The following is a 57,671-nucleotide window of genomic DNA, read 5'->3' on the forward strand; positions in this document are numbered from 1 at the left end:
AGAAGCCGTCATTCACGCGGCAGTTAAGCATGTAGAACCACTGCGCGGTCACCAGGGTTTGCAGCAGCACGGTGCGGATAAATTCCGCCGAATAGCCGCGCGGCTGTAGCCAGGCTTCCAGCACGAAGGCGCTAATGGCAATCATCAGACCGACAAACACCACGCGCCAGATGGCATAGCCGTCCATCACATGGAGATTAGCCTTGCGCGGTGGCCGGTTCATGATGTCCTTCTCACCCGCTTCAAACGCCAGGCCAAACGACAGCGTTGCTGACGTGGCCATGTTCATCCACAGGATCAGGACCGGCGTCAGCGGGATCAGGTTCCCCGCCAGCAGCGCGATGATGATCAGCAGAGCCTGCGCGATGTTGCTGGGGATAACGAACAGAATGGTCTTTTTCAGGTTGTCGTAAACCCGGCGTCCCTCGTGCACCGCGCTGGCAATGGTGGCAAAGTTGTCATCCGTTAACACCATGTCGGCGGCCTCCTTGGTCACTTCCGTCCCCTTAATCCCCATGGCGATACCCACATCCGCCCGCTTGAGCGCCGGGGCATCATTTACGCCATCCCCGGTCATGCCCACGACTTCCTGCTTACTTTGCAGGGCCTGCACAAGGCGGAATTTATCCTCCGGGCTGGTTCGGGCGAAAATATCGTACTGCTGCGCGGCGTCGCTCAGCTGACGATCGTCCATCGCCTCCAGCTCACGTCCGGTAACAGCGCTTGCGGCGTTACCAATCCCCAACATTTGCCCAATGCTCATGGCCGTTTGCGGGTGGTCGCCGGTGATCATTTTCACGCGGATCCCGGCCTGCAGACAGTCGGCAATGGCGGTAATGGCCTCCGGACGCGGCGGATCCATCATTCCGGCAATGCCCAGCAGGATCACGCCGTCATGCAGGTCCGGGTGATCCAGCTCGCGTTGCCCCTCGCGGGCAGGTTTCCAGGCCGCGGCCACCATGCGCAGACCTTCCCGGGCATACTCTTCAATCTTCCCTTCCCAGTAAGGCTGATCGAACGGCTGCAGCCCGTCATTCGTCTGCTGGTACTGGCAGAGGCGGAACAGGACGTCCGGCGCGCCGGTGATTAAAATCACCTCTTCATCACCCAGCCGGTACAGGGTGGACATGTATTTATACTGTGAATCAAACGGGATTTTGCTGCGCATTTCGGTATCGACCGGAGGGAGCGGGATTTTCGCCGCCAGCACCTTCAGCGCGCCCTCGGTTGGGCCCCCGGTGATTTTCCACAGCCCCTGCTCGTCTTTGATCAGCTGGCTGTCATTACAAAGGTCAATGGTGCGCAGGTAGCGTTCCAGCAGGGAACCCTGCGTCACGCTGACGGGCGTTGGGTCATCTACGGGGTGAATATTCCCCACCGGTTCGTAGCTGTCGCCCTCCACGCGATAGGTCGTGTCAGCGGTTATCACCGCTTTGACCGTCATTTCATTCATCGTCAGGGTGCCGGTTTTATCCGAACAGATGACCGTCATCGCCCCCAGCGTTTCAACCGTAGGCAGCTTGCGAATGATGGCCTTGCGGCGCGCCATGGCCTGTACGCCAAGCGAAAGGATGATGGAGATGATGGCCGGCAGGCCTTCCGGCACGGCGGCAACGGCGAGGCTGATAAGCGACAGCACCAGTTCAGAAACCGGCATATCCCGGAACAGGAGGCTAAAGACAAACAGCGCCACCATCATCACCAGGATAGTGATGAAGATGGTCTTACCGAGCTTGTCCATCTGCACCATCAGCGGCGTGCGGTGCTTTTCAATGTCGGACATCATCTGATTGATGTGGCCCAGCTCGGTCTCCCCCCCGGTTGCTACCACAACGCCTTTACCGCCGCCGGAGCTGACGGTGGTGCCCGAGTAGAGCAGATTATACCGGTCACCTAAGGGCAGTTCCCCGCTTAACGCATCGCTGTTTTTCTCAACAACGGTGGATTCGCCGGTCAGGATGGCCTCCTCCACGCGAAGGTTATGCGCTTCAATCACGCGCAGGTCCGCAGGGATACGATCCCCGGCGCGGATCACCACGATATCTCCCGGGACCAGCGCCGTAGTGGGGATCGTTTCATGATTCCCCTGTCGTACCACCACGGCTTCGCTGGAGAGCATATTGCGAATGCTCTGCAACGATTTTTCAGCATTGCTCTCCTGGATATGGCCAATCAGCGCGTTAATGATGGCAACCCCAAGGATCACAAACATGTCTACCCAGTGGCCCATAAAGAGCTTAAGCAACGCGGCCACCAGCAGCACGTAAATCAATACGTCGTTAAAATGCGCCAGGAAGCGCAGCCAGGCGGGTTTGCCCTTTTTTTGCGGTAACGCATTCTCACCGTGCTGCTGAAGTCGGGCTGATGCCTCTGTGCCGCTGAGGCCTTCCAGGGTGGAGTGAATATTCGACAGGGTTTCGTCAACGGTTTGTTGATAATACGGACGTTCAGGTTTTCCTGTTTTCATCGTTCCTTCCTCAGGTTCTATTCAGAAATCACCTTGCTTCTCTGTAATTAACGAATAACGAAAACAGGAACATGAGCGTAACGAACAATACTTGCCGCCTCAGATCCTAACAAATGGGTTTGAATATTTGGATTTCGCGAGCCGACAATAATCGCGCCGACGGCAAGTTCATCCGCCAGCTTAATAACCTCATCACGAACATTCCCGCTACGGACGTGGAGATGAACACGCTCTTCTGGCAGATTTACTTTTTTGACCAGGTCAGACAGCTTTTCTTTCGAATTATTAATCATATATTCATCCATTTTGCGCGCATCTGAAATAAAACCACGCGTCAGTTCGGCTGAAAACTTGGGCATGACGTGCAGCAAATGAATGTCACCCGATGCGCTTTGCGCCAGAAACTGTGCATGCTGCAACGCCTTATCCGCCAGGCTTGTCTCGTAGACATCCACCGGAACGAGAATGTTTTTATACATATCGAGCATCCTTTTTATAACCAACACGAGAGTGAATGAAGCAAAAAAACGCATTAAATGCAGGGGGTTGCCCTTAATGCCAGCTACGGTAAAAAAGATGGATAATATTAAACGTAGCACAGGAATATCAGGTTTAGCGCTTCCCCACTGATAATGGTTATTTAACATTTATCTTTTCGCCGACTATGCTCATAGTCAGCCACCGCTTCCGGCTCATGGAGGAATGTATGTATGGTTTAAGCCTGATCCGCCTGGGTATGTTTATTGCACTTGCCATTATCGCCAGCACGGCGATTGGTTTATTTACCTATATGGTCGTCACTGTTCTGGCAGAATAGTGGCACCCCCTGTCCAGGTGATGGAATAAATAAAACAGTTATTTATTAGGGGAATACAGTGAACCGCTACCTCTCTCTTTTACCGTTCGTTTTGTTAACGCTCACGGCGTGCGACCCGAAACCGAAGCAAGCCGCCCCCCTGCCCAGGATGGTAAAAGTGGCGGAGGTGACGGTTCCCGGTCACGCCCGGCAGCGCGTTTTTCCCGCCCGCATTGAATCGGGCGATGCCACAGACCTTTCCTTCAAGCGCGCCGGTCAAATTGAAGCGCTCGATGTGCGTCAGGGCGCAGCCATCAAGCAGGGGCAACAGCTTGCCAGACTGAACGCCCGTGAAGCCCAGCAGCGGGTTAACGACAGACAAACGGCGGCGACGCTGGCCCAGAGGCAGTTCGATCGCTTCCAGACGCTGGCGGGCCGTCAGGCGATTTCGAAAGCAGAAATGGACGTGCAGCGTGCGAACCGCGATTCGGCGAATGCGGCGCTACAGATTGCCCGGGAAGAGCTGAATCAGATGACGCTCGTCGCCCCCTTCAGCGGGACGGCGGCCAGCGTACATGTCCGAAACCATCAGGTGGTGTCTGCCGGTCAGCCCATTGCCACGTTAACCCGTACCGATCTGCTGGACGTGGTGTTCAGTATCCCTGAAAACCTGTTTAAGGCCTTTGATATCCGCAACGCGCAGTATCGCCCCGTGGTGAAAATTAACGCCATGCCGGATCGGGAATTTACCGCCGTCTACAAAGAGCATTCGGGCAGCAGCGACAGCAATACCCTGACCTGGCAGGTGATACTGACCATGCCGCGGCCAGATGATTTTCCCGCCGTCGGCGGCGTAAGCGGTACGGTGACCATCAATTTAACCAACCTCCCGGCGGGCGCGGACGCTCAGGCGCTGGTCGTACCGGTTGAGGCAGTCTTTAACCCGAACAACAGCCCGCGCAACGAGCCGCACGTCTGGGTCGTGACGGGCGAAGGCGACGCGCTCCATCTCGAAGACCGCAAGGTCAGCGTGGGGCAAGTGAGCACCGAAGGGGTGGTGATTACCAGCGGGCTTAAGGCAGGCGAACGCGTGGTGGCCGCGGGCGTTGGGGAGCTCCATGCTAACCAGCCGGTACGTATCTGGACGCGTGAACGGGGACTGTAATGGATATCTCTCGTCAATTTATTAATAACCCTGTTCGCGTCTGGCTAACGATCCTGCTGCTGGGCATCGGGGGTATTTTTGCCCTGTTGAATATCGGCAGGCTGGAAGATCCCGCCTTTACCATCAAAACCGCAGTGGTGGTCACCCACTACCCCGGCGCATCCGCTCAGCAGGTTGAAGAGGAGGTGACGCTTCCGCTGGAGAATGCCCTTCAGCAGCTGCCTTATCTGGACAACGTGAGCTCCATCTCTTCAAACGGTCTGTCGCAAATCACCGTTAACATCGCTTCTCGCTATCACTCGAACGAGCTGCCGCAGATTTGGGATGAACTGCGACGCCGCGTAGGCGATGCCTCGCGTCAGTTTCCGCCCGGCGTCGTCACGCCCTTTGTGAATGACGATTTCGGCGACGTGTTCGGCTTCTTCTTCGCCATTTCCGGAGATGAATTCAGTAATCCTGAACTGGTGAGATATGCGGAGCAGCTGCGCCGGGAGTTAATTCTGATACCCGGCGTCGCGAAGGTCGCCATCGGCGGGGCGATTAGCCAACAGGTCAACATCGATATCTCCCTGACCAAAATGGCCGCGCGCGGCATTACGCTGAACCAGCTTTCCGCCCTGCTCAACAGACTTAACGTCGTTTCCAGCGCAGGAGAAATCACCTCCGGCACCGAATCCATTCGCCTGCACCCGACCGGTGAGTTCGAGAATCTTGATGAACTGGCGGATATCATCATCACGCCTTCCGGCACCGGGGCGGCGACGCGTCTGCGGGATATCGCCACGCTGTCGCGCGGGCTGAACGAATCGCCGGCCAGTATCTACCATGCCAACGGCAAAAAAGCCGTCACCATGGGCGTCTCGTTTATTCCCGGCGTGAACGTTATCGACGTGGGCCACGCGCTGGAGGCGAAGCTAAGCCAGATGTCGGCGGAAAAACCGGCAGGCATACAGATAAATCTGTTTTACGATCAGGCAGCCGAAGTGGGCCACTCCGTTAACGGTTTTATTATTAACTTCCTGATGGCGCTGGCGATTGTCATCGGCGTGCTGCTGATCTTTATGGGCGTACGCAGCGGGATCATCATCGCGGTTTCTCTCGCCCTTAACGTGCTGGGCACGCTGCTGATTATGTATCTGTGTGGCATTGAGCTACAGCGCATCTCGCTCGGGGCGCTGATTATCGCCCTCAGCATGCTGGTGGATAACGCCATCGTGATTGTCGAAGGGGTGTTGATTGCCCGACAGCAGGGCTCGCCACTGCTGACCGCCGTGAACTACATCATCCGCCGCTCCGCCCTGCCGCTGCTGGGGGCGACGGTGATTGCCATACTGGCGTTTGCCCCTATCGGGCTGTCGCAGGATTCCACCGGGGAATATTGTAAATCCCTGTTCCAGGTGCTGCTGATTTCCCTGATGCTGAGCTGGTTCTCGGCGCTCACCCTCACCCCGGTGCTGATTAAGTGGTGGTTGTTTAAAAACGACAGCGCGCCCGATAAAACCGACGAGTCAGATCCTTACGACAAACGCCTCTACCGCGCCTACCAGCGCCTGCTTAACGCGCTGCTGCACCATAAGGCACCGACGCTCATTGTGATGGCTGCGCTGCTGGCAGCCTCTGTCTGGGGCTTCGGCGCCGTGCGGCAAAATTTTTTCCCGTCGTCTAATACGCCGATTTTCTTTGTCGACCTGTGGCTACCCTACGGTACCGATATCAAGTGGACTGAGAAAATGACCAGCGATATTGAAAAGACGATCAATGGCCAGCCGGGCGTGGAGACCACCGTCTCAACCATTGGTCAGGGAAGTATGCGCTTCATTCTGACCTACAGCGGACAGCGCCAGTACAGCAACTATGCGCAGATCATGGTGCGCATGGACGACCAGCGCAACATCTCCGCCCTAACGCGCCACGTTGACGAGTACATCGCGCGAAACTATCCGCAGGTCAACGCCAGTACCAAACGCGTCATGTTTGGCCCCTCCGGCGACAGCGCCATTGAGGTGCGCATTAAAGGCCCCGACCCTGACAGGCTGCGCCTGATTGCCAGCCAGGTGGACGACATCCTCACCCGCGACCCGGCCACGGGCAGCGTCAGGAACGACTGGCAAAACCGCAGCAAGGTGATCCGCCCACAGTACGTTGCCGCCCTGGGCCGTGAGCTTGGCGTAGATAAGCAGGACGTTGATAACGCGCTGGAGATGAACTTCTCCGGCAGCCGGGCGGGGCTGTACCGGGAAGGCAGCGACCTGCTCCCGGTCGTGGTGCGCCCGCCTGAGAGCGAACGGCTGGACGCCAATCACCTGAACAACGTGCTGGTGTGGAGCCAGACGCGGCAGCAGTATATCCCGCTGAGTAACGTCGTCAGCCGCTTCTCGCTGGAGTGGGAAGATCCGCTCATCCTTCGACGCGACCGCTCGAGGGTGCTGACGGTGCAGACGGACCCGGACCCGCTGAGCCAGCAAACCTCCGGGGACATTCTCGCCCGCGTGAAGCCGCAGATTGATGCCCTTAGCCTGCCACACGGCTACAGCATCGAGTGGGGGGGCGACGCGGAAAACTCCAGCGAAGCGCAGCAGGGGCTATTCACTACGCTACCTCTCGGGTATCTGGTGATGTTTGTTATCACCGTACTGATGTTCAGCTCGGTAAAAAATGCCGTCGCCATCTGGCTGACCGTGCCGCTGGCGTTGATTGGCGTCACGCCTGGATTCTTGATTACCGGTATCCCGTTCGGCTTTATGGCGCTGATTGGCCTGCTGAGCCTGAGCGGCATGCTCATCCGTAACGGCATCGTGCTGGTGGAAGAGATCGAACAGCAGAAAACGCAAAAGGACCAGCACGAGGCGATCGTGTACGCCGCCACCTCGCGCCTGCGCCCTATCCTGCTCACCGCTTTCACGACCGTACTGGGCCTGGCTCCGCTGCTGCTGGACGTTTTCTTCCAGAGCATGGCCGTTGTCATTATGTTTGGACTGGGATTTGCTACAATCCTGACGCTGCTGGTACTCCCCGTGATTTATGCGTGTTTCCATCGTAAGGACGAAGCCAAACAACAATGAATGCGACAGGGCTGAACATTATCAAAACGCTGGGCTGTATGACGGCGGTCACCTTCTTCACCATCTATAATACCTGGGATCATTATGATTATGACTATCACTGGATCCTGGGGTTTTTAACCTTTATCTCGACAATTGCCACGCCGCTGTTTTTTGTGGTTGCGGGCTATCTCGACGGACAATCCCGGCACGGCACCCGCTGGCAGCTGGGTAAAATTAAAAGCCTGGTGATTGTTTTTCTGTTCTGGATAACGATCTACTACCTGTGGGAGCCCTATCAGCGCGGCTATTTAATCCAGCCCTGGTTCGTGTTTGCGTTTGTGGTGATTTACACCTTCCACCCGGCGGTGGAGTGGCTCAGCCAGCGGCGAGCGCTGTTCTGCGGCGCGATTGCCGCCCTGCTGCTCTTTTCCTACGGATACGATCTGCTATCGGCGCTTTATCCTGAAACGCATGTCCTTTCTCTTTCACCACAGTATCGGCTGTGGACGTGGCTGCTGTTTTATCTGACGGGGCAACTCTTCTGCGACCCGAAAGTCGCCGAGTGGATTAGCCGCAAAAATGTGGTCAGGGCGGCGGTTGTCGCCATCCCGTTTATCTACCTCTTCACCTGGTTTTACGAGCGCCACTTCTTCTTCGCGCTGTTCAAGGCGGACAGAAACGCCTTTATTCTCACCGGCTCTCAAATTTACATTTTGATCATCGCGCTGGTGATTGCGGCAAACGGCGTGCGCTTTCGCCGCAATGCTGAATTTAAAGAGTCCATTCTGGCCGCCATCAGCAAAACGATGACCGGCGTGTACATTGTGCATTACTCGGTGTTTCATCTGCTGACGGCGCTCATACCGGTGACCTCTCTCGGTATGAAGCTGGCGCTGATTGTGCTTACGTTCGTCACCTCTGTTCTCTTCTCCATGCTGGTATTGTCTAACGCCGTGGCAAAAAAGGTGATCACCCTTTAAAAGCCTAAGCGCAGCCAGGCAAAAAGCACGTTGCCGTTGTTATAGGTTCCAGGAATATAGGTGAACTGGACGGTAACGCGCTTGTAGCCGGCAGAGAACAGCGGGAAAATGAACGGTAGCGGTACATAGTTTGCAAAATCATCTCGCGCCGTGATTCCCGCTGCAGCACCGAGCCCAAGGCGGAAATCTTTGGCATTATCCAGATACCAGCCCTTCTCCCAGCCATAGCCCATCGCGGGCTGCCATTCGTTGTGCGAGTCCTTGAACATCATCGCGAAAAGCGCGCTCCAGTTGCCCTCTTCGTTATAGCGGGAAACGCCCAGGCCACCGCCCCACGGCATTTCGTTGTACTTATCGGTTTTTTCTTTGTCGTACATAAAGCGAGCGTGCCAGCTCAGAAACGGCAGGTACAGATCGTAACGTTGAGGCTGCTCCCAGGTTTGCGAAATATCGTCCGTCAGCGCGTTCCACCAGCCGCTGATACGCTGTTCACCATAGACGTTGGGCTCCGCATGAAGCGGTGCGACGAATAAAAACAGAATCATCCAGAATGCCGAAAAGGTGCGTTGCATCGTTATTCCCTCAGCTTAACTCACGCGCGGTCACTATTACTGTAAACCATTCAACCTGTAACGGAGCCAGAAGACACAATTATCTCGCTGCAGGCGAAGATGAAATTTATTTATTCAGCACCTTCAGGAAAGATAAAAACGTTTTCTCGGGCGTTTTGTCGCGGTAGTCTCATAGGTTCCGTTTATATAACGGCGCAATGTGAGTGACCTTTTCTTATACCAATAATTAAAAATTAGTACGGACAGGACAACTATGGACTCCACCCTCATCTCCGATCGTCCCAACGAGGAGACCCCTTCGCTCAATCGTGCCCGCCGCGCCGCACTCGGCAGCTTCGCGGGTGCCGTCGTCGACTGGTATGATTTTCTGCTTTACGGCATTACCGCCGCGCTGGTGTTTAACCGCGAATTCTTCCCCCAGGTCAGCCCTGCGATGGGCACGCTCGCCGCGTTTGCCACCTTCGGCGTTGGCTTTCTGTTTCGCCCGCTGGGGGGTGTGATCTTCGGCCACTTCGGCGACCGTCTCGGCCGCAAGCGCATGCTGATGCTCACCGTCTGGATGATGGGGATCGCCACCGCGCTTATCGGTATTCTCCCCTCGTTTGCCTCTATCGGCTGGTGGGCACCGGTACTGCTGGTCACCCTGCGCGCCATCCAGGGCTTCGCCGTAGGCGGCGAATGGGGCGGTGCGGCGCTGCTGTCCGTTGAGAGCGCGCCGAAGCACAGAAAAGCGTTCTACAGCAGCGGCGTACAGGTCGGGTACGGCGTAGGCCTTCTGCTTTCCACCGGGCTGGTATCGCTAATCAGCCAGCTTACTACCGACGAGCAGTTCCTGAGCTGGGGCTGGCGCATTCCGTTCATCTTCAGCATCGTGCTGGTCATCGCTGCGCTGTGGATCCGTAACGGGATGGAGGAGTCGGCTGAGTTTGAAAAACAACAGCTGGAAAAACCGCTCGCCAAAAAGCGTCTGCCTGTGATGGAAGCGCTGGTTCAGCACCCTGGCGCTTTTCTGAAAATTATCGCCCTGCGCCTGTGCGAGCTGCTGACGATGTATATCGTCACCGCGTTTGCCCTGAACTACTCGACGCAGAATCTCGGTCTGCCGCGCGAGCTGTTCCTGAATATTGGCCTGCTGGTCGGCGGGATCAGCTGCCTGACAATCCCCTGCTTCGCGTGGCTGGCGGACAGGTTTGGCCGCCGTCGCGTTTACATCACCGGGGCGCTGATTGGCACCCTCAGCGCCTGGCCATTCTTTATGGCGCTGGAGGCGCAGTCGATCTTCTGGATTGTCTTCTTCGCCATCATGCTCGCCAACATCGCTCACGACATGGTGGTGTGCGTGCAGCAGCCGATGTTCACCGAGCTGTTTGGCGCAAGCTACCGCTACAGCGGCGCGGGCGTGGGCTACCAGGTGGCAAGCGTGGTCGGCGGCGGATTTACGCCGTTTATTGCCGCCGCGCTGGTGACCTTCTCCGGCGGCAACTGGCACAGCGTGGCGATTTATCTGCTCGCCGGCTGCCTGCTGTCGGCGGCAACGGCGCTGCTGATGAAAGAGACGAGCCACCGCTGATCTCCCTTTTGTTTCACAGGCGTGTGACATACTATCGGGTAGAGTCGCACACCTGTGGAACAAGGAGACAGAGATGAATAATAAGGGCTCCAGCCTGACCCCGGCTCAGGCGCTGGAAAAACTCGACGCGCTGTATGAACAGTCCGTCAACGCGCTGCGCGGCGCCATCAGCGAATATATCGAAACAGGGAAACTTCCCGACCAAAAGGCCAGAACCGAGGGCCTTTTTGTTTATCCATCGCTCTCTGTGACCTGGGACGGCAGCGCCAGCAGTAATCCCAAAACCCGCGCCTACGCGCGCTTTACCCACTCCGGCTGCTACAGCACCACCGTCACCCGCCCTGCGCTGTTCCGCCCGTATCTTGAAGAACAACTCACGCTGCTGTACCAGGATTACGGCGCGCACATTGCCGTTGAGCCCTCCCAGCATGAGATCCCCTATCCCTACGTGATTGACGGTTCGGCGTTAACCCTTGACCGCTCCATGAGCGCGGGGCTGACCCGCCACTTCCCGACCACCGAGCTTTCACAGATTGGCGATGAGACGGCCGACGGGATTTATCATCCGGCAGAATTTTCTCCCCTGTCGCATTTTGATGCCCGCCGGGTCGATTTCTCCCTGGCGCGCCTGCGCCACTACACCGGTACGCCAGTCGAACATTTCCAGCCGTTCGTGCTCTTTACCAACTACACCCGTTACGTCGATGAGTTTGTCCGCTGGGGCTGCAGCCAGATCCTAGACCCGGAAAGCCCGTATATCGCGCTGTCCTGCGCGGGCGGGATCTGGATCACCGCTGAAACCGAAGCCCCCGAGCAGGCGATCTCCGACCTGGCGTGGAAAAAGCACCAGATGCCCGCCTGGCACCTGATCACCGCAGACGGTCAGGGCATCACCCTGATTAACATCGGCGTTGGCCCGTCAAATGCCAAGACCATCTGCGACCATCTGGCGGTACTGCGCCCGGACGTGTGGCTGATGATTGGCCACTGCGGCGGCCTGCGCGAAAGCCAGCTGATTGGCGACTACGTGCTGGCCCACGCCTATCTGCGCGATGACCACGTGCTTGATGCGGTCCTACCGCCGGATATCCCAATCCCGAGCATCGCCGAAGTACAGCGCGCGCTGTACGACGCCACCAAAGAGGTCAGCGGCATGCCGGGAGAAGAGGTTAAACAGCGCCTGCGCACCGGTACGGTCGTCACAACGGATGACCGCAACTGGGAGCTGCGCTACTCCGCCTCCGCGCTGCGCTTCAACCTGAGCCGCGCGGTGGCGATCGATATGGAGAGCGCCACCATCGCCGCGCAGGGGTATCGCTTCCGCGTCCCTTACGGCACGCTGCTGTGCGTCTCCGATAAGCCGCTGCACGGCGAAATTAAGCTGCCGGGCCAGGCCAACCGTTTCTATGAAGGAGCTATCTCAGAGCATCTGCAGATTGGTATTCGTGCAATTGATTTACTTCGCGCGGAGGGCGACAAGCTCCATTCGCGCAAGCTGCGCACCTTCAACGAGCCGCCGTTCCGCTAATCACGATAAGGAAAAACAATGTCCAGCACAAGACCGCTCTCTGCCCTGCGCCACTGGCTTGAGGCCAGCCAACTCGACGGGATGATCGTCCCGCGGGCGGATGCCTGGCAGAGCGAATACTGCGCGCCTTACGACGAAAAGCTGGCCTGGCTGACGGGCTTTGACGGTTCGGCCGGCGTGGCGCTGGTGCTGAAAAACAAAGCGCTGCTGTTCGTCGACGGGCGCTATCAGGTTCAGGCGCGCGTTCAGGTCAATACGGATGAGGTTGAGATTCACCATCTGCACAATGAGCCGCTGGCAGAATGGCTGGCAGAAAACGTTGAGGCGGGAACCCGCATTGGCTTTGATGCGATGTTAATGACAAATTCAGAGTTTGAGCAGCTGTCAGCCACGCCGTGCGAGCTGGTGCCGCTGAAGGCCTCGCCGTTTGACACGCTATGGACCGATCGCCCTGCCGCACCGGCGGGGCTTATCCGTGAAATGCCGGTTGAACACAGCGGTGAACGCAGCGCGGACAAACGTCAGCGCGTCGCCGCCGTGCTGGCAGAACACAATGCTGATTTCCTCGCCGTGACGCTGCCGGATAACATCGCCTGGCTGCTAAACGTGCGTGGATCAGATATCCCCTTTAGCCCGGTTCCTCTTTCCTTCGCCCTGCTCAGCCGTGATGGTAGCGTTGAGTGGTTTGTTAACGACAATAAGCTCAGCGCACTGCCTGACGGTGTGCGCAGTGCGTTCGCCGTTGCCCCGCAGGATACCTTTATTGAACGCTGCCAGCAGATTGCTGAAGGCAAACGGGTGATGATTGATGCCGATTCCGCGCCGGTGGCCCTGCGCTTCGCCGTTGAGCCACAGGGAGAAATTGTCTGGCGGACCGATCCCATCACCCTGATGAAAGCGACTAAAAATCCGGTCGAGCTGGCAGGCTATCGCAAGTGCCATCACCAGGACGGGGCCGCGTGGGTCAACTTCCTCGCCTGGCTGAGCCGTGAAGTGCCGCGGCGCGAGGCGGCAGGAAAACCGCTCACCGAGCTGGACGCGCAGGCGCAGCAGCTTGCGTTCCGTCAACAGCAGCCCGGGTTCATCGAGCAGAGTTTTGCAACCATCTCCGCCTCTTCGAGCAATGCGGCGATGTGCCACTATCACTCGAGCGAGGCCAGCAATAAGCCTATCGGCCATGACCATTTTTACCTGAACGATTCCGGCGGCCAGTATGTTAACGGCACCACCGACGCCACGCGTACGCTGGCGTGGGGGAAAGTCGATCCGCAGCAGCGCCTGCACTACTCCGCCGTGCTGAGAGGCTTTCTGTCGCTCATTACCCTGCAGTTCCCTTCCGGGACTCAGGGGCATCAGCTGGATGCGTTTGCGCGTCGCCCGCTGTGGGAGATGGGGCTGGATTACGATCACGGTACGGGACACGGCGTGGGGCACCAGCTGCTGATCCACGAGAACCCGCATCGCATCGCCAAAAAGGTCAATCCGTGGCCGCTGGTGGCGGGCAATATCATGACTATCGAGCCGGGCTACTATCTGGGCGACAGCCACGGTATTCGTATTGAAAATCAGGTGGAGATTGTGGAGAGCCGTCCGGGGTTCTGCAAATTTGCCTCGCTGACGCTGATCCCGATCGACTTAAGTCAGGTTGAGCTGCATCTGCTGAGCGAGCAGGAAAAGCAGTGGCTGGATGCGTATCACCGGCAGGTACGCGAGGTGCTTTCACCTCTGGTGAATAGCGATGCGCGTCCGTGGCTGGTGGAAGCGACAGCGTCGATTGGTGTGTAATTTCGTGCGGTCTGGTGCCCTCACCCCAACCCTCTCCCACGGGAGAGGGTGCACACACTAAAAACGGCAACAAGGTTGCCGTTTTGCATTTCCCTTGCGCAGAAAAGCAAAAAGCCTGCTTTAAAAGCAGGCTTTTTAAATTTGGCTCCTCTGACTGGACTCGAACCAGTGACATACGGATTAACAGTCCGCCGTTCTACCGACTGAACTACAGAGGAATCGTGTGAACGGGGCGCATATTATCGATGCTCCCCCATGATGTCAAAGGCAGAATGCATATTTCCGATCGTTTGCCGAATTATTCTCCACTTCGCGCAATTGTCAGGCATTCTTTCGCGGATATTTCCACAGCCAGCGCCCGCTGACCATCCGCCAGTAGAACAGCGCGCCCCGCACGGCCCAGTCGAGGAACATCCCCAGCCAGACGCCGACCACCCCCCATCCGAGCATCACCCCGAGCGTATACCCCGCGACAACGCGACATCCCCACATGCCGAGCATCGATACCCACATCGCAAAGCGGGCATCGCGCGCTCCTTTCAGCCCGGCGGGCAATACCCATGAGGCCGCCCAGATGGGCATAAAGGCCGCGTTGAGCCAGATGAGGATCTTAACAACCTCTTTAACGTCGTCTTCGTGGGTATAGAACGAGGCCATCAGCCCGGCAAACGGCGCGGTTCCCCAGGCGATCAGCGTCAGCCCAATGGTCGACAGCCAGAACACGTGCCGCAGCTGCCGCTCCGCCTGGCCTATCTGCCCTTTCCCGAGCCGCTTACCCGTAATAATGGTCGATGCCGAACCCAGCGCGTTACCCGGCAGGTTAATCAGCGAGGCAATAGAGAAGGCTATAAAGTTACCGGCGATAACGTCGGTGCCCATCCCGGCGACAAACATCTGCGTGAGCAGCTTCCCGCCGTTGAATAACACCGATTCAATGCTGGCGGGAATGCCGATCCCCATCACTTCCCAGATAATGGCGAAATTAAAGGGGCGGAAATAGCTTTTCAGCGTCAGACGCAGCGAGGGGGTAATCCCCGCCATCAGTACCCCGATGATGGCTGCCGCACCGATATAGCGTGAAATTGTTAATCCCAGTCCGGCACCGACGAACCCCAGCCCCTCCCACGAGAACACGCCATAGATAAGCACGCTGCTGATAATGATATTCAGGATATTCATCCCGCCGTTGATCAGCAGCGGAATTTTGGTGTTGCCCGCCCCGCGCAGCGCGCCGCTGCCAATCAGCGCAATGGCCGCCGCCGGATAGCTTAAGACAGTCATTTCCAGGTAGGTCAGCGCCAGGTCTTTAACCTCGTTCGTGGCCTCCCCGGCGACAAAATCGATAATCTCTTTACCGAAATAGTGGATCACCGCCGCCAGAACGATCGAAAAAATGGTCATGATCATCAGCGACTGGCGGGCCGCCTCGCGTGCACGTTTGGGATCAAGCTTGCCGAGGCTAAAGGCCACCACCACCGTCGTCCCCAGGTCTATGGCGGCAAAGAACGAGATCACCACCATGTTAAAGCTGTCCGCTAGCCCAACCCCAGCCATCGCCTCTTTTCCCAGCCAGCTCACCAGGAAGGTGCTCAAAACCCCCATCAGCAGAACGCAGGTATTTTCCAGGAAGATAGGCACGGCAAGAGGGGTGATTTCACGCCAGAACAGGACACGATAGCTTTTACGTTTTGCATACCATGGCGTGCGAGTTATCGCCTGGCGTAAGGAGGCAGTGACGTTCAAAATGGACCTTAGCGAGAAAAGTTGAAACTCCATTTCAAATGATGGGGGACAAATGCTAATCCTGCAAAGTATTTTCCAGAAAAAGATGTGTGGATTTACAACAAACTGACGACAGAATCAGCAATCAGTCGATTTTCCCTAAGATCAGGTTTGACAAATCTTTTTTCGCCGCTAAGATAAGCCTCCACAACGATTCCTCTGTAGTTCAGTCGGTAGAACGGCGGACTGTTAATCCGTATGTCACTGGTTCGAGTCCAGTCAGAGGAGCCAAATTTAAAAAGCCTGCTTTTAAAGCAGGCTTTTTGCTTTGCGGATGAGGGAAAATGAACGCTCTGTTTGTCTACGGCACGCTGCGCCCGGGCCACTCTAATGCGCATATTCTTGAAAACATCGGCGGCGAATGGCTGGCCGGTTCCGTATCCGGCACGTTTTACGAACGCGGCTGGGGCGCCGCGGCGGACTTCCCGGGAATTGTGCTCCACCCTGACGCCCCCCGCGTCGAAGGCTATCTGTTTATCTCGGATAACCTTGCCGCAAACTGGCAAATGCTGGACGAATTTGAAGACGGCTACGATCGGGTTGAGGTCACGGTGACCACTCTTGAAGGCAAGCAGGTTGAGGCCTGGATTTATCAGCTACAGCCGCGTTCTGAATCATAAAAAAAGGCTCTCTGTCATCAGAGAGCCTTTTTCACTATTCGCTGCGATTACTCGCTTTTTGCTTCGCCGTTTTTGATTTCGCCCATCACTTTCAGCTTTTTAGAGATGTCACGACGCTCTTTGGACAGCTCAGCATTTTTGATGATGTAGTCATCAACGCGGTCTTCATAGTCGCTCTTCATGCTGGCGATGATGCCCTGAATAGCTTCAACGCTCATACCTGGCTTGATGTAGTCGCTCAGGTTGTCGAGCAGCAGAACACGTTTCTGGTTGTCACGGATCTTCTTCTCAACGTCCTGGATTTCACGCTGCAGCTTGTTTTTGCGGCGGAACAGGCGGACGAATTCCAGAACATCCTGGAACGAAGGCTTGGTAGTTTCCATTTTTACACCCCTGATAATGTGAGATTCGGATTCGTTAAGGCAACCGTTGTAACAATAACCTTACTGACAGCGGCTGCGAATGACAATGAGTATATCGTTTAAAGCTATCATAACCCCAATTGCTGCTGAATCGAAGCAGCAGGCGTCACATAAGCCTTTTATTTGCGCAGCGCCCGGCAAATAAGGTGCGATAACAGCTCAAGCTGCCGCGCCAGTTCCATGCTCAGCCAGACGTAGCCATGAATAGGCGTTTCCGCCACGTTATCGCTCTGGCGTTCATTGATTAACTGCTTCAGCTCCGCGACGATCTCATTCAGCCGCTCGCTGTTGGCCAGTATCGGCTGCGGGTTCCCTTCATAGAGCGCATGGGCAATGGTCAACAGCGTTTGCTGCGTCATCTGCTGGGTCTCTTTGAGAGTCTGTGCATTAAGCATCAACAGATGACTGGGACGCGAGGCCCAGTGCGCGTTGATCTGCAGTTCAAGCATGCAGACCAGGTTGCGGCTTACCGTCTGGATGGCTTCGAAAATCGATTTCTGAATATGGGTTTCTTTGCTGGCAGGCGTGATCAGGCCGCGCATTTTGACCACATCGTTGAGGATCGTTTGCAGATGCTTTTCCAGCCGGGGACGTTCGACCAGATTCGGGGAAAAACCGGCCTGATAGACGCGGTTAAAGGCGGTGACGTAGTTCGCCATCTGAATACGCCAGTGCAGAAAAGCCCGCTGCGGCCAGATACCGGTGAAGAGCATGGCCAGCAGTGACCCCAGGATGACATCCCCGCTTCGCCACAGCGCCGTGGTCATATCCCCGGCGGGCGCACCGACAACCACCGCGAGAGTAATCCCAATCAGCAAGGCCTGATACGGTCTTTTGCCCAACGCCAGCCAGCCGCACAGGAACATGGCGGCACCGCACCATGCCAGCATCACCGGAAACGAGATAAGCTCCAGCTTAAGGGCAATAAGCCCAAGGGCCGAGCCTAAAACCGTCCCGCCAATTCGCTCGAAGGCGCGCGGAACAACGTTCCCCCAAAACGAGATGGGCCCCATTACCACTACCAGGGTGATCAGCGGCCACGTCCCTTCCGGAACATCCAGCAAACGGACCAGTACAAACGTCAATACGAAAGCCAGCGCGATGCGACACCCGTGCACCACGCGGTAATGTTTGTACAACCGAATTTCAAAAGGGGTTAATGATTTGTCGGGACGCACACCCGCTCTCCAGCTACACGGCAAATCACAATTGTACTGTGTTTTCAGCCGGGCGGATCGCTCCCGGCTGAAAAACCCTTCATTTAGCAGGCTTAAGCCGTTTTATGCTCTACCGCGATATACATTTCGATATCCCAGTAGCCGTCTGCATTGCCGTCATTAAGATAGCGCTCGAAGCAGGGTTTGAGCGCCATCTGGTACTTATTGTCCTGCAGCAGGGAATTAAAGAACTGATACCACGGCGTGGCGAAGTCGTAGTTTTCCACGCGCGCCGTCGCCACGGCATAATCCCCGGCCGCGATTTCCGTCATCATGACGCCCTCGCTGTTTTCCGGAATAACGAAATCGTCCGGCACCGTAACGGCCGTATCGCAGCGCAGTTTTTCTGCCGGGACCTCATCGGGGTTATCGTAATAGACCGCAACCCACTCCAGCGGCTCAATGTGGCGCCCGTCCACCCACATCACCAGCTGTTCAAAGCCCTGTTTAACCGTTTGTTCCCACGGTCCGACCAAATGAAAACCGGCAATCTTACGTTTCTGTTGCTGCTTGATGCTGTAGTCCATGCTGCCTCCACTTATTACTGTATATTTATACACTATAAAGCTGGATTACTATTATCGGCAAACGAGGAGTGTTTATTATGTGAGCAGACTCGCAACCCTGCCAGTCTGCCCATCAGCGGTTAAAGCGTGTGGTGGAGATAATCGCTCATGCGAGAGAACAGTCCGCCTTTATCAACGGCTTCCAGCGTCACCAGCGGCCAGTGCGCCACCACCTTGTCGCGGTCATAGAGCTGGATCTCCCCGACCCTCTGATGCGCAGCAATCGGTGCTTCCAGCTCTTTTTTATCCAGCACGTATTTAGCTTTGATGTTCGGCACTTCCGCTTTCGGCAGGGCCAGCCAGAAGTCCTGGTCGGTACCCAGTTTCACCTGCTCCTTATCGCCGTACCAGATACGCTCTGTCCCCACTTTTTTACCGCTATGCAGGATCTGCACCGTATCGAAGTTCTGCTGCCCCCAGTGCAGCAGTTTTCGGGCCTGGTCTTCACGCCCCTTCGGGCTGTCCGCCCCCATCACCACCGCGATTAAACGACGCTCCCCGTCAACGGCGGAGGCAATCAGGTTAAAGCCCGCTCCCGAGGTGTGCCCCGTTTTAAGCCCGTCCACGTTCATGGTTTTATCCCACAGCAGGCCGTTACGGTTTTGCTGGGTGATCCCGTTCCAGGTCAGGCTCTTTTCGCTGTACATATGGTAAAACTCAGGCTCGCCGTGAATGATGGCCCGGGAAAGTACGGCCAGGTCATAGGCCGAGCTGTGCTGGCCCGGCGCGTCCAGCCCGTGGACGGTTTCAAAGTGCGTATCGCGCAGGTTCAGCTTCTGCACGTAGTCGTTCATCATCTTCACAAACTGTGGCTGACCGCCCGCCACGTGATCGGCCAGCGCCACGCAGGCGTCATTGCCGGAATCGACGATCAGACCGCGGCTTAAATCACGCACCGAGACGCGATCGCCCTCTTTCAGGAACATCAGCGACGAGCCGTCAAAAACCGGGTTGCCTTTTGCCCACGCGTCACGCCCGACGGTGACAATGTCGTCCGGCGTAATGCGATGGCTATCAATGGCCCGATCAACCACATACCCCGTCATCAGCTTGGTCAGGCTCGCCGGATTGCGTTGTTGATGTTCGTTGCCCGCCGTTAAGATCTGACCAGTCGTGTAGTCCATCAGCACCCAGGAGCCAGCCTGAATGGCCGGAGGCTGCGGCGAAAAATCCAGTGGTTCGGCCGCAAAAGCAGATGAGACACTCGAAGCGAGTAAAGAAACAGCAATAAACAGACGGCGTTTCAACGGTATATCCTCAGGTCATTAAAAATCGATGACCTTTTTACGGGAGTTCTGATGTCGTTACCTGGCTTAATTGCAAAAAAATGTGACAGAACGCAGATTTTTCTCTGAAGCTGGCGCGCAAATTTGCGTCACGGCGGTGCTTTTTATTCGGTCTGAACCGCACGATCGTTTACCATAGTGACGTCATTTTTTAACAGGATGGTATTACTGGTGTCTGACTCTGCCGCTCGCCCGACTTTTTTATTTCATGACTACGAAACCTTTGGCACGCACCCGGCGCTGGACCGACCGGCGCAGTTTGCCGCCATTCGTACCGACGACGAATTCAACATTATTGGCGAGCCTGAGGTCTTTTACTGCAAACCGGCTGATGACTACCTGCCGCAGCCCGGGGCGGTCATGGTCACCGGGATCACTCCTCAGGAAGCGCGCGAGAAAGGCGTTAACGAGGCAGAATTCGCCCGACGCATCCACGATCTGTTTACCGTCCCCAATACCTGCGTGGTCGGTTACAACAACATCCGCTTCGATGACGAAGTGACGCGCAACGTTTTTTATCGCAACTTCTACGATCCCTATGCCTGGAGCTGGCAGAACCGTAATTCACGCTGGGATTTGCTCGACATCATGCGCGCCTGTTATGCCCTGCGTCCTGAGGGCATTAACTGGCCTGAAAATGAGGAAGGGCTGACCAGCTTCCGGCTGGAACACCTGACGCGCGCCAACGGCGTCGAGCACAGCAATGCCCACGACGCGATGGCGGACGTCTATGCCACCATTGCCATGGCGAAACTGGTGAAAAACGCGCAGCCCCGGCTGTTTGAGTATCTGCTGAGCCACCGCAGCAAGCAGAAGCTCATGACCCTTATCGACGTACCGCAGATGAAACCCCTGGTGCATATCTCCGGCATGTTTGGCGCCTGGCGCGGCAATACCAGCTGGGTTGCCCCGCTGGCCTGGCATCCGGACAACCGTAATGCGGTCATCATGGTGGATTTAGCCGGCGATATTTCGCCGCTGCTTGAGCTCGACAGCGACAGCCTGCGCGAACGGCTTTACACCCCGAAAAATGAGCTCGGCGATCTGCCTGCGGTGCCGGTCAAACTGGTGCATATCAATAAATGTCCGGTACTGGCGCAGGCGAATACGCTGCGCCCGGAAGATGCGGACAGACTGGGCATTAACCGGCAGCACTGCCTCGATAACCTGAAAGTGCTGCGCGAAAACCCGCAGGTGCGCGAGAAAGTGGTTGCTATCTTTGCCGAGGCGGAGCCGTTCGTGCCGTCTGAAAACGTGGATGCCCAGCTCTACAACGGCTTCTTCAGCGATGCCGACCGCGCGGCGATGAATATCGTTCTGCAAACCGAGCCGCGTAACTTACCGGCGCTGGATATTACTTTCGCCGATAAACGCATCGAAAAGCTGATGTTTAACTACCGCGCGCGTAACTTCCCCGGCACGCTGGACGAGGCAGAGCAGGATCGCTGGCTGCAGCATCGTCGCAATGTCTTTACCCAGGAGTTTCTTAACAGCTATGCCCAGGAGCTGGAAATGCTTTATGGCCAGTATGAAGGGAATGCTGAGAAACAGGCGCTGTTGAAATCCCTGTTCCAGTACGCTCAAGAGATTGTCTGAGCGAGGGGTATAAAAAAAGCCGGAGGCGATGTCTCCGGCTTTTTTTTGCCCGCTGGCACAGGCCTACGGGTGTGTCGTTTTGTAGGCCGGGCAAGCGCTAGCGCCACCCGGCGAGTCATTACGCGACGTCTTCGTACTGTGGAACCGGGTTACGGAAGCTCTTCGTGACGCAGGCCAGGTAAATCAGGCCGATACCCGCCCAAATCAGGCCAAGCACCATCGAGCTCTCTTCCAGGTTAACCCACAGCGCGCCCACGGTCAGGGCACCGCACATCGGCAGGAACAGATACTGGAAGTGATCTTTCAGCGTCTTGTTACGCTTTTCACGGATCCAGAACTGAGAGATAACCGACAGGTTAACAAAGGTGAACGCCACCAGCGCACCGAAGTTAATCAGCGCCGTTGCCATCACCAGGTCAAAGTTAATCGCCAGCAGCGCAATGGCACCGACCAGGATGATGTTCATCGCCGGGGTACGCCAGGTTGGATGAACGTAGCCGAAGAAGCTTTTCGGGAATACGCCATCGCGGCCCATCACGTACATCAGACGCGCAACGCCTGCATGCGCGGCCATACCGGACGCCAGTACGGTAATGGTGGAGAAGATCAGCGCGCCAACCTGGAACGCTTTACCCGCAACATAGAGCATGATTTCTGGCTGAGACGCATCCGGATCCTTGAAGCGGGAGATATCCGGGAAGTACAGCTGCAGGAAATAGGTCGAGAAAATAAAGATCAGACCGCCAATCAGCGCTGTCAGGAAGATTGCACGAGGGATCACGCGCTCTGCATCTTTCGTTTCTTCAGACAGGTTGCTGATGCCGTCAAAACCGGTAAAGGAGAAGCACAGAATGGTTGCCCCGGTAATCATCGGGATCACATGCGCATCACCAGACCAGAACGGTTTGCTGCTCGCCAGCGTACCAGCGCCTTCGCCGTGGAACACGCCATAGATCACCATGCCAAGAATAACGGCAATCAGGACAACCTGAAGCACAACGATCACGGAGTTAAAGTTGGCAACGGACTTAATGCTGCGCAGGTTAAAGGCAGTCATGAAGGCCACCAGCGCCACGACGAACATCCAGGATGGAATCGACGGCACCAGCGCTTCAAAATAAATTTTTGCCAGCAGAATGTTGATCATCGGCGCGAACAGATAGTCGAGCAGCGAAGACCAGCCCACCATAAAGCCAACTGTCGGGCTGATGGATTTCTGGGCATAGGTGTAGGCGGAACCGGCAGACGGATAGCGACGCACCAGTTTACCGTAGCTCAGCGCGGTAAAGAGGATCGCAATCAGCGCGAAGCCATAAGCCGTCGGCACATGACCGTCTGTGAGGCCTGATACGATACCGAATGTATCGAACAGCGTCATCGGTTGCATATAGGCAAGGCCCATCATAACAACCGGAATCAACGTAAGCGTTTTACGTAATTCCACGCGAGAGGTGTTTGGAGTTGCGTTATGCGACATAGTTATTCTCCTTTACGGTGATAACCGCCACGTAAGCGAAAAATTGCCCCATTTCTTTCTTCCTCAGCGACAACAACTGTCGGATTTTAGTAAATATCTATCCGGTACGAAGCCCGGCCTCTTGGTTTTTAGTTTCGTTTCGTACATGCAAAAAAAAATAACCGACGCCTTTTATATCGTCGATTATTCATTTGGTTGCAGCGGCCGCATTTTGCCCCACATCGGATACAAAAGGCAATACTTTGCAAAGCATGGGACAATTTTCTTTTTACTAACTGGCTGATTTCTGGACGCCGGGCTGAGAGTAAACGGCGGCGATAGCACTATTTGCTAAAATCTCGTCTCGCCACCAGGCGCTTGCAAGCCCGGCAGTTTGTTCATTCCAGCCTACCCACACCGATTCATTATTGCTTTGAGCAAGTACCTGTTTTTCAACAAGCGCGCCGCTGTCAATAAACCGCTGCGCCAGATAGCGAGGTAAATAGCCGCAGCCCAGGCCGCTTATTTGCAGTTCCAGCTTGGTTTTAAAGTCGAAAACGGTAATGGCTTCCTGCTCATCAAGCAGCTGCGAGGAGACCGAGCATTCCGGACGAGAGCTGTCCCCGACCACGATTGCGCGGTAGCCTTTAATCACGCGACGGTTAAGCGGCTCGGGTTCCTGAGCCAGCGGGTGATGGGGCGCCACGGCAAATACCTGCTCCAGCACGCCCAGCCGGGCAAAACCAAAATCACTCAGTTGGGGAGGCTCATGGAGCGCACCGACGAAAATGTCCGCCCTGCCCTGCGTCAAGGCCTCCCAGGAGCCACCCAGCACACCGTTGATAAAGATAAGCCGGGTCACGCTGTGGTGTTGATAGAAGGCTTCAATCAGCGGCGTCAGGAGTGAAAACGGAAAGGTATCATCCACGCCAATAACCAACTCGTTTTCCCAACCCTGATGGAGTTTTACGGCCTGTTTTTCGAGCTCACGAACGGTATGGAGGACTTCACGGCCTTTTTCCAGCAGCATCTGTCCGGTACGGGTGAAACGTGCGCGGTGTCCGGAGCGATCGAGGATCTGGATATTGAGATCGCTTTCCAGTTTTTGAACGGTATAGCTCAGCGCAGATGGGGTTTTGTAGAGCTTTGCTGACGCAGCGGCAAAGCTCCCCTCTTTTTCCAGAGCATCCAGAATAATAAGAACATCCAGCAGCGGTTTCATGCTCGCCCCCTTCTGGTGCGCGATCGTCTCCGCTACGGGTCTTATTCCATGGGCATCACCAGCGGATCGGGATACTGATACTCAAACCCCAGCTCATGACAAATGCGATTGCCATCAACAATTTTGCCTTTACTGTCATCCTTTGCCTCACCGAAAACCGGCGCCGCCAGGCCCAGCTGACGTGCCATCAGCGGGTAAAACGTGCTGCGCGCCGGATGAGAAGGTGCACATATATTATAGATGTGTCCACCTTTCGGAGCCTGTAAGAGTAGCTCAATCGCGCCTACAACATCGTCAAGATGTACAAGATTGACGACATGCTGGCCGTCTGGCGCAGATTTACCGGCAAAAAAGCGTCCCGGATGGCGGCCTGGACCCACCAGCCCCGCCAGACGTACAATATCGACCTGCGTGCCGGGAAGATTATGCAGCCAGTCTTCCAGCTCTTTCAGAACCTGACCGCTCGCCGTCACGGGACGGCGCTCGGAACTCTCTTTCACCACGCCCTCAACTTCGCCATACACCGACGTCGAGCTGGTAAAAATGATACGCGGAACATGGTGCGCCAGCGCGCTGTCGACGATCTCCTGCATCGCCTGCAGATAAAACGACTCGCCCGGGCCACTGCGCCGCGCGGGGAGCGTGATCACCAGCGCATCGACGTTCATCAGCGTGTCCAGATCGTCAGCATCACACACCAGCTCCGGTTCAAGGCGCAGTTCAATGCCGTCAATACCGCACATGCGCGCTGCCTCTACCCCGTCCGCCGTGGTTTTGCTCCCGGTCACCTGCCAGCCTTTTGCGGCTAATGACATCGCCAGCGGCATTCCCAGCCATCCTAAACCGACAATCGCGACCTTTTTCATGCGAATTCTCCTGACTCTTACTCGTCTTTTATAAGGCTACGCCAGCCCGGCAGAACACACAATTCATAGCATCAATATGAAATGAATTAATGATCAAAAAAAGCCCTTGCAATATGTCGTACAACTGGTTTAGGTTAAAAGACATCAAATGAATAAGCATTCATCGAGAATTTATATGACACGCGTTCAATTTAAACACCACCATCATCACCATCATCCTGACTAGTCTTTCAGGCGATGTGTGCTGGAAGACGTTTGGATCTTCCAGTGGTGCATGAACGCATGAAAAAGCCCCCGGAAGATCTTCTTCCGGGGGCTTTTTTTTGGACCGAATTCAGACAGGTTAAAACAGGTTAACGAGGAATAAAGAATGTTAGATAACTCACGTTTACGCATAGCTATTCAAAAATCAGGCCGTTTGAGCGACGATTCACGCGAACTGCTGGCCCGCTGCGGGATTAAAATTAACCTGCACACCCAGCGCCTGATTGCTCTGGCTGAAAACATGCCCATCGACATTCTGCGCGTGCGTGATGACGATATTCCAGGCCTGGTCATGGATGGCGTCGTTGACCTCGGCATTATCGGGGAAAACGTGCTGGAAGAAGAGCTGCTGACCCGCCGCGCGCAGGGCGAAGATCCGCGTTACTTCACACTGCGTCGTCTGGACTTCGGCGGCTGCCGCCTGTCCCTGGCTACGCCGGTTGACGAAGCGTGGGACGGCCCGGCCGCGCTGAACCGCAAACGTATTGCCACCTCTTACCCTCACCTGTTAAAGCGTTATCTCGACCAGAAAGGCGTGCAGTTTAAATCCTGCCTGCTGAACGGCTCCGTTGAAGTGGCGCCGCGTGCGGGTCTGGCGGACGCCATCTGTGACCTCGTCTCTACCGGGGCGACGCTGGAAGCGAATGGTCTGCGCGAAGTGGAAGTGATCTACCGCTCTAAAGCGTGCCTGATTCAGCGTGACGGCGAGATGGCCGACACCAAACAGCAGCTGATCGACAAATTGCTGACCCGTATTCAGGGCGTGATTCAGGCGCGTGAGTCTAAATACATCATGATGCACGCCCCAACCGAGCGTCTGGATGAAGTGATTGCCCTCCTGCCGGGCGCCGAGCGCCCAACCATCCTGCCGCTGGCGGGCGATCAGCAGCGCGTGGCGATGCACATGGTGAGCAGCGAAACCCTGTTCTGGGAAACCATGGAAAAACTGAAAGCGCTGGGCGCAAGCTCCATCCTGGTGCTGCCTATTGAGAAGATGATGGAGTAATGGCCATGAGCTTTAACACAATCATCGACTGGAATACCTTTAGCGACGCACGGCAGCGCGAGCTGCTGATGCGCCCGGCGATTTCCGCCTCTGAGAGCATCTCACGCACCGTGGCGGAGATCCTGGATAACGTCAAAGCCCGCGGCGATGACGCGCTGCGTGAATACAGCGCAAAGTTTGATAAGACGGAAGTCGGCGCATTACAGGTTACCGAGCAGGAAATCATTGATGCCAGCAATCGTCTGGGTGACGACATCAAACAGGCGATGGCCGTCGCGGTGAAAAACATTGATACCTTCCACACCGCGCAAAAGCTGCAGACCGTGGATATTGAAACCCTGCCCGGCGTGCGATGCCAGCAGGTCACGCGCCCGGTTGCGTCCGTCGGCCTCTATATTCCCGGCGGCTCTGCGCCGCTTTTCTCCACCGTACTGATGCTGGCGACTCCCGCGCGGATTGCCGGGTGTCAGAAAGTGGTGCTGTGCTCGCCGCCACCGATTGCCGACGAGATCCTCTACGCGGCGAAGCTGTGCGGCGTGCAGGCGGTCTATAAAGTGGGTGGGGCGCAGGCGATTTCTGCCCTGGCGTTCGGCACGGAATCCATTCCTAAGGTCGACAAAATTTTTGGCCCGGGCAATGCGTATGTGACCGAAGCCAAGCGCCAGGTCAGCCAGCGTCTGGACGGCGCGGCCATCGATATGCCTGCCGGCCCGTCTGAGGTGCTGGTGATTGCCGACAGCGGCGCAACGCCGGACTTCGTCGCCTCAGACCTGCTTTCTCAGGCGGAACACGGCCCGGACTCGCAGGTCATCCTGCTGACGCCGGATGCCGATATGGCGAAACGCGTGGGCGAAGCCGTGGAGCGTCAGCTTGCCGACCTGCCCCGCGCCGACACGGCACGCCAGGCGCTAGCGGCCAGCCGCCTGATTGTGGCGCGCGATCTGGACCAGTGTATTGCGATCTCCAACCAGTACGGCCCGGAGCACCTGATCATTCAGACCCGCAACGCGCGCGATCTGGTTGACAGCATTACCAGCGCGGGCTCGGTGTTCCTCGGCGACTGGTCACCGGAGTCCGCGGGGGATTACGCCTCCGGCACCAACCACGTGCTGCCCACGTATGGCTACACCTCTACCTGTTCGAGCCTGGGCCTGGCGGATTTCCAGAAACGCATGACCGTGCAGGAGCTCTCCCGCGAAGGTTTTGCGTCACTGGCGTCTACTATTGAAACCCTGGCCGCCGCCGAGCGGCTGACCGCCCACAAAAATGCCGTTACGCTGCGCGTTGCAGCCCTGAAGGAGCAAGCATGAACATTGAAGAATTAGCCCGCGAAAATGTCCGTCGCCTGACGCCTTATCAGTCCGCGCGTCGTCTGGGAGGCAAAGGAGATGTCTGGCTGAACGCCAACGAATTCCCGACGGCGGTGCAGTTTGAGCTGTCGCAGCAAACGCTGAACCGCTATCCGGAGTGTCAGCCGAAGGCCGTGATTGAAAACTACGCGCACTATGCGGGAGTGAAGCCGGAGCAGGTGCTGGTCAGTCGCGGCGCTGATGAGGGCATTGAACTACTGATCCGCGCCTTCTGCGAACCGGGCAAAGACGCGGTGATGTACTGCCAGCCGACCTACGGTATGTACAGCGTCAGCGCGGAAACCTTCGGCGTGGCGTGCCGCAACGTGCAGGCGCAGGAGAACTGGCAGCTGGATTTGCAGGGCATTGCCGACAATCTCGATGGCGTAAAAGTTGTCTTTGTCTGTAGCCCGAACAACCCGACCGGACAGATTATCAACCCGCAGGATATTCGCACCCTGCTGGAGATGACGCGCGGTAAAGCGCTGGTGGTGGCAGACGAAGCCTACATCGAGTTCTGCCCGCAGGCGACGCTGGCTGGCTGGCTGGAAGAGTATCCGCACCTGGTCGTGCTGCGTACGCTGTCAAAAGCCTTTGCCCTTGCGGGTCTGCGCTGCGGATTCACCCTGGCGAATAAAGAGGTCATCGACCTGCTGCTGAAAGTGATCGCCCCGTACCCGCTCTCGACGCCGGTTGCCGATATTGCGGCACAAGCGCTGACGCCACAGGGGATCAACGCGATGCGCGAGCGCGTGGCGCAAATCCTGGAGGAACGTCAGTATCTGGTGACCGCCCTGAAGGATATCCCTTGCGTGGAGCAGGTATTCGACTCGGAAACTAACTACATCCTGGTGCGCTTCACCGCATCGAGTGCCGTATTTAAATCTTTATGGGATCAGGGCATTATCTTACGAGACCAGAATAAACAACCTTCCCTGAGCGGGTGCCTACGCATTACCGTAGGCACACATGCAGAGAGCCAGCGCGTGATTGACGCCCTGAAAGCGGAGAAAGTATGACCCAGAAGATCCTTTTCATCGATCGTGACGGCACCCTTATTTCGGAGCCACCAGCCGATTTTCAGGTCGACCGATTCGACAAGCTGGCTTTTGAGCCGGACGTGATCCCGGTGCTGCTCAAGCTGCAAAAAGCAGGCTTTAAGCTGGTAATGATCACCAACCAGGATGGTCTGGGTACCGACAGCTTCCCGCAGGCAGACTTTGACGGCCCGCATAATCTGATGATGCAGGTGCTGACCTCTCAGGGCGTGGTATTTGATGAAGTGCTGATTTGCCCGCACATGCCGGCCGACGAGTGCGACTGCCGTAAGCCAAAGGTGAAGCTGGTAGAGCGCTATCTGGCTGAAGATGCGCTGGATAAAACCAACAGCTATGTTATCGGCGATCGCATCACCGATATTACGCTGGCGGAAAACATGGGCATCGCGGGGCTGCGCTACGACCGTAACAACCTTAACTGGGTGAAGATTGGCGAGCAGCTGACAAAACGCGACCGCTATTCCCACGTTGAGCGCAACACCAAAGAGACGCAGATTGATGTGAAGGTCTGGCTGGACCGTGAAGGCGGCAGCAAGATCCACACCGGCGTCGGTTTCTTCGATCACATGCTGGACCAGATTGCCACCCACGGCGGTTTCCGCATGGAAATTACGGTAAAAGGCGATCTCTATATAGACGATCACCACACCGTAGAAGATACCGGCCTGGCGCTGGGTGAAGCCCTGAAGCTGGCGCTCGGCGACAAGCGCGGCATTAACCGTTTCGGCTTTGTCCTGCCGATGGATGAGTGTCTGGCGCGCTGCGCGATGGACATCTCCGGCCGTCCGCACCTGGAATACAAAGCTGATTTCACCTACCAGCGCGTGGGCGATCTGAGCACCGAAATGGTGGAGCACTTCTTCCGCTCACTGTCCTACACCATGGGCCTGACGCTGCACCTGAAGACCAAGGGCAAGAACGACCACCACCGCGTGGAGAGCCTCTTCAAAGCCTTTGGCCGTACCCTTCGTCAGGCAATTCGCGTAGAAGGTGACGCCCTTCCCTCGTCGAAAGGAGTGCTGTAATGAACGTGGTCATTCTGGATACCGGATGCGCCAACCTGAACTCCGTCAAATCGGCGATTGCGCGCCACGGCTATGAGCCGGCGGTGAGCCGTGACCCGGACGTGGTGCTGCGCGCCGACAAACTCTTTTTACCGGGCGTGGGCACCGCGCAGGCGGCGATGGATCAGATTCGCGAACGCGAGCTGGTCGACCTGATCAAAGCCTGTACCCAGCCGGTGCTGGGCATTTGTCTGGGCATGCAGATCCTGGGCCGCCGCAGCGAAGAGAGCAACGGCGTCGACCTGCTGGGCATTATTGATGAAGACGTGCCGAAAATGACCGATCGCGGCCTGCCTCTGCCGCATATGGGCTGGAACCGCGTTTACGCCAAAGCGGGCGACCGGCTGTTTCGCGGCATCGAAGACGGCGCGTATTTTTACTTCGTGCACAGCTACGCCATGCCGGTGAACGTGAATACGATCGCTCAGTGCACCTACGGCGAGGCGTTCACGGCGGCCGTACAGAAAGACAATTTCTTCGGCGTGCAGTTTCACCCGGAGCGCTCTGGCGCCGCAGGCGCGCAGCTGCTGAAAAACTTCCTGGAGATGTGATGATTATTCCCGCATTAGATTTAATTGACGGTACGGTTGTCCGTCTGCATCAGGGCGATTACGGCCAGCAGCGCGACTACGGAAACGACCCGCTGCCGCGTCTGCAGGATTATGCCGCTCAGGGTGCGCAGGTACTGCACCTGGTGGATTTAACGGGCGCGAAAGACCCGGCGAAACGCCAGATCCCGCTGCTTAAACAACTTGTTGCGGGTGTTGATGTGCCCGTCCAGGTCGGCGGCGGCGTGCGTACGGAAGATGACGTTGCGGCACTGCTGGACGCTGGCGTGGCCCGCGTAGTGGTGGGTTCAACCGCCGTGAAAGATCCTGAGGCCGTGAAAGGCTGGTTCCGCCGCTTTGGCGCCGATGCCCTGGTCCTGGCGCTGGACGTTCGTATTGATGAACAGGGTAACAAGCAGGTGGCCGTTAGCGGTTGGCAGGAAAACTCCGGCGTAACGCTGGAAGAGCTGGTCGATATTTATCTTCCCGTCGGCCTGAAGCACGTGCTGTGCACGGATATCTCCCGCGATGGCACGCTGGCCGGTTCTAACGTTTCGCTGTACGAAGAGGTCTGTGCGCGTTATCCGCAGGTGGCATTCCAGTCTTCTGGCGGTATCGGTGATATTGGCGACGTGGCCGCGCTGCGCGGTACCGGTGTGCAGGGCGTGATTGTGGGACGGGCCTTACTGGAAGGCAAATTTACGGTGACGGAGGCGATTCAATGCTGGCAAAACGGATAATCCCTTGCCTGGACGTGCGTGACGGCCAGGTGGTGAAAGGCGTGCAGTTCCGCAACCACGAGATCATTGGCGACATCGTTCCGCTGGCAAAACGCTATGCCGATGAAGGCGCCGACGAGCTGGTCTTTTATGATATCACCGCTTCCAGCGATGGCCGCGTGGTCGACAAAAGCTGGGTGGCACGCGTGGCGGAAGTGATCGACATTCCATTCTGCGTGGCGGGCGGGATTAAGTCCGCTGACGACGCCGCCAAAATTCTCTCCTTTGGCGCCGATAAGATTTCTATCAACTCCCCTGCCCTGGCCGACCCGGAGCTCATTACCCGCCTTGCAGATCGTTTTGGCGTGCAGTGCATTGTGGTTGGGATCGACACCTGGTATGACGCCGCAACGGGCAAGTACCACGTAAACCAGTACACCGGGGATGAAAGCCGCACGCGCGTGACGCAGTGGGAAACGCTCGACTGGGTGCAGGAAGTGCAGAAGCGTGGCGCGGGCGAGATTGTCCTCAACATGATGAACCAGGACGGCGTGCGTAACGGGTATGACCTTGAGCAGCTGAAAAAAGTCCGTGCGGTCTGCCACGTTCCGCTGATTGCCTCCGGCGGCGCGGGCACCATGGAGCACTTCCTTGAAGCCTTCCGCGACGCCAACGTGGACGGCGCGCTGGCCGCGTCCGTGTTCCACAAACAGATTATTAATATTGGTGAGTTAAAAACGTACCTGGCCGGCCAGGGCGTGGAGATCAGGGTATGTTAACAGAGCAACAACAGGCGCAGCTGGACTGGGAAAAAACTGACGGATTACTGCCGGTGGTTGTCCAGCATGCCGTCTCAGGCGAAGTGCTGATGCTGGGGTATATGAACCAGGACGCGCTGGCGAAAACAATCGACAGCGGCAAAGTGACCTTCTACTCGCGCACGAAACAGCGCCTGTGGACCAAAGGCGAGACCTCGGGTCATTTCCTGAACGTGGTCAGCATGGCGCCTGACTGCGACAACGACACTCTGCTGGTGCTGGCAAACCCAATCGGTCCGACCTGCCATAAGGGCACCAGCAGCTGCTTCGGTGAGACGAGCCACCAGTGGTTGTTCCTGTATCAACTGGAACAGCTGCTGGCAGAGCGTAAAACGGCGGATCCGGAGAGTTCCTACACCGCGAAGTTGTACGCCAGCGGAACCAAGCGTATTGCGCAGAAGGTGGGTGAAGAAGGCGTTGAGACCGCGCTGGCCGCGACCGTGCATGACCGCGAGGAACTGACGAATGAAGCGTCTGATTTGATGTATCACCTGCTGGTGCTGCTGCAGGATCAGGAACTGGATTTGACGGCGGTGATTGAGAATCTTAGAAAGCGTCATAAATAAAAAACCGGGGATTTTCCCCGGTTTTTTTTAATCTGCAAATCAGGCTTTTGGCTTATAGTTGCGTAATGCGTTACGCCCTAATACCACACCGGAACCAATCATTCCGCCCAGCAGCACGGCAAGGATCAGCACAATGGCTTTTTTCGGGCTGTCACGACGAACGGGCAGATCCGGTTTCATGACGTAACGGTAGACGTGTATTGTGTCCGGCTTTACGTTCAGGTTTTGGATGTCCAGCAGGTTTTGCCTGGTCTGATAGTATGCAGCAGAAAAGACCAGGGGACGAGAGGCTTCGTTTTCAATCATCGATTTCAGCCCTACGCTTCCCAGGAGGAACATTGTTTCCTGTGTCACATCCTGAGTTTGTTGAATCTGTGGCGAGGAGATTTTCGCCGCCTCAGCGTTTTTCAGCGCTTCGGTAATTTGTTTAATACGCAGGTCTTTCTGCTCCTGAGCGACCTTCTCCTGGTTTACCAGAGAATCGTTCAGGGTTTTAATCTGCTCTTTGATGCTGTTTTGCAGGTCAACCGTGAGCTCTTTGGAAGTTTGCTCATCAACCTGCTGGATATATTGCGCAAGCTGCTTCTGCGCCGCTTCTGCGGAAGTACTGGTATAGGAAACACTCAACGGGAGCGATTCCCCTTTAACAGCAGGCTCGATTGTCAGTTTTTCAGGTTCGTCCTGATTTTCCAGTGCCTGTGCCAATGCAGAGAAGGAAGAATTGAAACGACCAATAGCGCGTGTTTGAACATCAAGCATTGAGGGTGCAGCGCTACCGTAGAGGATATTCAACGCATTAGAATATGTTGCAATTTGAGCGACATCAGGTTGCGCAATAATTGCGCTTGAGGTCCACTTTTCTTTCGCGAAAGTAAGATAACCGACAGCAAGTGTAATAAAAACAACAACAAACGTTGCTATCATCCACTTCCCACGCCACAGCTGCAGCATTAAATCAAGTAAATCAATTTGCTCAGGGTCATTGCTTCGGATGACCTGGCTATTGTTGTTGTGCGTCATACATTCCCTAACAGATGAAAAAGGGCAAACATAATTGTGTTTTCATAGTTTATCTATTGCTGGGGATTTTTCTATAAGAATACGATGAGTTATATCGGAAAGATGCGTTATGTAACTCACCCCCTTCGCGCTATCATAGTCACCATGTGATGCGTTATCGCATCTGTAAGCGTTGGGTATTTGAGGAAAGATATGAAATTTCTGGTAACGGGTGCAGCGGGTTTTATCGGTTCGAATGTCAGCAAACGCCTCATTGAGGGCGGTCATGAGGTTGTCGGTATTGATAACCTGAACGACTATTACGATGTTAATTTAAAGCTGGCACGTCTGGAACGGCTACAATCTGAGCGATTCACCTTCCACAAGATGGAATTAGCTGACCGGGAAGGTATGGCTGCGCTTTTCGCTGACGAGAAGTTCGATCGCGTTATTCACCTGGCCGCACAGGCAGGCGTACGCTACTCCCTGGAAAATCCGCATGCGTACGCCGATGCCAACCTTATTGGCCACCTCAACGTGCTGGAAGGCTGCCGCCATAACCACGTTCAGCATTTGCTGTATGCCTCATCCAGCTCCGTATATGGCCTCAACCGTAAGATGCCCTTCTCCACTGACGATTCCGTAGATCACCCGGTTTCACTCTATGCCGCGACCAAAAAAGCCAATGAGCTGATGTCGCACACCTATTCGCATCTCTACAACCTGCCGACCACCGGACTGCGCTTCTTTACCGTATACGGTCCGTGGGGACGCCCGGACATGGCGCTGTTTAAGTTTACTAAGGCGATGATTGAAGGCAAAAGCATCGATGTCTATAACTACGGCAAGATGAAGCGCGATTTCACCTACATCGATGATATCGCTGAAGCAATTATCCGCCTGCAGGATGTTATTCCCCATCCTGACGCAAACTGGACCGTCGAGACTGGCTCACCGGCAACCAGTTCAGCACCTTACCGCGTTTACAACATCGGTAACAGTTCGCCAGTAGAACTTATGGATTACATTACCGCGCTGGAAGACGCGCTGGGTAAAAAAGCGGAGAAAAACATGCTGCCTCTCCAGCCAGGGGACGTACTGGAAACCAGCGCAGATACTAAAGCGCTCTATGACGTGATCGGTTTCAAACCGCAAACCTCGGTTAAAGACGGCGTGAAGAACTTCGTTGACTGGTACCGCGAGTTTTATAAGGTCTGAAAATAAAAAACCCGGCAAATCAGCCGGGTTTTTTATTTTAACGTAATAGAATTAGTCGCTACCGAACAGATCGCGGGTATAGACTTTGTCAGCGACGTCAGCCAGCTCTTCGGCCATGCGGTTCGAGATGATGACATCCGCTTCCTTCTTAAAAGCATCCAGATCGCGGATCAGGCGGGAATTGAAGAACTGATCTTCCTGCATGGCCGGTTCATAAATAATAACCTCAACGCCTTTCGCCTTGATGCGCTTCATGATCCCCTGAATGGAAGAGGCGCGGAAGTTATCGGAACCGCTCTTCATGATCAGACGGTACACGCCGACCACTTTCGGCTGGCGCGCAAGAATAGAATCGGAGATGAAATCTTTACGCGTCCGGTTAGCGTCAACAATCGCCGATATCAGGTTATTCGGCACAGCCTGGTAGTTTGCCAGCAGCTGCTTGGTATCTTTTGGCAGGCAATAGCCACCGTAGCCAAATGACGGGTTGTTATAGTGGTTGCCAATACGCGGGTCGAGGCAAACCCCTTCAATAATCTGGCGGGTGTTCAGCCCAAGACTTTCTGCGTAGCTGTCGAGCTCATTGAAGTACGCGACTCGCATTGCCAGATAGGTGTTTGCGAAAAGCTTAATCGCCTCCGCTTCGGTGGAGTCCGTAAACAGCACCGGAATATCTTTCTTCACTGCGCCTTCCTGCAGCAGTGCGGCAAAGCGTTCAGCGCGCTCAGAACGTTCGCCAATAACGATACGGGAAGGATGCAGGTTATCGTAAAGCGCTCTCCCCTCACGCAGGAACTCTGGCGAGAAGAAGATATTATCAATACCAAACTTTTCTTTGATGGATTTGGTAAAGCCGACAGGAATGGTCGATTTAATAACCATCACCGCATCAGGATTAATCGCAATAACATCTTTGATAACCGCTTCTACGGTTGAGGTGTTGAAGTAATTGGTTTTTGGATCGTAGTCAGTAGGCGTCGCAATGATGACGTAATCCGCATCGCGGTATGCATCTTCTTTATCTGTCGTGGCGCGGAAATTCAGCGGTTTGTTGCTGAGATAGTCCTGGATTTCTTTGTCGACAATCGGCGATTTCTTCTGATTGAGCATATCCACTTTGGCCTGCACGATATCCAGCGCAACCACTTCATGGTTCTGAGCAATCAGAATGCCGTTAGAAAGACCGACATACCCTGTTCCGGAAATTGTTATTTTCATTCGCTAATGACTTCTTTTAGTTAACTGTATTGATGGCCGGCAGACCATCGCGATAAACATAACTGTTGGGCTTTGTACCTCCTGGCAAACAGCACTGTCAAGGCAAACCAGGAGTAATCACAACGAGGGGGATGAGATTCAGACTACTTCGAATAATGCGCGGCATTTTTTGCATAAAAAAACCCGGAGACAGGCTCCGGGTTTGATGAAAGCGAGTAAGTTAACTTATTCCATCCATTCGGTGTGGAACACGCCTTCTTTATCCGTGCGCTTGTAAGTATGCGCGCCGAAATAGTCACGCTGTGCCTGAATCAGGTTGGCAGGCAGAACGGCAGCGCGGTAGCTATCGTAATACGCCACCGCAGCGGAGAAGGTTGGAACCGGGATACCGTTCTGTACAGCGTAGGCAACCACGTCACGCAGCGCCTGCTGGTACTCGTCTGCAATCTTCTTAAAGTACGGTGCCAGCAGAAGGTTAGCGATACCTGCGTTTTCAGCATAGGCATCGGTGATTTTCTGCAGGAACTGCGCACGAATGATGCAACCCGCGCGGAAGATCTTCGCGATCTCGCCGTAGTTCAGGTCCCAGTTATTCTCGTCAGACGCCGCACGCAGCTGTGAGAAGCCCTGGGCGTAGGAGACGATTTTACCCAGGTACAGGGCGCGACGAACTTTCTCGACGAACTCAGCTTTGTCACCGGCTGGTTTAGCCTGTGGGCCTGACAGCACTTTAGAAGCCGCAACGCGCTGCTCTTTCAGAGAAGAGATATAACGCGCAAAGACGGATTCGGTGATCAGAGACAGCGGCTCGCCCAGATCCAGAGAGCTCTGGCTGGTCCATTTACCGGTACCTTTGTTCGCTGCTTCATCCAGGATCACATCAACCAGGTATTTACCTTCTTCATCTTTCTTCGTGAAGATATCTTTGGTGATGTCGATCAGGTAGCTGTTCAGCTCGCCTTTATTCCACTCGGTAAAGGTTTCAGCCAGCTCTTCGTTAGAGAGATTCAGGCCGCCTTTCAGCAGGGAGTATGCTTCTGCAATCAGCTGCATATCGCCGTATTCGATGCCGTTGTGCACCATTTTGACATAGTGACCCGCACCGTCTGGACCGATATAGGTCACACACGGCTCGCCATCTTCAGCAACAGCAGCGATTTTGGTCAGAATAGGCGCTACCAGTTCGTATGCTTCTTTCTGGCCGCCAGGCATGATAGATGGGCCTTTCAGCGCGCCCTCTTCACCGCCGGAAACGCCGGTACCGATGAAGTTGAAGCCTTCAGCGGACAGCTCACGGTTACGACGAATGGTGTCCTGGAAGAAGGTGTTACCGCCATCAATGATGATATCGCCTTTTTCAAGGTAAGGCTTTAGGGAGTCAATTGCAGCATCGGTACCCGCGCCTGCTTTGACCATTAACAGGATACGACGGGGCGTTTCCAGAGACTCAACAAATTCTTTTACCGTATAGAAAGGAACGAGTTTCTTGCCTGGGTTTTCGGCAATTACTTCTTCAGTCTTATCACGGGAGCGGTTGAAAACGGAGACGGTATAACCACGGCTTTCGATGTTGAGCGCCAGGTTGCGCCCCATCACAGCCATACCGACAACGCCGATCTGTTGCTTGGACATTACATACTCCTGTCAGGTGTGGTCACTGTCGGGTAACCCCGACAGATATAATTTGCAAGAATCTTAACTCATAAATCAGGGACAGAGGTAGGCATTTGTGGCCTTGATCACGCCAGACGACACAAAACGGGATATATCAAATCCACACAAAAGGTGCAGGTATATTTTATTTATAAATGAACTAAGTCACAATATATAATAAACTCGATTACGTATTATGTTTTTTATTAATTGCTTTTTGATAAAGTTCAACCGTTTTATTATACATTGCGTTGAATGAGAAGTTTTCAAGGAAAAATTCATTCCCTGACTTGCCTAATTCAACACGTAAAGCACTATCATTAATTAAGTCAGCGAGTCTGTTTTTGATAGCATCAATATCTGCACGAGGAACGAGATATCCCGTTTTGCCATCAATGACAGATTCAGAAACGCCACCAACGTCTGATGCTAAAACAGGCAAGCCTGCACGCATAGCCTCGAGAATACTGATAGGAAAACCTTCCCAGTTAGAAATTAACAGGAAAATATCACTGTCTGCCAGCAAGGCATCAACGTCTAAACGTTCGCCTGTAAACAGTACATTTTCGCTAATTCCAAGATCCTGTGAAAGCTGTTTCATCTCATCTAACCTGGGGCCTTTTCCTACCAGCGTCAACGCCCAGTTTCTTGTTTCTAATCGACTCAACGCTTTCAATAGGCTTTCATGATCTTTTTGTTCTGAAAAACGAGCTACCGAAATCAACTTCACTACGTCATGAGTATGGTAAACATGAGGAGCAGCACTTTTTAACGGCACGCCATTATGGATCACCGTTTGCTGACTGGCAGACGCAACGTTATGTTCGATTGCAAGTTGTTTATCTTGAGCAGAGACTGTGATTATTTCATCAGTAATTTTACTGAATAATCGTTCAATAACAATGTACAAGCGACGTTTCTTATCATGAACACCATTTGCGAATGACCAACCGTGTACGGTGAAAACAACAGGAATTTTCAGAAAAAGAGCTGCCAACCTCCCTACAATTCCAGCTTTAGAAGAATGAAGTGCAATAACATCCGGAGAAAATTCTTTTATAATCTTGCGTATAATTAAAGCGCATTTAATATCTTTATAAGGCGATATTTCCCTTACCAGCTCAGGGATAATGTGAACTTTCACATTTAATGCGCGAACATCATCAACCAGAGCGCCTTGCTCTCCAACGATTAACTCAACTTGATGACCATCCTTTACTAAACCAGATGTCATATCACGCAAATGAGTCTGAGCCCCACCGATTTCATTCGCGCGTGTAATTATATAAAGAATTTTCATAGTTTTTGAAACAGTCCGATAAGTATATCGTTACTAACGCTCATTAACTTGCAACGAGACAGCTACACCTGGTATTAATGTCTTTTGAATGGTCCAAATCTTCCAGAAAGACCATCAGAAATACCGTAAAAGATCATCATCAACGTTTTCTTTTTTTCTTTATTAAGAATTAAAGATATTGCAGCACGAGCAAAATTCAGGAAAACCTCACGAACTTTATAACCCACTGGAATATATGACTTTCTGATCATAAAGAAGCTATTTCTGACCAAAAAGTAACGTCGCATTGGGCTATGAACAGATATTTTACGTCCTAACAGATTCAGCCTTGAATCACCAATCGTGTGAGCCATTGACGCCTGATTAGTCATTGCAACGCGATACCCTAATTTTTTAGCACGCAGAGCCCACTCCACATCAATATAATCCACGAACAATGCTTCTTCCATTTTACCAACTTTCTCGTAAACTTCAGAAGAAAAGAAAGAGCCAGATGCAATAACGTAGGTGACATCTGTTATTTCTTCTATTGGCGTTCGTTTAATAAATGGACCGATGTAATTAGTGCCCCAATAAAATTCGTTTGTGTGCGGATCATAAAAAGAAGGACCCAGGATACCAACATTATTCTGGGTGTACATCTTACTCATGGCACTGATGAAATTAGCACCTAATACACTGTCTTGATCAAGAAGTAATAAATATTCGGCACCGCGAGATATAGCATTTTCTATCCCAATGTTTTGCGCATGCGAAAGACCCATATTCTCGGGAAAACTGATCAGGACGAAATTAAATTTTTCTGCTAAATCTTTTATCTCTTCGTAATTTCGAGAGCCGTTATCAATTATAACAGCACTGTCTATTTGGCCTTGCAAAGAAAGAAATTGCTTTTCTAAGCAAAGTATATCAGGATTAAATGTTACAGTTACAGAACTAATCACGACCAATCACCTATTAATTTTTTTTGTATTTTTCAACAGTATCTTTTACTGCATTCAAATAACCATATCCATTTTTTTTATCCGGCTCAAGATACGTACCCTCAGCCCATTCATTCCATGCATTTATGAATAAGAATGGAACATTAGCAGCAATAGATTTTTTATAAAGTTTATCGAAATTATTCTTAAATACCTGAGGATTACTTCCTTTCATCACGAGTGATTTAGTTTTTTTCCTTGGCGTATTATCCCAATCAACGAATGCACCTGAATAATGTGTTTCACTAAAATCCTTTTCAAGGATTTTATCCCAAATTGATTGATAAGATAATATCTGCTCAACGTAATTTGTTTTTAATTTTTCATTAGAAATACGTTTTATTCTTCCGATCACTTTTCGCAATATCGGTTTAAGTTTCCCCATATTGTGTTCAAAAGTACACATTGGTTCAAAATTTAACTCGGCATCAAAATCTAGCTTACGATGATCTTGAGCGAATGAGGTAAGTGTTGACACAAAATGTATATCACCGAAAGACGTTTCTTTTGCTAGTTTCCGCCAATACTGAATCCACTCATTACACTTTTCAAAGCTAGCAGAACGATATAACAGAAATACAGGCTTACCATTATGTTTAATGTATCTTTCGTCTTCGAAAAATGGCTTAAGATAGTTAAAGTGATTTAGCCAGTCTGATTCGTCACCATAACTTTGGGGCATGATAACATCTCGATGACTACCATCCCAACTACGCGTCCATGGCTCGTTAGCCCATGAAAAAAGGAACGGGAGATGTATATCTTTGTTCTCCAGTAAAAGTTCAGCTGGTTTGTCCAGTAAACGCTTACCATTAAACCAGTAATGATAAAAACAAAAACCATCAATATTATGCTTTTTTGCAAGTTCCGATTGCCATTTTAATGTTTCTACATCGAGCAAATTATAATAATAATCGTTCAGAGGTTCTCTGGGCTGGTTATGATTTTTAAAAAGAGGCGTAGCCTTTTTAACATTGACCCATTCGGTAAAACCTTCTCCCCACCATTTATTATTTTCTTCAATCTCATGAAATTGCGGAAGATAAAATGCTAACGTTTTCAAAAATTGCTCCTTATATTTCTATAACAAACTACAAACAAATGAACTGATAACGAAATCAGGAAATAATCCCAAAAGAAGGATAACTGCACCGGCAAAAACTGATGAGAAAAGAAAATAACAATCAAAGCAAACAGGGAGTTGAAGTTAAGGAATGAGTTCTTATTGATAAAGCAATTGTGATTTCTCGATACAATATATCCAAACAACATACTGAGTACAGCTAACCCTATACTGCCGAAATACAGGAAGGGTAATAACAAGGATGTATAAAAGGCATTAAAATAACCAGCACTACCTAGCAGAACGAAATCTTGTACTTTTGTGAAGAAAGCGCTTTGGTCATAAAACTTAGCGCCAAGTATACCTAAGAATGAAAATGGACTAGAAAGCTCATACAAGATATCAGTATCACCGCTATCAATTGCATGAGTAAAAAGTGAGTAACCTGCAATCGCATAATTGCGAGTATTAATAAGGCTTTGACTTAAGTCGCTATCACCTCTAAAAGTGAATATGGCTAATAACAAAATTAAAAATACAGCCAGCGCAAAAATAACCTTCTTCAGAGTCATTTTGCTATCATAGCAATATAATATTAATATTGCTGCCAGCACCGGGGCGAAAACATAGTATCTTGAAATCAAGATACTTTCTTTTCCTACCAACATTAAAAATGAGAAAAATAAGATTGCAGATTTATTTTTATTAATCTTCAAATACAAACCATAACTAATGCCAAAAAGCGGCACCAGAGTTGCAAATACAAATAAATAAGCTGCAAATGCTCCATAGTATTCTTTTATTGATTGATCTTTAAATAAACTTTCTCTGTATTCTGCGAACGAAATACCACTCGTCACTATATTTTTAAACAGGAACGCCAGATAAATCAATATGAAGAAGTTGATTGCAAGTAAAATTTTTACCTGCAAGGAAATATTAAAGAGCGATTGATTATTTATTAGATTATCTTGCTGATAAAATCTTGTTGTTTTATTACCTATATAGCATCCTAAGAAAAAATATAAATAAGAAACAATTAGGATCATCAAACCAGAATCAAATGTGATGTAGAGACTACTTTGTGAACCCCATAATACTAATGCAAAGACAACATACAGGCATAAATAAAAAGATGGATTTCTAGGTCTTCGTTTAATCATCTTGAATTCTTTTCGCTATTAAAACTCACCAAGACAAAAATAGCCGAAACAATTATTTCTGTAATAATCACGCTAATTGTCACGCCATATGTTGGAGTCAGATGCATTAATAGTATAGAAACTATAATATGCATAAAACTCACAGCAAGATATGTTTTCCTGACAACTTTTGTGAAATGATTAGGTATTAACCACCATTGTCCATATACAACGCCCACTGAAACGATAAATGGCAAAGGAGACATCATCAACAATATCATCGACGATATTCGATATTCTTCACTGTAATAATAAAGTGATACAGGGTATCCTATGACAGCCATTGCGACCGATATTAACAATCCGAACGCAATAAAGTTCTTGCCATACAAGTGCCAGATTTCATTGAGTGTTTTTCCTTCACTAATCAATGAACTGACTCTTGGGAACATCGCTTGCTGAACAGGACTCATCAAACCTTGCGCTGCAGTTCGGATTTTATCTGCTGCTGAGAAATAACCTGCCAACGTCGGGCCACCAAAATATCCTATAATTAATATATTTAAAGTCGTATAAAAACTTATAGTTATATTAGATACAAAAAGGTCAAATCCCTTAGATAAAACCGAATAGATTTCTTTTATTGGAACTCTTGTAAATTTGGCCAATTTTTGTTTTTTTATAAAGAAACAAGCCAAAATACCTGAGATAAACATCCCTGATGATTGGCTTATAACGGCCATATTCATATCTTCAGGCGTTTTTACTAAAAAGAAAATCAGAATAAGGGAGACGAATTTTGCAATGGTTGTACATATTGCAATACCCTGCATTTTTTCAATCCCTTGAAATAACCATACAGGGAATAAAACTGTACCTATTACGGATATCATCCCTAACAGGATCAGATAAGAGTATATACTCGCACCATTAATAATTACATATAAAGCAAAAATACATGAAACTATCAGTAATAACGCTAACTTAGCAGCAGTTACTGCTGTATAAATAGAATCAACTTTGGATTGATTATTCTTATTAACTGAAACCAGTAACGTCGCACTAAAGTTAAAGCCATAATCAACAAAAATTATAATGTATTGTAGCCACGCCTGGACCATAGCTACAATTCCAAAATTTTCAGCCCCTAACACTCGCATTAAATATGGGAGGGTTAACAAAGGGAATAAATAGTTTGAAGCCTGAACAAAAAATAGCAGTATAATGTTTTTTTTCACTGGTATGATACACTCAGTAATGTGAAAAAAGCCTGTATGCTATTTACAGGCCTGAGTAGAAATTAATAGTCTGAATCTTTAAAAGCTTTACCAGCAAGATCTTTCGAAGACAAACTCGGTGAACAATCGTGGCTGACAGGCCATGCAATGTTCAGTTCGCTGTCTGACCATAAGATTGAACGCTCATGTTCAGGAGAATAATAATTAGTTGTTTTATACACAAATTCTGCTGTATCGCTCAGAACATAAAATCCATGAGCAAATCCCTCAGGGATCCATAATTGTTTTTTATTTTCTGCAGATAAATGTACGCCAACCCATTTCCCATAATAGGGTGAGTCTTTACGAATATCGACAGCGACATCGAAAACTTCACCGACGACACAACGGACTAATTTACCTTGAGCATAGGGCTGTAGTTGGTAGTGCAAACCACGAAGTACATTTTTGCTGGATTTAGAGTGATTATCCTGAATAAAATTCACTTCTTTACCAACGGCTTCGTTGAAAATTCGCTGATTGAAACTTTCCATAAAGAAACCACGATCATCACCAAAAACTTTCGGCTCAAAAATTAGCACATCGGGTATTTCTGTTTTAATGATATTCATTAATTAATAACCTTTGATCATTTTCAGTAAATATTGTCCGTATTGGTTTTTTGACAACGGAGCAGCGAGTTTTTTAACCTGCTCATCATCAATAAATCCTTTGCGGTAAGCAATTTCTTCAGGACAAGCCACTTTCAGCCCCTGGCGCTCTTCAATAGTTGCAATGAAGTTACTCGCTTCAATCAGGCTCTGGTGAGTCCCTGTATCAAGCCAGGCAAAGCCACGGCCCATCATAGCCACGGAAAGCTTTCCTTGCTCCATGTAAATACGGTTAATATCCGTGATTTCCAGTTCACCACGTGCTGACGGTTTTAAATTCTTCGCCATCTCAACGACACTGTTATCGTAGAAATAGAGTCCCGTTACTGCATAATTACTCTTCGGTTCCAGCGGTTTTTCTTCGAGGCTGATGGCGGTACCATTTTTATCAAACTCGACAACACCGTAACGCTCAGGATCGTTCACGTGATAGGCAAAAACCGTTGCACCATTTTCTTTATTAACCGCTGCATCCATCAATTTAGGAAGGTCGTGACCATAGAAAATGTTATCCCCCAACACCAGGGCGCAATCATCGTTACCAATGAATTCTTCGCCAATAATGAAAGCCTGCGCCAGACCATCCGGGCTTGGCTGGATTTTATATTGCAGATTCAGCCCCCACTGGCTTCCATCACCCAGAAGTTGTTCAAAACGCGGTGTATCCTGCGGAGTACTAATAATTAAAATATCTCGAATACCAGCCAGCATTAGCGTTGAAAGCGGATAGTAAATCATCGGCTTATCATAAATAGGCAATAATTGTTTACTAACAGCCATTGTCACTGGATACAGACGAGTGCCAGAGCCACCCGCCAGAATAATACCTTTACGCGTTTTCATTTCATCATCTCTATAGTCATAAGATGCCCACTCCCAGGCATCCCGATCATTATTAAATCGCTGTCGCTGTAAACCACTCATTCAGCATACGCTTAACCCCCACGTCCCACTGAGGCAGTACGAGGTTGAAATTCTGCTGGAACTTTAACGTATTGAGGCGCGAGTTTGCCGGACGTTTTGCAGGTGTCGGGTACGCGCTTGTTGGCACCCCATGAAGCTGGGTTAATGCCAGTTCCATTCCTGCTTTACGCGCTTCTTCAAATACCAGCGAGGCATAGTCATACCAGGTTGTCGTGCCACTGGCAACCAGATGATAAATTCCTGCCACCTCAGGTTTATTAAGGGCAACCCGAATAGCATGAGCTGTGCAGTCTGCTAATAATTCAGCACCCGTAGGGGCCCCGAATTGGTCGTTAATAACAGACAGCTCAGAACGCTCTTTTGCCAGTCGCAGCATGGTACGCGCAAAATTATTCCCTTTACCGGCATAAACCCAGCTAGTCCGAAAGATCAAATGGCGTGAGCAATTTTCACTTAAGGCTTTTTCACCCGCAAGTTTGGTCTCGCCATACACATTAAGCGGCGCTGTGGCGTCCGTCTCAAGCCACGGCGTATCGCCATTACCCGGGAAAACGTAATCTGTAGAGTAGTGAACAACCCAGGCCCCCAATATTTGGGCCTCTTTGGCAATCGCCTCGACACTCGTGGCATTCAGCAACTGAGCAAATTCAGGTTCTGACTCGGCCTTATCGACGGCGGTATGTGCAGCCGCGTTGACGATGACATCAGGCTTAATGCGGCGCACCGTTTCTGCAATGCCTTCAGGGTTGCTGAAATCACCGCAATACTCCTGCGAATGGACGTCAACCGCAATCAAATTGCCCAGCGGTGCCAGAGCACGCTGTAGCTCCCAACCCACCTGACCGGTTTTACCGAACAGAAGAATATTCATCAGGCGCGATCTCCATAGTTTTCTTCAATCCAGGACTTGTAGCTGCCGCTTTTCACGTTCTCTACCCATTTTGTGTTCGCCAGGTACCATTCTACGGTTTTACGAATGCCACTTTCGAAAGTTTCCTGAGGCTTCCAGCCCAACTCCTGACCAATTTTCTCTGCATCAATCGCGTAGCGACGATCGTGACCCGGGCGGTCAGCCACATACGTTATCTGGTCACGATAGGAACCTTCCTTCGGCACGATTTCATCCAGCAATGAGCAGATGGTATTTACCACATCAAGGTTCTGCTTCTCATTGTGGCCGCCGATGTTATAGGTTTCGCCAATCTTGCCCTGGGTTACCACGGTGTATAACGCACGGGCGTGATCTTCTACGTACAGCCAGTCGCGGATTTGGTCTCCTTTACCGTAAACAGGCAGGGCTTTACCCTCCAGGGCATTGAGAATGACCAGCGGGATAAGTTTTTCCGGGAAGTGATATGGACCGTAATTGTTAGAACAGTTAGTCACAATGGTAGGGAAACCATAGGTACGCAGCCAGGCACGGACCAAATGATCGCTGGACGCTTTAGAAGCAGAATAGGGACTGCTTGGGGCATAGGCCGTTTTTTCAGTAAACAGCGGCAGTTCAGCTCCCTTGGCCATTTCATCCGGATGCGGAAGATCGCCATAGACTTCATCTGTTGAGATATGGTGGAAACGGAAAGACGCTTTTTTATCAGCATCTAACGCTGACCAGTATTGGCGGCTTGCTTCCAGCAGTACATAGGTACCAACAATGTTAGTCTCAATAAAGGCTGCCGGGCCGGTGATCGAGCGATCAACGTGGCTTTCGGCGGCCAGGTGCATCACCGCATCCGGCTGGTGCTCTGCAAAAATACGCGCCATGGCATTGCTGTCGCAGATATCGGCATGTTCAAAATGATAACGTTCGCTGTGCGAGACTTCGGCCAGCGATTCAAGATTCCCTGCATAAGTCAGTTTATCGACGTTAATAACAGAATCTTGCGTATCATTAATAATGTGTCGTACCACCGCAGACCCAATAAAGCCTGCTCCACCAGTGACCAGAATTTTCACGTTTATTTCGCTCTTAATGTTATCAGAAACAATTAATTAGTTGCTGTCGCCCAGGTAACTATTGATAAGCTTCCAGGGCGGAGAAACTGACAATCTGCTATTTTAACTTACCTTTACATTCCAAAGTAAATCGCAGATACCGTCGGTTGGATTAAATGCTGCAGGTGCCTGTAAAAGTATCTCTCGCACGCGCTCGTAGTCGAACTGACAGCAGGCGTTGTCGAGGTCACGGAGAATAATGCTCATCTCACTCCACGGCAACATCACCTCGTTAGCAGTCCTGATACGCGGGTGCTGCGTAACGGATACATTGTCGCCGATAAGTAACTCTTCATACAGTTTCTCACCAGGCCGCAGACCCGTTGTTTTTATCGCGATATCACCATAAGGGTTTTTATCATCGCGAACGGTAAGCCCTTGCAACGTAATCATGCGATGCGCAAGGTCGATGATCTTGACGGGTTCCCCCATATCCAGAACAAAAACATCGCCGCCCGTGCCCATGGCTCCCGCCTGGATAACCAATTGAGCCGCTTCAGGAATAGTCATAAAGTAACGCGTGATATCTTCGTGAGTCAGCGTCACCGGTCCACCTGCAGCAATCTGTTTTTCAAATAACGGCACAACTGAGCCTGATGAGCCTAACACGTTGCCGAAACGAACCATACTGAAGCAGGTTTTACTGGATTCCTTCGCCAGCGCTTGCAGCACCAGCTCCGCCATGCGCTTGGTCGCCCCCATGGTGTTGGTAGGGCGAACGGCTTTATCAGTCGAAATTAAGACAAAGTTTTCAACACCGCAACTTGCCGCGGCCTGAGCGCAACTCAACGTACCAAAGATATTATTGCGCACGCCATCAAGTACGTTGAACTCGACAAGCGGTACATGCTTGTACGCCGCAGCATGATAAATTGTGTCGACGTTGAATGCTCTGATTAACCTTTCGAGATGCTCTTTATCCTGAACGTTTCCGAGGATTGGATAGATTTTAACTTTAAAATCCTGACCCAGATTCAGGTTACGCAGTTCGGAATCAATGGAATAGAGGGAGAATTCGGACAATTCGAACAGAATAAGCTGGTTTGGCTTATTTTTAATTATCTGTCGGCATAGTTCAGACCCTATAGACCCCCCTGCCCCGGTAACCATCACTGTTTTCCCGTTGATATTACGGGATATCAGTTCCGGAATGGGTGAGACAGGATCGCGGCCCAGCAGGTCTGTAATAACGACTTTCCGCAAGGAATCAATACTTGCCTTCCCTTCCACCAGATCGACCATTCCCGGGATCGAGAGCACTTCACACGGCAGACCTTCCAGGGTTTTAATGACTTCGTTTTTTCTGGCCCGGCTTGCGCTTGGCATGGCCAGCAGAATTTTCTTCGCTTCGTATTTCTCAACCAGCCAGGGCAGTTTTTCTGGTGCGAAGACGCTTACTCCGTGAATCACCTGACCTTGCAGGGCGCGATTATCGTCGACAAAAGCAACGGGGTAATATTCGTCCATCTGGCTCAGCGCAGGCAGTAATTGACGACCCGAAGCACCTGCACCATAAATAACTACCCGAGTGCCCAGATTCAACCCACGATTCACCAACATCCTCATTCCAAGCCGTGATCCGGCAATAAGCAGCAGACCGAATGAGAAATAGATAAAAGGAATCGTTCTCGGCAAATAGAGGTTGGTATAGAACGCTGCGATAATAAGCAAAATGGACGATATGACCATCCCCATCGTTACTACTAATAATATCTTGGCAGTAATATAACGGATTACGGCCCGATACAGTCCTAATTTAACAAATATCGCCAGAGTGACGAAAATTATTGAAAATATAAATAACCAATGCGCCGTACTATATATTGGAGTCATTGAATCGATACGTACCCAAAATGCAAACCAAAATGCACATAAGAGCAGTACAATATCTATGGAAAGAGTAATAATTCGTTTGATTGCTCTGGGTAAAGATATTAAATAATTTAGCATACTAAAAACTGGTCGCCTCACTAAAGCTTGCATTCAGTTTATAAAATAGTACCAGCAGGACACACTGAGTAATCGTCTACTTTAGTATTATAACCGCCCACTGTCCCCGCCTGGAGAAACGCTGATTTCCCAATCACAGCGCTGCCCGCAAGATGGACACCAACACCTAAATGAGCGAAATCACCAAGAATGGAATCGTGATCTATTGTCGAGTGGCTATTCACAATCGTCGCCAAACCTAATTTTGCGTTGGCACCCACTACAGCTCCCGCTAACACAACAGTTCCCTCAGCAAGGGTCGCCGATGGACTGACAAAGGCAAAGGGATGTATAAGCGTTACAGGATGAATACCTAAGTCGAGCAGTTGCTGATAGAGCTGCTCTCTGACTTTATTGTTTCCGATGCCAATAGCGACATGACTGACCTTACCGATATGTAACTGAAGCTCGGAAATTTTTCCGACAATCAGCTGGTTAATTTCCTGGCAGGCAGAGGTATTATCGTCGAGGAAAACGATATCCCTATATCCCAGCAGTCTCGCTGTCTCGTACAGCGTACGACCATGACCACCTGCGCCCAAAATCAATAAGTCATGCATTGACGTTGCTCTCTTTGTCTTTAACGCCTGCACCACATATTAGTGCAACAACGAGAAGCGGGAACCAGGCGATGAGCAGCCCCACAAGACCATCAATTTTGCCTGAGGCAATAAAAAAGGCAATGGGGAAGAGCCACAGCAGATTGACGGCAATCGCCAATGATGTCACCGGAACGTGACTGCCATATTTTCTTGCGAGGATTTGGTAGCCATGGCTGGCATGTGCTTCATAGACCTTTTTACCTGCTACGAGCCTCCTCATCAAAGTTGTTGTGGCATCGACGATAAATACGCCCAGCAAGCACAACTCAGCAATAAAGAAATGCGAGTCAACTTTCGCAATGTGCAGGATCATCAGCCCGATGGTTATCCCTAGAAAACCACTTCCGGCATCGCCCATGAAGATTTTTGCTTTCGGAAAGTTCCAGACAATAAAGCCAGCCGCGGCACCGATAAGAGCAAGCGTTATCGGAAAAATACTTCCAGGCGCGTCCGTATACTGGTTTACAGCAATCAACATTGCACTACATGCGGCAAATGTTATTGCTTCAGCGCTGGCTAATCCATTAATTCCATCCATGAAATTATACAAATTCAACATCCAGACCAGATAAACACAGCCCAGAATCATACCAATCCAGGATAAGGAAAGATCGTAACCAAACAGCGTAATGACAGGGAAGGATCCCAGGAAATAGATGCCAATTGCTGCTGCCAGGAAATGCATCAATAGACGCCAGCGTGCCGCAATATGACCATGATCGTCAAGGAAACCGATGATGGCAACAATTCCCCCTGGAATAAACAACCCCAGGAAGCTCTCCAACGTAAGCGTATGATTAAGATAAAATCCTACTAAAGCAGCCAGGAACGTCAGGACGATCGCTACCCCACCACCTCGCGGGGTGGGTACAGAATGAGAACTTCGCTGGTTAGGGCGGTCAATAACATTATGCTTTAAGGCATACCCCCGCAATCCCCAAGTCAGTGCGTATGAGACAAAAAAAGCGAATATCACCATCCCAAAATTCATCATTATTTATTACCTTCGATATAATATTTCGCCGTTTTTTTCATCGTTTCATAAAGCGTTATCGGGGGCGTCCAGTTTAAATGTTCCCGAGATTTAGAGGCATCGACTTCCAGATCGCCAAACAGCTGATCGTAAATACCTCGTTTACCAACAGTAGAAAGTAATAACCTGAAGATACCCGTTGGGAAAGAGATCAGTTTCGCTTTAATGCCCATTCCTGAAGCAAAGGCATTAATCATATCTTTAGTTGAAGGACGTTCTGCATCTGCAAGTAAATAGAGTTGATTTTTAGATTTCTCATTCACCACGCATTCGCTGATGAAACTGACGACATTATCCAGAGACGCCAGCGCTCGCTTGTTCCTAACATTTTTAAATGGCAACGGTAGGTTTTTAGAAACCATTTTTAAAAGACGCTGTATATTACCCGGTGCATTTTCACCACAAATCAATGCAGGGCGGACAATGGTGATCGCCATATCGCTTTCTGCAAATTGATTAAGTAGACTCTGCTCAGCTTCTCGCTTGGAAATGGCGTAATCGGAAGTGGGTTGTGGCTCCGAGGCCTCAGTAAATGGGATCCCTGAGGTGGCATTACCGTTAACGCCGATTGAGCTTACAAATATAAAATGTTTAACCCCACTGGTCGCAGCATCTCTCGCTAATTTCATCGTCGCGTCGTGATTGACACGGCGAAATTCCGCTAAAGCGTCCTGAGCATCATCATTAAGGATATGCGCTCTTCCCGCAGTATGAATGACAGTGTCGCATCCCTGAAGAAGATTTATCCAGTTGGTATCGGCTGAGATATCACCCAGGTTGTAAATTCCCTGTTCAGTGTTCTCCTGCTTGCGCGTTGTTAATATCACCTCGTGTCCTGATGATTTCAACGTCCGGACTAAAGCAGTACCAAGAAACCCGGTTCCGCCCGTCACCAATACTTTCATTGATATCCCCTATCTGCTCTATCTGATATTTTTTGCCTGCGAAGAGTGCAGGATCGCGAGAAACTGTATAGGCCACGACTGCCCGTTCTATATTCAATTGCGAATACAAGGCACGCTACCGCCCCTGGCTTAACAGCTACCAGTGCACTGAGCGATGTCTGATTAAATGATTTTTCTTGTCTGGATACAGACAAAAAACTGGCGTTAATTGTCGTCCTAAATGACCTCAGAAACAAGCACAAATCGCTACAAAGCGATCCGTATTTATACCCTGTAACCCACTGTAATCATGGAATTAATAACAAAAAGCGGCAGTCATTATTTTGGTGTGATGAAATCTAACCAAAATAATGACTGCCGCTTGTTCAAGTCGTGGCTGGAATATCAGTCGTTTGCGAGCAACTTCTCAATACGGGTTCTGAACTTCGCCCCTTCCTTGAGGTTACGCAGTCCATAATTCACGAACGCCTGCATATACCCCATTTTCTTACCGCAGTCATAGCTGTCGCCGGTCATCAGCATAGCGTCTACGGACTGCTTCTTCGCCAGCTCGGCAATCGCGTCGGTCAGCTGAATACGGTCCCAGGCGCCTGGCTCGGTTTTTTCCAGCTCGGCCCAGATATCCGCGTTCAGAACATAACGCCCCACCGCCATCAGGTCCGAATCCAGCGTCTGTGGCTGATCCGGTTTTTCGATGAACTCAACGATGCGGCTCACCTGCCCTTCCGTCTCCAGCGGTTCTTTAGTCTGGATCACAGAGTACTCGGAGAGATCGCCCTTCATGCGTTTCGCCAGCACCTGGCTACGACCCGTTTCATTGAAACGAGCCACCATTGCCGCCAGGTTGTAACGCAGCGGATCGGCAGATGCCGTATCAATAATGATGTCCGGCAGCACGACGATGAATGGGTTATCGCCCACAACCGGACGGGCACACAGGATAGAGTGGCCCAGGCCCAGCGGCTGCGCCTGACGCACGTTCATGATGGTCACGCCAGGGGGGCAAATAGACTGCACTTCCGCCAGCAGCTGGCGCTTAACGCGCTGCTCAAGCAACGCTTCGAGTTCGTAAGAGGTGTCGAAGTGGTTTTCTACCGCATTCTTGGAGGAGTGCGTAACCAGGACGATTTCTTTGATCCCTGCAGCAACAATCTCGTCGACAATGTACTGAATCATTGGCTTGTCGACGATCGGCAGCATCTCTTTAGGAATGGCTTTTGTGGCTGGCAGCATATGCATGCCCAAGCCTGCTACCGGAATGACTGCTTTCAAATTAATCATTATTTCTTCCACCTTAAAATGGTTGACGAATTATAGCTCTTAAACCTGTTTTCGCCAGCATGATTTGCCGTAATCCTCAGGTAATGTTACGCCTTAGCCCTACAAATTTCTGTAGTTGTAATCTGAATAGATCACGCTTCTTTCCCAGGAATAGTCTCAAAACAGCTAATTGTCGATTATCTGTGCGGAAGCGCAAAGTTAAGCTTTTCCACGTTCACCACCTGCTGGTCGACCCGGTCAATATCCACCGAGCTTTGCCCCTTCTCATTCACCGCTTTAATGTTCGCCAGCGACAGCAAGGTCTCATCTTTAGCCATAAATTTACCCCGAACATCCTTGCGCAGGTCGAAGTTAATCTTCAGGGCGGGACCCACAGCGGCTTCCTGCATCACATTGATGTTGCGTAAAAAAAGATGCTGCGGCTTGTTGTGCAGTTCAAGCGTAGCACGCTGCATTTCCACGTTGGTTATCGCCACAAACGATGTGGCGTTACCGGATGAAATCTGTATTCCGCGCAATTTATACGCAAGCTGTCGATTATCGAGATGAATATTGTTGAGCTTGAAGTTCTGCGGGATGGACAAATAATCGCCTTTTATCACCCCATAGCCGATTAACATTCCGGCGCTGTTCACCATATCGACATTATCAATAATGAAATTATCACAGCCATAAATGGCCACCGTGGCGTTATCTATTCCCGCCTTTTTACTGAAATCGGGGGTAATATTTTTGGCTTTGATATTGCGGATAACAAAATGCTTACCGTTTTCAACGTGCACCAGCTGGCGACAGTTGCTGCCGGTGATGTTGGCCACCACGAAGTTCTTGACGGTTTGCTTCTCCGGATAGTCATTATCGTAGGTGCTGCCGGCGAGGCCAATGCCAATGCCCCAGTTGATCTTGCCGTTGGTGCAGTTGATGTTGTCGATGACATGATCGGAGATCAGGATATTGCGATCGTTGATGGCGACGTTCCATTCGATCGCATCCCCCTGCAGATGGCTAAATTTACTGTTGGTGATGCGGGCACCGTCCACCTGGTTGTGGAACCCCTGGCGCAGGATGGCGTAGTTGGCCTGACTCACGCTGATGTTATCAATCAGCAAATTACGCATCACGCTCGGTTTCTTGCCGCCGATGTAGATCTGCGTCACCGGGCCAAAACCGCTCATGGCCAGCCCTTTGATGACGCAGTCAGAGCCGCGAACGTCGAGCGTAATGTTCTCCGTGCGACCGGCACCTTCGCCTATCACTTTGCTACCTTCCTGCAGAACAAAGCGGCCGCGCCCGTTGCCGGTTAACGCCCCGCGGATCAGCAGCGTTTTACCGTCGGGAATGAAAATGCCCGTATTGATGTTTTCGCAGGTGAGCCCGGCGGGGACCACGACGATGTCGCCGTCATTGAACGCCTGCTTAAAGGCGGCGATCCAGTCGTTGTTATTGTACTGATTAACAGAGACCGTTCTGCCGCTTGCCGCCCGCGCGATGCGTGACGACAGCAGCGGCGTGGCCGCCAGAACGGAGAGAGAAGAGACAAAAGTGCGTCGGGTAATCTTTTTCAGCATACATCCTCGGCGTTACAACGTTTGCAGCAGGCTCGCTAACTGGCGGTTAATCACCTGCTGGTTAAAATCGGTTTCCACTTTTTGTCGGGCGTTCTGGAGCACGGGCTCCAGCTCCTGCTGGTCAATATCGCTGAAGGCTGCTAATCGGTCCGCAAGGGCCATCGCGTTATTCTCCGGCACCAGCCAGCCGGAATGGTCAGACTTAATCAGCTCCGGGATCCCACTGTGCAGGGTTGATACCACCGGAATACCCACGGCCATCGCCTCCATCAGCGCCACCGGAATGCCTTCCATATCGCCATCGGCGCCCGTTACCGAGGGCAGCAGAAACACATCCGCCTCGTCGAGCATGGCCTTGACCTCGTGGCTCGGCTTGAAGCCCGGCATCTCTACGACATCTTCCAGCTGATACTGTTCGATAAGCGTGCGCAGACGACGCTCCCACGGCCCAATGCCGAGAATGCGATAGTGGAAATCTACCCCGCGCGCTTTCAGCTGGCGGCAGGCTTCAATGGCTACATGGAGGCCTTTCTTCTCGGTCAGGCGAGCAACGGAGATGATCTGCAGCGGTTTTCCCGGCACCTTGACAGGACGGCGTGTGAAGCGCGTTAAATCCACGCCCATACGCGAAACGGCAATTTTCTCTCCCGGGCAGCCCATGTTTTTCAGGCGTCCGGCCCACAGGTCGCTGATAGGCAGCATCATGTCGCCGCGCCTGAACAGCTGCTGATACTCCGGCGTGTAGTGGTTCAGCACTTCGCGGCTGGAGATATCGATACCGTGGAAGATGGTCGCAATTTTGCCGTCAATCACGCCCAGCTCGCGCAGCTTCGCGGCTGTGACGCCTGCCGGGCCAAAGTGGGCGATAAACACGTCGGCACGATACGGCTGGGCGGTTTGCCCGCAGATGGCCGACAGGATCAGATTGCGGGATTCGGACCCATAGCGGGAAACATTCAGCGCCCGCCACGTCGACGCGCGGTGGATCCCGCGCAACGTCTGGCTGGCCCGGTGGCGCAGCTTGCTCAGCTTTCCGGACGGCTCATCCTGCAGCCAGCGGGTTTTCGCCTCCAGCCCATACTGGGTATACGCCGCATGGGTATTTTTGGTATCGCCCTTTTGCAGGGCGATAATCTCCACGTCATATCCCATATCGATAAACGCGGTGATTTGGTTCAGGACAAACGTTTCAGACGACAGCGGAAATTTCAGTAAGAAGAAACCAACCTTCATTTCCCCTCCCGCACGCGGTCAAGTACCGATTTCACCATCCCAATGCCCTTCTCGCGCTCGGCTTTCACCGCCACGGCCAGGCGTTCATTGATCGCAGGCAGCTGGCCGAGCGTATCCCCCACCATCGCGCCAAGGGAACCATCCAGGAGATGACGAATATCCACGGCCATTTCCGGCATACCGAGCTGCTGCATGATGCCTGCTGATTTGTGTTCGTAGTTGATGGCAATGGCCGGCGTGCCAAAGTTCATGGAGATAATGGCGGAGTGCAGCCGCGTGCCGACGGTCAGGTCGCAGGCGGAGAGCAGCTTGCCCATCTCCAGGTCGTTCAGTTCGTCCATCACCACATGATAGCGGGACGGATCGTTAACCAGGCTGCGCAGGTTCAGCGCCACCATGCGGTCGTCTTTGTTGTAGCTGTCGATGCCGGTGCAGGTGGAGAGCGCCAGCACCTGGTACCCGCTGTCCAGCACGCGGTTCACCACGTCGGCGAAGGCTTTCTCATACGCCGCCTGGGTCGTACCTAAACGTTTATCAAAGGGCGCCAGCTCGCGCAGGGTTATTGCGACGGTTTTCTGTTTCGACGTCACGTCGAGCCAGTGCTGCACCGCGTAGCTCGGCTGGAAGCTGTCGTCCTGATGATCCACCAGCCACGCGGTGTCCACGCCGTGCTCAACTTTTGAGGTGTCAATTTCGCTGCGCTTCATCATGTCGAGGCTGACCGACTCGCGCAGGATCAGCGCGTCGCAGTGGCCGAAGACGTAGTTTGCGAGCTGGTTAAACTGCGGATCCTGGAATGGCCCGACGCTGTGGCCAATCATAAACAGCGGCTTTTTCGCCATAAAGGTACAGAGCGCATGCTCAAACTGCGGCACGCCGTAGAGATCGACGAAGAACGATCCGCCGACCTGAATAATGGCGTCGTAGCCGGACAGCAGACGGACAAAATCGGTAAAGCCCTGCGCGATCGCAATGTTGCGCAGCTTGCCGGTATCGGTCACGCGGGAAAGCAGCACCTGGTGCTGGTAGCGACGACGCAGCACTTTCTTCACGCGGCCCATCACGCCCGCGGCGTTATTGTGCTGTTTCATCTGGCTGTAGAGCGGGTCGCCCATCACGGGGCGGTTCAGTAACCAGGATGAGCTAACCGGATAACGGCTCATCACGTCCACTTCGGTCTCAGGCTTAAGGGTGTTAATTGCATCCAGTAAACCGCGCAGGATGGCGCTGTCGCCACGGTTGCCGCAGGTATGGTTGCCAAGAATTAATAATTTCATAATGGCCTCTTAAATAACTAGCCTGCGCGAAGCAGCGTTTTCATTTTTTCGTTACGGCAAAACTGGCGCTTCATCTCCACCACCAGCGCATTGCGTGACAGCACAATCATCACGCCAAATGCCAGCGCGCCCGCGGCAACCTGCACCGCCAGCAGCGCGGCCAGCGGCAGGTGACCGCTGAGGATGATGCCCAGGCCGTAGCTCACCGCCAGGGTCGGCAACGAGAGATAGAACGGCAGCCACAGGCTCAGGATGTACTGACGGTAGCTGGAGCCCAGCACCGGCTTGATCATGATGAAGTAGCTCAGAACGGTATTGACTACCTGCACCAGCAGGAAGCCCAGCGTGACGCCGATGGCGCCCGCCATATGCCCGCCGACGATAATCGCCGGAATAAACAGGAAGGTTTTGAACACGTTGAACTTAAAGCTAATATCGACGCGCGCTTTTGCCATCAGCAGGGAACCAATCGGATTCCCCACGGAGCGCAGGAGCCCCACCACGCACAGCAGCTGCAGGATCGGGATGATGCCGATCCACTTCTCGCCAAACACCAGCGGCACGAAGTTGCTGGAAACCACCATCAGCCCCAGCAGCACCGGGAAGTTGATAATCCCCACCACGGAAAGCAGCTTGTAGAAGTTTACGCGCAGCTTCTCGGTGTCGTCCTGGATCTTGGCGAAGGCCGGGAACAGGACGCGGGTGATGATCGGGTTCAGCTTCATCGGCGGCACCACCGCGACGTTGTAGGCCAGGTTGTAGCCCCCCGCCACGCTCGCGCCAAGAATACGCGCCAGCACCAGCGTCGACAGGTTGGTATTCACATAGTTGATAATGCTGTCCGCCGTCAGCCACGCGCCAAAGCGCAGGTTGGACGAGACGGATGCGAGAGAGAAATGCAGCCCGGGACGGTAGATCTTGCGGCCAAAGTAGCCGAACAGCAGCGTACGCACGGCAGAGTTAACCAGGTAACCGAGGATAGCGGTCATCGCCAGCGGCCAGAAATGGGCGCTCACCACGGTAAAGGTAAAGCCCGCCAGCACGGCACTGGTCTCGATCATGCCGATC

General features: G+C 52.3%; 51 protein-coding genes, 2 tRNA genes and 1 other annotated feature (2 of these 54 running past the window's edge). Of the genes, 19 read left to right on the forward strand and 34 right to left on the reverse strand.

The window, feature by feature from the left end:
* A protein-coding gene (locus tag SPG90_RS09900) for a cation-transporting P-type ATPase (protein ID WP_045620731.1) crosses the window boundary here: on the reverse strand, positions 1-2,467 show its 5' portion. 227 nt of this gene lie to the left of the window's left edge; 2,467 of the gene's 2,694 nt are visible here — the first part of the coding sequence; it begins with the start codon at positions 2,465-2,467; the stop codon falls past the left edge of the window.
* 47 nt (positions 2,468-2,514) lie between these two features.
* Entirely contained in the window at positions 2,515-2,946 is a 432-nt protein-coding gene (locus SPG90_RS09905) for a universal stress protein (RefSeq protein ID WP_029741859.1), read from the reverse strand.
* Positions 2,947-3,342: 396 nt separating this feature from the next.
* Between SPG90_RS09905 and SPG90_RS09910 the strand changes: the two genes are divergently transcribed.
* From SPG90_RS09910 to SPG90_RS09920, 3 genes are read left to right on the forward strand one after another with little or no spacing between them, the layout of a single operon-like run.
* Positions 3,343-4,428, forward strand: a complete 1,086-nt coding sequence (locus SPG90_RS09910) for an efflux RND transporter periplasmic adaptor subunit (RefSeq protein WP_047173638.1) — start codon at positions 3,343-3,345, stop codon at positions 4,426-4,428.
* On the forward strand, positions 4,428-7,490 hold the full coding sequence (locus SPG90_RS09915) for an efflux RND transporter permease subunit (protein WP_045403114.1): 3,063 nt from the start codon (positions 4,428-4,430) through the stop codon (positions 7,488-7,490). Before SPG90_RS09910 ends, SPG90_RS09915 begins: the two co-directional genes overlap by 1 nt.
* A complete protein-coding gene (locus tag SPG90_RS09920; protein WP_045403111.1) occupies positions 7,487-8,452 on the forward strand; it encodes an acyltransferase in 966 nt (321 codons plus the stop codon). Before SPG90_RS09915 ends, SPG90_RS09920 begins: the two co-directional genes overlap by 4 nt.
* Here the strand turns inward: SPG90_RS09920 and pagP are convergent.
* The gene (gene pagP, locus SPG90_RS09925) at positions 8,449-9,024 is read right to left on the reverse strand and encodes a lipid IV(A) palmitoyltransferase PagP (protein ID WP_045403108.1); all 576 of its coding nucleotides are present in this window, start codon (positions 9,022-9,024) and stop codon (positions 8,449-8,451) included. The genes SPG90_RS09920 and pagP overlap by 4 nt on opposite strands.
* Before the next feature lie 253 nt (positions 9,025-9,277).
* Between pagP and shiA the strand changes: the two genes are divergently transcribed.
* The 3 genes from shiA (at position 9,278) to SPG90_RS09940 (ending at position 13,907) form a co-directional block, all read left to right on the forward strand.
* Positions 9,278-10,594, forward strand: a complete 1,317-nt coding sequence (shiA, locus tag SPG90_RS09930) for a shikimate transporter (RefSeq protein ID WP_045403105.1) — start codon at positions 9,278-9,280, stop codon at positions 10,592-10,594.
* A 73-nt stretch (positions 10,595-10,667) separates the two neighbouring features.
* Complete coding sequence (locus tag SPG90_RS09935; protein WP_023312354.1) at positions 10,668-12,122, forward strand: AMP nucleosidase; 1,455 nt, start codon at positions 10,668-10,670, stop codon at positions 12,120-12,122.
* An 18-nt stretch (positions 12,123-12,140) separates the two neighbouring features.
* Positions 12,141-13,907 (forward strand): aminopeptidase P family protein, encoded by a 1,767-nt coding sequence (locus SPG90_RS09940; protein WP_322408108.1) that lies wholly within the window; start codon positions 12,141-12,143, stop codon positions 13,905-13,907.
* Between the two features lie 142 nt (positions 13,908-14,049).
* On the opposite strand, the gene SPG90_RS09945 is transcribed toward SPG90_RS09940, so the two are convergent.
* Together SPG90_RS09945 and emmdR are read right to left on the reverse strand one after the other, a co-directional pair.
* A tRNA-Asn gene (locus SPG90_RS09945) sits at positions 14,050-14,125 on the reverse strand.
* A gap of 103 nt (positions 14,126-14,228) precedes the next feature.
* A complete protein-coding gene (emmdR, locus tag SPG90_RS09950; RefSeq protein ID WP_123244567.1) occupies positions 14,229-15,683 on the reverse strand; it encodes a multidrug efflux MATE transporter EmmdR in 1,455 nt (484 codons plus the stop codon).
* Between the two features lie 161 nt (positions 15,684-15,844).
* Here emmdR and SPG90_RS09955 point away from each other — a divergent pair.
* Together SPG90_RS09955 and SPG90_RS09960 are read left to right on the forward strand one after the other, a co-directional pair.
* Positions 15,845-15,920: transfer RNA gene (locus tag SPG90_RS09955), tRNA-Asn, on the forward strand.
* Between the two features lie 53 nt (positions 15,921-15,973).
* On the forward strand, positions 15,974-16,309 hold the full coding sequence (locus SPG90_RS09960) for a gamma-glutamylcyclotransferase family protein (protein WP_322408109.1): 336 nt from the start codon (positions 15,974-15,976) through the stop codon (positions 16,307-16,309).
* Between the two features lie 47 nt (positions 16,310-16,356).
* On the opposite strand, the gene SPG90_RS09965 is transcribed toward SPG90_RS09960, so the two are convergent.
* The 4 genes from SPG90_RS09965 to dacD form a co-directional block, all read right to left on the reverse strand.
* The gene (locus SPG90_RS09965) at positions 16,357-16,692 is read right to left on the reverse strand and encodes a DUF496 family protein (RefSeq protein WP_008499467.1); all 336 of its coding nucleotides are present in this window, start codon (positions 16,690-16,692) and stop codon (positions 16,357-16,359) included.
* A 158-nt stretch (positions 16,693-16,850) separates the two neighbouring features.
* On the reverse strand, positions 16,851-17,909 hold the full coding sequence (locus SPG90_RS09970) for an FUSC family protein (RefSeq protein ID WP_023312358.1): 1,059 nt from the start codon (positions 17,907-17,909) through the stop codon (positions 16,851-16,853).
* A 92-nt stretch (positions 17,910-18,001) separates the two neighbouring features.
* Positions 18,002-18,475, reverse strand: coding sequence for a DNA gyrase inhibitor SbmC (gene sbmC / locus SPG90_RS09975; RefSeq protein ID WP_033145946.1), 474 nt, complete (start codon positions 18,473-18,475; stop codon positions 18,002-18,004).
* A 119-nt stretch (positions 18,476-18,594) separates the two neighbouring features.
* Positions 18,595-19,761 carry a serine-type D-Ala-D-Ala carboxypeptidase DacD gene (gene dacD, locus SPG90_RS09980; RefSeq protein WP_194399589.1) on the reverse strand — a complete coding sequence of 389 codons (1,167 nt, stop codon included), beginning with the start codon at positions 19,759-19,761 and terminating at the stop codon, positions 18,595-18,597.
* A gap of 198 nt (positions 19,762-19,959) precedes the next feature.
* Here dacD and sbcB point away from each other — a divergent pair, with 198 nt between their 5' ends.
* The gene (gene sbcB / locus SPG90_RS09985) at positions 19,960-21,396 is read left to right on the forward strand and encodes an exodeoxyribonuclease I (RefSeq protein ID WP_416208404.1); all 1,437 of its coding nucleotides are present in this window, start codon (positions 19,960-19,962) and stop codon (positions 21,394-21,396) included.
* A 118-nt stretch (positions 21,397-21,514) separates the two neighbouring features.
* Here the strand turns inward: sbcB and plaP are convergent, their stop codons facing one another.
* From plaP to SPG90_RS10005, 4 genes are all read right to left on the reverse strand, one after another.
* Complete coding sequence (gene plaP / locus SPG90_RS09990; RefSeq protein WP_023312362.1) at positions 21,515-22,873, reverse strand: putrescine/proton symporter PlaP; 1,359 nt, start codon at positions 22,871-22,873, stop codon at positions 21,515-21,517.
* Entirely contained in the window at positions 22,863-22,925 is a 63-nt protein-coding gene (yoeI, locus tag SPG90_RS09995) for a membrane protein YoeI (RefSeq protein ID WP_099458931.1), read from the reverse strand. The genes plaP and yoeI overlap by 11 nt, the downstream gene beginning before the upstream one ends.
* 219 nt (positions 22,926-23,144) lie before the next feature.
* A complete protein-coding gene (locus SPG90_RS10000) occupies positions 23,145-24,074 on the reverse strand; it encodes a LysR substrate-binding domain-containing protein (protein ID WP_045403092.1) in 930 nt (309 codons plus the stop codon).
* A 41-nt stretch (positions 24,075-24,115) separates the two neighbouring features.
* On the reverse strand, positions 24,116-24,940 hold the full coding sequence (locus tag SPG90_RS10005) for an SDR family oxidoreductase (RefSeq protein ID WP_045403090.1): 825 nt from the start codon (positions 24,938-24,940) through the stop codon (positions 24,116-24,118).
* 175 nt (positions 24,941-25,115) lie between these two features.
* On the opposite strand from SPG90_RS10005, the gene hisL reads away from it, so the two are divergent.
* The 9 genes from hisL to hisIE all read left to right on the forward strand — a co-directional run bounded on the left by hisL (position 25,116) and on the right by hisIE (position 32,332).
* Positions 25,116-25,166: a his operon leader peptide gene (hisL, locus tag SPG90_RS10010; protein ID WP_001364200.1), complete on the forward strand. Its 51-nt coding sequence runs from the start codon at positions 25,116-25,118 to the stop codon at positions 25,164-25,166.
* Positions 25,142-25,265 (forward strand) — a sequence feature (His leader region). (Overlaps the previous gene by 25 nt.)
* Positions 25,266-25,310: 45 nt before the next feature.
* Positions 25,311-26,210: an ATP phosphoribosyltransferase gene (gene hisG, locus SPG90_RS10015; RefSeq protein WP_322408110.1), complete on the forward strand. Its 900-nt coding sequence runs from the start codon at positions 25,311-25,313 to the stop codon at positions 26,208-26,210.
* Positions 26,211-26,215: 5 nt separating this feature from the next.
* On the forward strand, positions 26,216-27,520 hold the full coding sequence (hisD, locus tag SPG90_RS10020; protein WP_322408111.1) for a histidinol dehydrogenase: 1,305 nt from the start codon (positions 26,216-26,218) through the stop codon (positions 27,518-27,520).
* Positions 27,517-28,578: a histidinol-phosphate transaminase gene (gene hisC, locus SPG90_RS10025; RefSeq protein WP_248161890.1), complete on the forward strand. Its 1,062-nt coding sequence runs from the start codon at positions 27,517-27,519 to the stop codon at positions 28,576-28,578. Before hisD ends, hisC begins: the two co-directional genes overlap by 4 nt.
* Positions 28,575-29,642: a bifunctional histidinol-phosphatase/imidazoleglycerol-phosphate dehydratase HisB gene (hisB, locus tag SPG90_RS10030; protein ID WP_047173631.1), complete on the forward strand. Its 1,068-nt coding sequence runs from the start codon at positions 28,575-28,577 to the stop codon at positions 29,640-29,642. Before hisC ends, hisB begins: the two co-directional genes overlap by 4 nt.
* Positions 29,642-30,232, forward strand: a complete 591-nt coding sequence (gene hisH / locus SPG90_RS10035) for an imidazole glycerol phosphate synthase subunit HisH (protein WP_023312368.1) — start codon at positions 29,642-29,644, stop codon at positions 30,230-30,232. The genes hisB and hisH overlap by 1 nt, the downstream gene beginning before the upstream one ends.
* A complete protein-coding gene (hisA, locus tag SPG90_RS10040; protein WP_045403084.1) occupies positions 30,232-30,969 on the forward strand; it encodes a 1-(5-phosphoribosyl)-5-[(5-phosphoribosylamino)methylideneamino]imidazole-4-carboxamide isomerase in 738 nt (245 codons plus the stop codon). The genes hisH and hisA overlap by 1 nt, the downstream gene beginning before the upstream one ends.
* The gene (gene hisF / locus SPG90_RS10045) at positions 30,951-31,727 is read left to right on the forward strand and encodes an imidazole glycerol phosphate synthase subunit HisF (RefSeq protein WP_023312370.1); all 777 of its coding nucleotides are present in this window, start codon (positions 30,951-30,953) and stop codon (positions 31,725-31,727) included. The genes hisA and hisF overlap by 19 nt, the downstream gene beginning before the upstream one ends.
* Positions 31,721-32,332 carry a bifunctional phosphoribosyl-AMP cyclohydrolase/phosphoribosyl-ATP diphosphatase HisIE gene (gene hisIE / locus SPG90_RS10050; protein WP_047173629.1) on the forward strand — a complete coding sequence of 204 codons (612 nt, stop codon included), beginning with the start codon at positions 31,721-31,723 and terminating at the stop codon, positions 32,330-32,332. The genes hisF and hisIE overlap by 7 nt, the downstream gene beginning before the upstream one ends.
* Positions 32,333-32,371: 39 nt before the next feature.
* Here the strand turns inward: hisIE and wzzB are convergent, their stop codons facing one another.
* Entirely contained in the window at positions 32,372-33,352 is a 981-nt protein-coding gene (gene wzzB, locus SPG90_RS10055) for an LPS O-antigen chain length determinant protein WzzB (protein WP_045403077.1), read from the reverse strand.
* Between the two features lie 192 nt (positions 33,353-33,544).
* Between wzzB and SPG90_RS10060 the strand changes: the two genes are divergently transcribed.
* Complete coding sequence (locus SPG90_RS10060) at positions 33,545-34,549, forward strand: NAD-dependent epimerase (RefSeq protein ID WP_045403074.1); 1,005 nt, start codon at positions 33,545-33,547, stop codon at positions 34,547-34,549.
* Between the two features lie 51 nt (positions 34,550-34,600).
* On the opposite strand, the gene ugd is transcribed toward SPG90_RS10060, so the two are convergent.
* The 20 genes from ugd to wzxC all read right to left on the reverse strand — a co-directional run.
* Entirely contained in the window at positions 34,601-35,767 is a 1,167-nt protein-coding gene (gene ugd, locus SPG90_RS10065) for a UDP-glucose 6-dehydrogenase (RefSeq protein WP_045403072.1), read from the reverse strand.
* Positions 35,768-35,992: 225 nt separating this feature from the next.
* The gene (gndA, locus tag SPG90_RS10070; RefSeq protein WP_028013772.1) at positions 35,993-37,399 is read right to left on the reverse strand and encodes an NADP-dependent phosphogluconate dehydrogenase; all 1,407 of its coding nucleotides are present in this window, start codon (positions 37,397-37,399) and stop codon (positions 35,993-35,995) included.
* A gap of 208 nt (positions 37,400-37,607) precedes the next feature.
* Positions 37,608-38,720, reverse strand: a complete 1,113-nt coding sequence (locus SPG90_RS10075; RefSeq protein WP_045629816.1) for a glycosyltransferase family 4 protein — start codon at positions 38,718-38,720, stop codon at positions 37,608-37,610.
* 74 nt (positions 38,721-38,794) lie between these two features.
* A complete protein-coding gene (locus SPG90_RS10080; protein WP_049121750.1) occupies positions 38,795-39,664 on the reverse strand; it encodes a rhamnosyltransferase in 870 nt (289 codons plus the stop codon).
* 13 nt (positions 39,665-39,677) lie between these two features.
* Positions 39,678-40,766, reverse strand: a complete 1,089-nt coding sequence (locus tag SPG90_RS10085; protein ID WP_049121752.1) for a glycoside hydrolase family 99-like domain-containing protein — start codon at positions 40,764-40,766, stop codon at positions 39,678-39,680.
* Positions 40,763-41,929: an O-antigen polymerase gene (locus tag SPG90_RS10090; RefSeq protein ID WP_126303436.1), complete on the reverse strand. Its 1,167-nt coding sequence runs from the start codon at positions 41,927-41,929 to the stop codon at positions 40,763-40,765. Before SPG90_RS10090 ends, SPG90_RS10085 begins: the two co-directional genes overlap by 4 nt.
* Positions 41,926-43,146, reverse strand: coding sequence for an oligosaccharide flippase family protein (locus SPG90_RS10095; RefSeq protein WP_322408112.1), 1,221 nt, complete (start codon positions 43,144-43,146; stop codon positions 41,926-41,928). Before SPG90_RS10095 ends, SPG90_RS10090 begins: the two co-directional genes overlap by 4 nt.
* Positions 43,147-43,208: 62 nt before the next feature.
* The gene (gene rfbC / locus SPG90_RS10100; RefSeq protein WP_041909150.1) at positions 43,209-43,757 is read right to left on the reverse strand and encodes a dTDP-4-dehydrorhamnose 3,5-epimerase; all 549 of its coding nucleotides are present in this window, start codon (positions 43,755-43,757) and stop codon (positions 43,209-43,211) included.
* A 3-nt stretch (positions 43,758-43,760) separates the two neighbouring features.
* On the reverse strand, positions 43,761-44,639 hold the full coding sequence (gene rfbA, locus SPG90_RS10105; protein ID WP_047174557.1) for a glucose-1-phosphate thymidylyltransferase RfbA: 879 nt from the start codon (positions 44,637-44,639) through the stop codon (positions 43,761-43,763).
* A 52-nt stretch (positions 44,640-44,691) separates the two neighbouring features.
* Positions 44,692-45,591, reverse strand: a complete 900-nt coding sequence (gene rfbD / locus SPG90_RS10110) for a dTDP-4-dehydrorhamnose reductase (protein ID WP_047174556.1) — start codon at positions 45,589-45,591, stop codon at positions 44,692-44,694.
* The gene (rfbB, locus tag SPG90_RS10115) at positions 45,591-46,676 is read right to left on the reverse strand and encodes a dTDP-glucose 4,6-dehydratase (protein WP_045355505.1); all 1,086 of its coding nucleotides are present in this window, start codon (positions 46,674-46,676) and stop codon (positions 45,591-45,593) included. Before rfbB ends, rfbD begins: the two co-directional genes overlap by 1 nt.
* Positions 46,677-46,778: 102 nt before the next feature.
* Positions 46,779-48,665 carry a nucleoside-diphosphate sugar epimerase/dehydratase gene (locus SPG90_RS10120; RefSeq protein WP_047174555.1) on the reverse strand — a complete coding sequence of 629 codons (1,887 nt, stop codon included), beginning with the start codon at positions 48,663-48,665 and terminating at the stop codon, positions 46,779-46,781.
* 38 nt (positions 48,666-48,703) lie between these two features.
* Complete coding sequence (locus tag SPG90_RS10125) at positions 48,704-49,264, reverse strand: sugar O-acyltransferase (protein ID WP_047174554.1); 561 nt, start codon at positions 49,262-49,264, stop codon at positions 48,704-48,706.
* Positions 49,257-50,300, reverse strand: a complete 1,044-nt coding sequence (locus SPG90_RS10130; protein WP_045403037.1) for an MraY family glycosyltransferase — start codon at positions 50,298-50,300, stop codon at positions 49,257-49,259. Before SPG90_RS10130 ends, SPG90_RS10125 begins: the two co-directional genes overlap by 8 nt.
* Positions 50,300-51,244, reverse strand: a complete 945-nt coding sequence (locus SPG90_RS10135) for an NAD-dependent epimerase/dehydratase family protein (RefSeq protein WP_045403034.1) — start codon at positions 51,242-51,244, stop codon at positions 50,300-50,302. Before SPG90_RS10135 ends, SPG90_RS10130 begins: the two co-directional genes overlap by 1 nt.
* A gap of 384 nt (positions 51,245-51,628) precedes the next feature.
* Positions 51,629-52,525: a GalU regulator GalF gene (gene galF, locus SPG90_RS10140; RefSeq protein ID WP_029742022.1), complete on the reverse strand. Its 897-nt coding sequence runs from the start codon at positions 52,523-52,525 to the stop codon at positions 51,629-51,631.
* A gap of 176 nt (positions 52,526-52,701) precedes the next feature.
* The gene (gene wcaM, locus SPG90_RS10145) at positions 52,702-54,093 is read right to left on the reverse strand and encodes a colanic acid biosynthesis protein WcaM (RefSeq protein WP_126303438.1); all 1,392 of its coding nucleotides are present in this window, start codon (positions 54,091-54,093) and stop codon (positions 52,702-52,704) included.
* A gap of 12 nt (positions 54,094-54,105) precedes the next feature.
* Positions 54,106-55,326 (reverse strand): colanic acid biosynthesis glycosyltransferase WcaL, encoded by a 1,221-nt coding sequence (gene wcaL / locus SPG90_RS10150; RefSeq protein ID WP_126303439.1) that lies wholly within the window; start codon positions 55,324-55,326, stop codon positions 54,106-54,108.
* Positions 55,323-56,603, reverse strand: coding sequence for a colanic acid biosynthesis pyruvyl transferase WcaK (gene wcaK, locus SPG90_RS10155; RefSeq protein ID WP_045403025.1), 1,281 nt, complete (start codon positions 56,601-56,603; stop codon positions 55,323-55,325). The genes wcaL and wcaK overlap by 4 nt, the downstream gene beginning before the upstream one ends.
* A gap of 17 nt (positions 56,604-56,620) precedes the next feature.
* On the reverse strand, positions 56,621-57,671 hold the 3' portion of the coding sequence (wzxC, locus tag SPG90_RS10160; RefSeq protein WP_063927856.1) for a colanic acid undecaprenyl disphosphate flippase WzxC. The gene runs 428 nt beyond the window's last position; the window shows 1,051 of its 1,479 coding nt (coding positions 429-1,479); its start codon lies off the right edge, out of view; it ends in the stop codon at positions 56,621-56,623.

Origin of the sequence: Enterobacter sp. D2 (genome assembly GCF_034427575.1) — a bacterium.
Taxonomy (GTDB): Bacteria; Pseudomonadota; Gammaproteobacteria; order Enterobacterales; family Enterobacteriaceae; genus Enterobacter; species Enterobacter cloacae_M.

What these genes read in the sequence shown, in the direction of transcription:
- SPG90_RS09905 (WP_029741859.1), bottom strand. Translation starts at nt 2,946, where the DNA reads ATGTATAAAAACATTCTCGTTCCGGTGGATGTCTACGAGACAAGCCTG.
- SPG90_RS09915 (WP_045403114.1), top strand. Translation starts at nt 4,428, where the DNA reads ATGGATATCTCTCGTCAATTTATTAATAACCCTGTTCGCGTCTGGCTA.
- SPG90_RS09920 (WP_045403111.1), top strand. Translation starts at nt 7,487, where the DNA reads ATGAATGCGACAGGGCTGAACATTATCAAAACGCTGGGCTGTATGACG.
- pagP (WP_045403108.1), bottom strand. Translation starts at nt 9,024, where the DNA reads ATGCAACGCACCTTTTCGGCATTCTGGATGATTCTGTTTTTATTCGTC.
- shiA (WP_045403105.1), top strand. Translation starts at nt 9,278, where the DNA reads ATGGACTCCACCCTCATCTCCGATCGTCCCAACGAGGAGACCCCTTCG.
- SPG90_RS09935 (WP_023312354.1), top strand. Translation starts at nt 10,668, where the DNA reads ATGAATAATAAGGGCTCCAGCCTGACCCCGGCTCAGGCGCTGGAAAAA.
- SPG90_RS09940 (WP_322408108.1), top strand. Translation starts at nt 12,141, where the DNA reads ATGTCCAGCACAAGACCGCTCTCTGCCCTGCGCCACTGGCTTGAGGCC.
- emmdR (WP_123244567.1), bottom strand. Translation starts at nt 15,683, where the DNA reads ATGGAGTTTCAACTTTTCTCGCTAAGGTCCATTTTGAACGTCACTGCC.
- SPG90_RS09960 (WP_322408109.1), top strand. Translation starts at nt 15,974, where the DNA reads ATGAACGCTCTGTTTGTCTACGGCACGCTGCGCCCGGGCCACTCTAAT.
- SPG90_RS09965 (WP_008499467.1), bottom strand. Translation starts at nt 16,692, where the DNA reads ATGGAAACTACCAAGCCTTCGTTCCAGGATGTTCTGGAATTCGTCCGC.
- sbmC (WP_033145946.1), bottom strand. Translation starts at nt 18,475, where the DNA reads ATGGACTACAGCATCAAGCAGCAACAGAAACGTAAGATTGCCGGTTTT.
- sbcB (WP_416208404.1), top strand. Translation starts at nt 19,960, where the DNA reads ATGGTATTACTGGTGTCTGACTCTGCCGCTCGCCCGACTTTTTTATTT.
- plaP (WP_023312362.1), bottom strand. Translation starts at nt 22,873, where the DNA reads ATGTCGCATAACGCAACTCCAAACACCTCTCGCGTGGAATTACGTAAA.
- SPG90_RS10000 (WP_045403092.1), bottom strand. Translation starts at nt 24,074, where the DNA reads ATGAAACCGCTGCTGGATGTTCTTATTATTCTGGATGCTCTGGAAAAA.
- SPG90_RS10005 (WP_045403090.1), bottom strand. Translation starts at nt 24,940, where the DNA reads ATGAAAAAGGTCGCGATTGTCGGTTTAGGATGGCTGGGAATGCCGCTG.
- hisG (WP_322408110.1), top strand. Translation starts at nt 25,311, where the DNA reads ATGTTAGATAACTCACGTTTACGCATAGCTATTCAAAAATCAGGCCGT.
- hisD (WP_322408111.1), top strand. Translation starts at nt 26,216, where the DNA reads ATGAGCTTTAACACAATCATCGACTGGAATACCTTTAGCGACGCACGG.
- hisC (WP_248161890.1), top strand. Translation starts at nt 27,517, where the DNA reads ATGAACATTGAAGAATTAGCCCGCGAAAATGTCCGTCGCCTGACGCCT.
- hisB (WP_047173631.1), top strand. Translation starts at nt 28,575, where the DNA reads ATGACCCAGAAGATCCTTTTCATCGATCGTGACGGCACCCTTATTTCG.
- hisH (WP_023312368.1), top strand. Translation starts at nt 29,642, where the DNA reads ATGAACGTGGTCATTCTGGATACCGGATGCGCCAACCTGAACTCCGTC.
- hisA (WP_045403084.1), top strand. Translation starts at nt 30,232, where the DNA reads ATGATTATTCCCGCATTAGATTTAATTGACGGTACGGTTGTCCGTCTG.
- hisF (WP_023312370.1), top strand. Translation starts at nt 30,951, where the DNA reads ATGCTGGCAAAACGGATAATCCCTTGCCTGGACGTGCGTGACGGCCAG.
- hisIE (WP_047173629.1), top strand. Translation starts at nt 31,721, where the DNA reads ATGTTAACAGAGCAACAACAGGCGCAGCTGGACTGGGAAAAAACTGAC.
- wzzB (WP_045403077.1), bottom strand. Translation starts at nt 33,352, where the DNA reads ATGACGCACAACAACAATAGCCAGGTCATCCGAAGCAATGACCCTGAG.
- SPG90_RS10060 (WP_045403074.1), top strand. Translation starts at nt 33,545, where the DNA reads ATGAAATTTCTGGTAACGGGTGCAGCGGGTTTTATCGGTTCGAATGTC.
- ugd (WP_045403072.1), bottom strand. Translation starts at nt 35,767, where the DNA reads ATGAAAATAACAATTTCCGGAACAGGGTATGTCGGTCTTTCTAACGGC.
- gndA (WP_028013772.1), bottom strand. Translation starts at nt 37,399, where the DNA reads ATGTCCAAGCAACAGATCGGCGTTGTCGGTATGGCTGTGATGGGGCGC.
- SPG90_RS10075 (WP_045629816.1), bottom strand. Translation starts at nt 38,720, where the DNA reads ATGAAAATTCTTTATATAATTACACGCGCGAATGAAATCGGTGGGGCT.
- SPG90_RS10090 (WP_126303436.1), bottom strand. Translation starts at nt 41,929, where the DNA reads ATGATTAAACGAAGACCTAGAAATCCATCTTTTTATTTATGCCTGTAT.
- rfbC (WP_041909150.1), bottom strand. Translation starts at nt 43,757, where the DNA reads ATGAATATCATTAAAACAGAAATACCCGATGTGCTAATTTTTGAGCCG.
- rfbA (WP_047174557.1), bottom strand. Translation starts at nt 44,639, where the DNA reads ATGAAAACGCGTAAAGGTATTATTCTGGCGGGTGGCTCTGGCACTCGT.
- rfbD (WP_047174556.1), bottom strand. Translation starts at nt 45,591, where the DNA reads ATGAATATTCTTCTGTTCGGTAAAACCGGTCAGGTGGGTTGGGAGCTA.
- SPG90_RS10120 (WP_047174555.1), bottom strand. Translation starts at nt 48,665, where the DNA reads ATGCTAAATTATTTAATATCTTTACCCAGAGCAATCAAACGAATTATT.
- SPG90_RS10125 (WP_047174554.1), bottom strand. Translation starts at nt 49,264, where the DNA reads ATGCATGACTTATTGATTTTGGGCGCAGGTGGTCATGGTCGTACGCTG.
- SPG90_RS10130 (WP_045403037.1), bottom strand. Translation starts at nt 50,300, where the DNA reads ATGATGAATTTTGGGATGGTGATATTCGCTTTTTTTGTCTCATACGCA.
- SPG90_RS10135 (WP_045403034.1), bottom strand. Translation starts at nt 51,244, where the DNA reads ATGAAAGTATTGGTGACGGGCGGAACCGGGTTTCTTGGTACTGCTTTA.
- galF (WP_029742022.1), bottom strand. Translation starts at nt 52,525, where the DNA reads ATGATTAATTTGAAAGCAGTCATTCCGGTAGCAGGCTTGGGCATGCAT.
- wcaM (WP_126303438.1), bottom strand. Translation starts at nt 54,093, where the DNA reads ATGCTGAAAAAGATTACCCGACGCACTTTTGTCTCTTCTCTCTCCGTT.
- wcaL (WP_126303439.1), bottom strand. Translation starts at nt 55,326, where the DNA reads ATGAAGGTTGGTTTCTTCTTACTGAAATTTCCGCTGTCGTCTGAAACG.
- wcaK (WP_045403025.1), bottom strand. Translation starts at nt 56,603, where the DNA reads ATGAAATTATTAATTCTTGGCAACCATACCTGCGGCAACCGTGGCGAC.